Source organism: Neisseria sp. RH3002v2g, assembly GCF_014596425.2.
Lineage (GTDB): Bacteria > Pseudomonadota > Gammaproteobacteria > Burkholderiales > Neisseriaceae > Neisseria.
This window is the reverse complement of the sequence record NZ_CP110721.1, coordinates 691880-749550: the sequence shown is the minus strand read 5'-3', so window position 1 is coordinate 749550 and position 57671 is coordinate 691880. Positions and strand designations below refer to the sequence as shown.

Below are 57671 nucleotides of genomic sequence, written 5' to 3'. Positions count from 1 at the left end.
AAAGACAACGGCGTTATCATTATTTTAGGAAAATCTATAAACAGCGATGAAGTAGTTATTTTTTATAGAAATACAAGCTATCTTCCAGTTTTAAAAAATAAAGCAGAAGCTTATTAACTAATCGTAGATCGTATCAAGACCGAATAAAACCGCGAAGTTATCTGAAATTAATCTTCAGACGACCTTTCCCTATACGCTTACCTTTACCTGCTTCGACTACAACGGAAACGGCCAAATCATCGGCCAGCACCAATGGAAAGTACCGACTAAGGAAGAGAACGCCCGAAACGGATTGCCCGAAACCGACTGGCGCGATGCGCAGTACGATATGCTGTATCTGCCCGTTACCGAAACCGTCCGCTACCACTACGACTTCAACGGCAACCGTACCGCCACCGTCCTGCCCGACGGCAGACAGATCAACTACCTGTATTACGGCAGCGGCCATCTGCACCAAATCAGCCTCGACGACGAAGTCGTCTCCGACATCGAACGCGATCGGCTGCACCGCGAAATCTACCGCACCCAGGGTAAACTCGCCAGCCGTTACGAACTCGATCCCTTAGGCCGTCTGAAAAGGCAAATCGCCGCACTTAACGACGAGCTGACGCAGACCGAGACAGCTAAAAATGCAGTAACATCGGCTTATGCCGTCAAACGCAGCTACGGCTACGACCGTACCGGCAACCTGACCCACAGTACCGACCAACGGACGGGAACGACCCGGTTCGAATACGACAAACTGGGCCGGATTACCAAAGCCGGAAACGAGCTGTTCGCCTTCGACCCCGCGCACAATATCCTGTCCGATCACAACAGCCCTACCGTCCCCGACAACCGCCTGAAAACCTACAACGGCAACAGCTATTACTACGACCACTTCGGCAACCTGATCCACCGAGAACTGGCCGACGGCGAAGTACAGAACTATTTCTACGATCTGCATGACCAACTGGTTAAAGCGGAAATCTTCAAAAAAGACGGCAGCAAAGAGACTTGGGCCTACACCTACGATGCCTTGGGCAGAAGGATAGGCAAAGGCCGTCTGAAAAACGAAGAAGTTTCAGACGGCCTCGAAGAAGAAACCCGCTTCGTTTGGGACGGCAGTCATCTGCTGCAGGAAGTCCAACCGGACGGCAGATATACCTATATCTACACCGATCCCGACAGCTACGAACCTTTGGCACAGGTACGCAACTGGACCAACGAAGACGGAGAAAGCCACCAACAAATTCACTACTTCCACTGCGATCAAATCGGCATCCCGCGTGAGATGACCGATAAAGACGGCAACCTGGTTTGGTTTGGCGATTATTACGGCTGGGGCAAACTGAAGAACGAAACCAACATATCCGGAACTGCTCACCAACCCTTCCGCCTGCAAAACCAGTATTGCGACCGTGAGACGGGGCTGCACTATAACTTTTATCGGTATTACGAGCCGAATTTGGGCAGGTTTATCAACCAGGACCCGATTAGATTGTGGGGTGGGGAGAATTTGTATGCTTTTGCGCCGAATACTCAAGGATGGGTTGACCCATTAGGATTATGGGCTTTTATTCCCGCATTACTCTCCGGCTTATTAGTTGCTGGAAGAGTAGCGATAAGTCTCTTATCTAAAGTAGGAAAGATAGGATATAAAGCTGCTAAACAATGTGTTGGAAAATGCAAAAACTTAGGTAAACCTAAATCCCCTGATAAACTCTTAAAAAATGGTAAAGTAGATCATAAGGATATTCAGGCATGGGCTAAGAAACAAAATTTGCAAAATCAATGGAAATCAGACCCTCAAAAATTCCCTAAAGGTGGATTTAAATATAATGATGGTACTTATTCCGTTCATGGGCATGGTGCAAATCCCGCAGCACAGGTGAAATTTCCCACATCCAATGCTGCTCAAGGACCAACCGTCAGAATTACAGGACCCAAAGGATCATTGAGAACTGATGGTAAATGGGGACCATTTAAATCTGATCCTAATGGAGCTCATATACCTTTAAAAAATTCACCATACTAACTAGGAAGTCATATGAATTCTATTTTCAAACTAAATGAGAAATTAGAAAACTTACCTTCTATTTTAAGTATTGAAGATGAGTTATTTTTTATTAAAAGATTACAAAAGTTACCTATTGAGGAAATTATAAAAAATAAAGAAATATTTAAAAGAATTATCTCAGCTGTCCAAGACTCCCATCAAGACAATGGGATATTTGAAATAACAGATGAGAACATCAATATTTTCTTTGAATTTGTTATCTGGATTAGAAATTTAAAAAAACTATATAACCTTGATTTTGAAAAATATATAGATGGGTTAGATACAAATTTTGATGGTTCTCAACAAATTTGATCCTCAAATGAAAAAACTATACAGCAAGCCGTAACCCGCACATAGGGTTCATTCCTCAAGGCACACACGCGGTCTCTTGTTCAAATGACTTATCAGTTTGTCTGAAAAAACTTTTCAGACAAACTGAGCAAGCAGTAGCTCGCATAAAACCTCCAATCCCGACGTAGGAGTGTGTAGCAAACCAGAATCAGAGAAAACTGACCCCTGCTATTGTCCACCAGGTACTTGTGGAATTGTTTATCTGAGGACACATCCTAAAACTGGCGAAAAATATGTAGGGCAAGCCAAATCCTCAATAAGATATTTTGCCAGGCAAAGAGAACATAATAGAGCATTCAGAGTAACTCACAGGTTTACCTTACTTGGGCAAACTAAATCTGGTCAATGTCTAGACCGATTGGAAGAAGATCACATTAGATTACAAGGCGGTATCAAGAGTCGAGGAGGACCTTTGGCCAATAAACGTCATCAGATGTCTGAACCTCGCTACCGTGCAGCAGGTGGAAAAATTCCCATGCCTTATTGAATTACAGAAAGGAACTTTAAAAAATGGCAAGAAAAAAACAGAAATGGCAGGTAGGCGATTATTTTGGCATTCCCATAGAAGATGATTTTTTAGCTGTTGGACAGATTCTTGGAAAATATGATTGGATAGGTGTAGCCTGCTTAATTACCAAAATGAAAATTTCCTCAAAAAATCTTCCTTTATATGAAGATATAAAAATAGATAAAAATGATATTATTACTGCTATGTTTATTACTGAAGAATCGTTAGATAAAGGATTCTGGCCAATTATTCAACAAGGTATAGTAAATAAAAATATACTGAAACAATATTTTCCTAATATTGACTTAATTGAACAAGGAAATATTATTGGTATTAATACCGAAGGTTCAGCTATTATTGATGATTTTATTAAAGCTTATTTTAGTCTAGCACCTTGGGATGACTGGCATGACCCAGAATACCTTGATAAACTTCTTATTTCTCCCGACAAAAAACCTGAAAATCTCATCTATAAGAACAAATAATCTATTCCAACTCAAAGCTTGTCCTGAAAGTAAAATGCTTCGTACTCTTTGAAAAGCCTTCACGTAGCTTTCCAAATCTCGGTGTTAACGATGGCTTTATTTTGATTTCAGTTTGAGCAAGTTTTTTTAAGATCGATCGTATTAGTTGACTCAAGTCACAAGGAAGGTTCAGCTTTTTTGGTATAAACCCTCCGGGTACGACTGAAGTGGAAGCCTTAAGAAAATGTTAAGAGCGAAGAAATTTACAATGTCTAAATTCTAACAGACAGGAGGCCGTCTGATATTCAGATGGCCTTTACATTATAAATCAGCTATATGCTATGAGTTGAAGGTACCTAGTATCGTAATAAGCCCTACTCTACTACTCAATAATTAAGTGGTAGAGTTACAGCCAAATTTCTCTTAAAACCTATTGATTTGATACTAAAAATTGGAGTACTATGAACACACTCTCTGGAGTACCATTAATTCTCATTTGACATATAGGGACAATAAGCGGAATTTGTAGAAGAATAGGGAAAAGGAAATTAATTTATATTATGTTAAATTAATAATAGTGATATTTAATCCTAACTTACCAATCTAATTTGTATTTTTTAATTTTTTATTCCTAGTCTCTACCAAAGAATATATTTGCCGCTTTCTTATAATTCAAAAAAGCCGATTGAACTTCATCCTTCAAACGGCTTTTAATCTATACGTTAGACTATTTTCGCTTTTCCATTGCTATGCGCGATATTTTCAATACAATTTTGCGCGGCAGAAGCGGTATTACCCAATCGGACGCAAATTTCAATTTGGCTTCGTTGAATGCAACCAACTCGCCGCTTTGCATAGCCTGATAGCCGTATTCGGCAACGGATTTGGCAGATTTGGCATTTTTCCACGCATCAACATCCTGTAAATCACCTGCCTGTACAAATCCCGTGGCAACGGCTCCGAGGCAAAGCACGGTTACGGTGATGCCGAACTCGCGCACTTCCTCGGCAATAGCTTGGCTAAATGACGTTACATAGGCTTTGCTGGCGTAATACACCGCTTGTAAAGGACCGGGCAGAAACGATGCGGTAGAAGATACATTGAGAATTTTCCCCGAGCGGCGTTGCACCATGCCTTGAAGGTAGAGATGGGTCAGCTCCGTCAGGCTGGTGATATTGAGCTGAATCATCTGCGTGTCTTTTGCCAAATCACGCTCAAAAAAGCGTCCATGACCGCCGATTCCTGCATTGTTCATCAAAATATCAACTGTAATGCCCAAACGTTCGGTTTCGGCAAAAATTTCTGTTGCAGCATTCGACTGCGCCAAGTCCTTGGCAATGACGGCAACTTTAACACCGTATTGATGGCGTAATTCATCTGCCAAGGCGTTTAATTTGTCTGCACTTCGCGCCACCAACACCAAATCACCGCCTTGTTTAGCGTGGATTTTTGCCAATTCTAAACCAATACCGTTTGATGCGCCTGTAATCAATGCTGTTTGAGCCATGTTTCTTTTCCTGTTGTGTTAAAAATCAATAGAAGGTATTATCCGGTGAAATAAACCAGATAAAAAGGCAATAACGGGCATATTTATGGCAAAAATCGGAAATTATGCTGAAATTACACAAATCATTCGGACAGAGTTGGAAATTTGTCTATTCAGCGAATTTTGGCAAAGCCAGCACCCTGATGACGAACAGGCGCGCACCCAGTTAGGCAGCCAACACCGCTTTGACCAATATATTTGGCTATGGGTAACCGAGGGCGAATGTCGGCATCTTTTGGATTTTGAACAGATAGTGCAAAAGACAGGAGAATGGCTGCTGATACGTCCCAATCAGGTACACCATTTTTTATCTATGCAGGGCTGGGATGGCTGGGGATTGTCCTTTCCTGCCGAACTTCTGCCTACGCATTTGACTCAAGAATGGCAAAACCTTCCCTATCGCCAAATGGTCAATGCATCACACGCAGAATTGCTGCTGCCTACCTTGACGCAACTCAAACGTTGCCGATATGCCGACTGGCAAAACAACAATGCCCAACCTTTGATTCAAGCGCAATTACAGGCTTTTCTCACGCTGCTGATTACGCTCTACGCGCAAAACACGCAGCCTGAAGATAAACAAAACCTGCGTTGGCAACAATTCAACCGATTGTTGGAACAGCATTTTTCTACGCAACACCAAGTCGGTTTTTATGCGGCTCAACTGGCGTGCAGCGAAAAAACGCTGGGGACGCTCTGCCTTGCCCAAAGCGGACTGTCTGCCAAAACCGTCATCACTGACCGCCTGCTGCTGGAAGCCAAACGTTTATTGATTCATACGCCGCAATCCGTCAAACAAATCGCCTTGCAACTGGGTTTTGAGGAAGCCACGCACTTCAATAAATTTTTTAAGAAACAACAACACATCACACCAAAATTATTTCGGAAAAATTATTTGGCAACCTATGGTACAACTTAAATGAAGATTTGATGAAAAAGGCCGTCTTAAATGATCGTTTCAGACGGCCTTTTTTATGGCAAAGAGCGGTCAAATTTCAAAGCATTTTTAATTTGCCCGCCTGTTTTATCCAAACTCAGCGGTTTTCTCCAACAAAAACTCAATTACAGCCTGCACTTTTTTCGCTCGTTGACTGTGTTGCAAATAATAAAGATAAACTGGTGGATACTGTCGCCAATGTTTTTGCAGCACGGGGATGAAATCTGCTTGGTCTGGTTGTTGTTGCATATTATGGGTAAAAATTCTACCTATTCCCAAACCTTGGCGGGTGGCATCTAGTAACACTTCCGGATCGTTACAAAGCAACGGCGTATCCATTTCTATGGCGATATCTTGACCATTTTGTGTGATAACCATAGGCTCGATTTTGTTGGATGAGATAAAACGATAGCCGATAAGTTTATGAGCTGACAAATCTCTAGGCGTTTTGGGTATGCCATGTTGTTTTACATAGCTTTGGCTGATGTACAAGCCTTCTTTCACTTCATTTACCAACTTACGTGCAACCATCCCTTCATCCAATTGATTGCCGAAGCGAATACCCAAATCGATGCCATCCTCAATCAGGTGCGAAAGTCCGTCATTAAGTGAAATTTCTAATTGAATTTGTGGATAGCGTTGATGAAATTCTCTCAAATGTGGTCGCAATAGTAATTGATACATCACTCGCGCCATGGTAATCCGCACGGTGCCGCTCACTTGCTCACCAAAATTCTGCACTTCTTCAAATGCTTGGTGCAACGTTGCCATAGCTTGCTCGGTACGTTCCAGTAGCTGCCTACCTGCATCTGTCAATTGAATATTACGCGTTGTGCGGTGGAACAGCGGCACACCGATTTTCTGTTCCAGCAGTTTCAAAGACTGGCTCGCCGAAGGCACCGCAATTTCCAATTTGCGTGCTGCTGCTGAAATACTGCCTTCTTGGGCGATAGTCTGAAAGACGTTAAGCTGTCCGTAGAATGAATTGTCCATTGTTAGATTATACCTAATAGTGATTTAGTGATTATGCGTCTAATCATAACAATTTTTCTACGTATAATACACCTCATCAACAAGCGGTAAGGTTTCTTACCAATTTTACAAAATCATTATCCCAGTATCTATAAAGAGGTAAAACAACATGAAAAACGTATTAATTGTTTCAGGTCATCCTGAGTTGAACACATCTATTGCTAACCAAACCATTTTGAGCGAAGTGGCACAAGCTTTGCCTGAGGCTGAAATCCGCCGTTTGGATACGCTTTATCCTGATTACAAATTCGATATTGCAGCCGAACAGGCAGCCCTTTTAAAGGCCGATGTCATCGTATTCCAATTTCCCTTTTCATGGTACTCCATGCCTGGCCTGATGAAATTGTGGCTTGACCAAGTATTCCTGCACGGCTTCTCGCACGGCAGCAAAGGCAAGCTGGGTGGCAAAAAACTGATTTTGTCGTTCACGACAGGCGCACCTGTAGCCGCTTATCAAAAAGACGGCGTAATGAAACACACTATTGATGACTATATTCCCCAATTTGAAACCACTGCAACGTTGTGCGGACTGGACTTTCAAGAGCCTATTTACACTAACGGCATCAGTTACACCGCCCGTAACGATGAAGCCACAATTAACGCCCAACGTGAACTTGCCAAAGATCACGCTGCCCGCTTAATCGCCAACATCAAAGCAGTTGCCGCTTAATTGATAACGTGTCGTCTAATTATTTAAGGAAATTCTATGTACATCATCAACATCACCGTAAACGCCGACCTGCCCGTCGAGAAGCACGAAAAAATGTTTGTCGAACACACCGAATGGTTCAAAAAACATTTCGAAGCAGGCAAATTTCTGATGCTAGGCCCTTACACCGACACCGATGCACACGCCGGCGTGATTTTCGCCCACACCGACAGCCGCGAAGAATTGCAGTCGATTTTGGAAGAAGACTGCTACTACCCCAATTTTGCAAAATACGAAATCCGCGAATTTGCACCTAAATTGATTTCTACCAAATTGCCCGAGTTAGCAGGCAAATAAAGCAAAGGCCGTCTGAAAAACTTTTGGGCGGTTTTCAACCAGCATTTTATTTCAGGCAGACATCAAAGCTACTGCCCCTATCCTAAATATCAAGGAGACTATTATGCAAACACTCAACAACCAAACCGCACTCGTAACCGGCGCAGGCAGCGGCATCGGTCAGGACATCGCCGTCAAACTGGCACAAATGGGCACGAACGTGGTCATCACCGGCCGCAAGGAAGCCCCGCTCAAAGAAACCGCCGCGCTGCACGGCAATATTTCCTACATCGTCGCCGATGTGGGCAAAACCGAAGACGTAAGCCGCGTTCTAGTGAAATAAAACAAAAATTCAACCGCTTGGACATCATGGTGAACAATGCTGGCATGGCGCCGGTAACGCCGATTGCCAAACAGACGCTGGCCGAATTTGACACGGTGTTCAACATCAACGTGCGCGCTGTGGTGGATTTGACTACGCAGGCTCTGCCGCTCTTAAAAGAAAGCAAAGGCAGCATTGTCAATATTGGCTCTGCCGTTGCCAACCAGCCCTTGCCGAATATGTCGGTTTACTCCGCCAGCAAAGCCGCGCTGAAAACGCTGACGTTTGTCTGGGCGAAGGAACTCGCCAAAGACGGCATCCGCGTGAACAACATCGCCGTCGGCCCGATTGAAACGCCGATTTACGAAAAAACCGAACTCTCCGCCGAAGAAGCACAAGCACACAAAGACCGTGTAACCTCGCTTGTACCACTAGGACATTTTGGCCAACCTAAAGACATTTCCGCCATCGTTGCACTTCTGGTTTCCGACGAAGGCAGCTTCATCACTGGCGCGGATATTGCCGTGGATGGTGGATTTGGTATTTAAAAAATAATTCAGGTTGTCTATAAAGGCTATAGGAATAAAAGGTGTAGGCAAAAAAGATTTGAGCATATGGAAATTGATGAAAGAAAAATAAAAAGGTGAGCCAAAATGCTCACCTTCTAAACTAATATTTTGCAATTAACCGAATACTTTTTCTAAATGTGCTTGGTAGTCTGCCAAGTATTGTTCAACTTGCGGATTTTTAATCACATCGTTACATAAGAATGTCGGCAGGCGAGTCAAGCCGATGAACTCGTTGAGTTTGTGGAAGTGCATATACAACGTATCTACGCCTTTTCCTTCGAAGAAGTCGCCTTCGCGGGTGAACGCTTCAATCGGCGCATTCCAAGTAAGTGAAAGCATGTGTTTTTTGCCTTGTAACAAACCGCCTGTGCCGTAGCCTTCGGTTGGATTGACACGATGGCGGCCATCACTATGGTAAAGCTTGCCGTGTCCGGCGGTTAATACTTCGTCTATGTATTTTTTCACTGTCCAAGGTTCGTGCATCCACCAGCCTGGCATTTGCCAAATCACGGCATCCATCCACAAGAATTTTTCGATTTCTGCCTCAACATCGTAACCAGCATCAATCACAGTTTCTTTTACATTGTGTCCAATTGCGGTCAAAATTTCTTTCGCTTTTTTGTGAAGTGTGTGGTTCAACTCACCATGTGAATGTCCGAAATCTTTACCACCATCCAATAATAAAATATTCATCTTTTGCTCCTAAAACAATAACCCAAAGAGAGCTTTATTATGCTATTTTACTTTATACTTAAAAAGTGCAAAAATAAAAAAACTCTTTTGCGTTAAACAGAATAATAAAATGAAAACAACTTCTGAAGAATTAACGGTATTTGTACAAGTAGTCGAAAATGGCAGTTTCAGCCGAGCAGCCAAGCAGCTAGCAATGGCAAATTCTGCAGTAAGCCGTGTGGTGAAAAGGCTAGAAGAAAAATTAGGCGTGAACCTAATCAACCGTACCACGCGACAGCTAAGACTCACAGAAGAAGGTTCGCAATATTTTCGCCGAGTGCAGAAAATTCTGCAAGATATGGCTGCAGCTGAAGCTGAAATGTTGGCAGTGCACGAAGTACCACAAGGCGTACTACGTGTAGATTCTGCCATGCCGATGGTGTTGCATCTGCTTGTGCCACTGTCAGCAAAATTCAATGAACGCTATCCGCATATCCAACTTTCACTAGCCTCTTCCGAAGGCTATATCAATCTGATTGAACGCAAAGTCGATATTGCCTTACGAGCCGGAGAATTGGATGATTCTGGGCTGCGTGCACGTCATTTGTTTGATAGCCACTTCCGCGTAGTTGCCAGTCCAGAATACTTGGCAAAACACGGTTTGCCACAATCAACTGAAGATCTTGCCAACCATCAATGCTTAGGTTTCACTGAGCCTACATCTCTAAATATATGGGAGGTTTGAGATGCTCAAGGAAATCCCTATAAAATTTCACCGCACTTTACCGCCAACAGTGGTGAAATCTTACGATCATTGTGCCTTTCAGGTTGTGGTATTGCTTGCTTATCAGATTTTTTGGTAGACAATGACATCACTGAAGGAAAATTAATTCCCTTACTAACTGAACAAACCTCCAATAAAACGCTCCCCTTCAATGCTGTTTATTACAGCGATAAAGCCGTCAATCTTCGCTTACGCGTATTTTTAGATTTTTTGGTGGAGGAACTGGGGAAAAAATATGAGCAGAATGAATACAAAATAGGACATTAAGTAGCTTATTTTCCATCATCAACCAAACAAGCCTTTTCAATCAGTTCCCTTACCCAACAATACGCAGGATCTTTATGTGTCCTTTCATGCCAAATCAATGTTTTGGTGAAACCTTTAATTTTAAGGGGCGGTTCAAAGCGTTTGAGATTGTCTAAATGGGTAATCAAGCGTTCAGGCACGACTACCAATAAATCGCTTTGCTCCAGCAATTCAGGCAAGACAATAAAGTTTTGCACCGACAGGCTGACATTTCTTTGTAGCCCCATGGCTTGCAAGGCTTGGTCGGTAACACTGCTGAAGCAGCCGCCATGATAGGAAATCAAGGCTTGCTCTAACTGGCAAAACTCCTCAAGGGTCAGTTGGGATTGTCGGATTAAACTGTGGCGGCTGTAACAACTGCTCTACTTCATTCAGTACCTTTTTCACTTGCGGAGCAAGTTCCAATGTCCGATTGGTTATTAGCAACGACTCTATTCCTTCTGAAACGCAAAGATTGTCGGCTGATTATGTTGCACGAACCGTTCAGAATAGTGAAACACGCAGCCTATGGCTTTGTGGTAGTCGTAGCTTTACAAACAGTATTGCAGGAAATCTTGAGACATGCTCATTGCATCAAGAGCTGTTTGAATTCTGCTAAATGAATCTCACCTACAAACTTTTAAGTTTTAAATAGTAAAGCATTAAGGCCGTCTGAAAGATTTTCAGATGGCCTTTTTTCTTTTTCAAAGATTAGAGAAATTTCAAAGAGTTTTTATAAATCATCTTCAAAACCCAACACTTGTTCTATCCTAATCATTTATATTCAAAAATTACAAGCTCAATCTCATCCTCGCCAATATAGATCGCAGCTTTTATATGGACACAAAATGCCGTCTGGAACAATATCGCGCATTTACAAAAAAGGATGGATTTTTTTCCTTTTTACCCCACTAAAACCGACGTCATGCTGAGTGAACCTGCAATCAGCTTGTCATTGAAAAACGTAACCTGATCTTGCGGTTCGCGTAATGCCATGATGTACAGCAAGGGCAAGTAATGATCCGGCGTTGGTACAGAAAGCTCGGCCTTTTTGCCTAGCTGCTCATAATGCACCAAGGTTTCATTATCTTGTGCCGTAATCGCCTGATTGACCGTTTCACGAAAAGCAAACGCCCAGTCATACCCGGCACCGATTTGATCAATATGTTCCCAGCTTATTGCCCTCAGATTATGCACAATGTTGCCACTGCCGATAATCAGCACGCCTTGTTCGCGCAAAGCAGCTAATTTTTTCGCTAAATTGAAATGCCATTCTGCCGACTGCAAACGGTTAAGGCTCAGTTGTACCACAGGAATATCGGCATCGGGATAGAGAAATTTCAACACCGCCCATGTCCCATGATCAAAACCACGCGTTGGATTCAGCTCGACATTTTCCGGCTGTAATAATGACTTCACTTGCTCCGCCAACTCAGGCGAACCGGGCGCAGGATATTGCACTTGACTGAGTTCTTCAGGAAAGCCGTAGAAATCGTAAATCATTTCAGGATATTTGCCAGACGTAACCTGCAAACGGCTGCTGTACCAATGCGCTGAAATCATCAAAATCGCTTTTGGTTTGGCAAACTTTTGCGTAATTAGGCTGAAATTCTGATTGAACGGGTTTTCTTTATCTAAGGCATTCATCGGGCTGCCATGCCCGACAAACAATACAGGCATTTTTTTCATCATTGTCTCCTTAAAATATCTGATGAGGCGGATTGTACGGATAAATGATTAAGCAATAAATCTCAATTTACGAACAGCATACTTTCCAAATAGGAAATGATAAAATATTCTCTGGCTTTGCTAAAAAATTAAAATCAAAATGCCGTCTGAAAGTTAAGTTTCAGACGGCCTTTGTGTAATGTGAGCTTTCCTACCATTTTTTATTGCATCGATGAATCATACTCCCTCTACAATGCAAATTATGTAAACACTGTGTTGATGGTTTATTATAGCTAAGCCTGCACCTAGGCAATCATACATATCGCAATATGTATAAAATCAAAAACCAACAAGAGAAAAAAATGAATAAACAACAACTTGCAGCCAAAATTTGGCAATCTGCGAATAAAATGCGTTCCAAAATTGAAGCGAACGAGTACAAAGACTACATCTTAGGCTTTATTTTTTACAAATTTTTGTCCGACAAACTGGAGAAATTTGCCCTTGAACAAGGCTTAGAAAAATCAAATTTTGCCGATGAGCTTACCGAATCTAACGGCGAGCTTGTCAACCATATCAAAAGAAACCTTGGCTATTTCATCAGCTACGAACATCTATTCTCAACCTGGTTAGCCCAAGGCTCGGATTTCAATATTGCCAACGTCCGCACTGCAATGAGCGCTTTCAGCCGCAATATTGCAGAAAACTACATCTCAGTTTTTGACGGTATTTTCAAAACATTAGAATCAGGCTTAAGTAAATTGGGCGATACCGCCACCAGCCAAACCAATGCAGTGAAAGACCTTTTTGTACTGATTGCCGATATACCGATGGACGGCAAACAAGGCTATGACGTATTGGGCTTTATTTATGAATACCTGATTAGCATGTTTGCTGCCAACGCAGGCAAAAAAGCGGGCGAATTTTATACGCCGCACGAAGTATCTTTGCTGATGTCTGAAATCATTGCCGACCATCTCAAAGACCGTGAAGAAATCAGCATTTACGACCCGACCAGCGGCTCAGGTTCATTGCTGATCAACATCGGCCATAGCGTTGCCAAACATCTCAAAAGCACGGACAGCATCAAATATTACGCCCAAGAATTAAAAGAAAACACTTACAACCTCACGCGCATGAATTTGGTCATGCGCGGTATTTTGCCGAGCAATATTTTCACCCGCAATGCCGATACCTTGGAAGACGACTGGCCGCTGGAAGGCGATCCGCTGTATCTGGATGCCGTAGTGTCCAATCCGCCCTATTCCCAGCCATGGAATCCCAAAGACAAAGAAAGCGACATCCGCTACAAACGCTTTGGCGTTGCCCCGCAGGCAAAAGCCGATTTTGCCTTTTTATTGCACGACCTCTTCCACCTAAAACCCGACGGCATCATGACCATCGTCTTGCCGCATGGCGTGCTTTTTAGGGGCGGAGAAGAAGAGAAAATCCGAAAAAATCTGATTGAATACAATCATATCGATGCCATTATCGGTCTGCCTGCCAATATCTTTTTTGGTACGGGCATTCCCACCATCATCGTCGTTTTACGCCAAGAGCGCGAACGTAACGACGTGTTGATGATTGACGCCTCCAAGCATTTCATCAAAGTGGGCAAAAACAACCATTTACAGGCAAGCGACATCAAGCGCATTGTCGACTGCGTGACCCATCGCCGGGAATTGCCTAAATTCTCCCGCATTGTGCCGAAAGCCGAAATTGTGGCAAACGGCTACAACCTCAACATTCCACGCTATGTCGATTCTGCGGAGTCGGCGGAGCAATGGGATATTTTCGCCACCATGCACGGCGGCATTCCCAAAGCCGAGCTGGCACAATTTGCAGACTACTGGACAGCCTTTGACGGTTTACAGACGGCCTTGTTTACCGATAACGGTACACCTTATGTGCAGCCGAAAACCGACAATCTCAAAGCCGCCATGCAAAGCCACGCCGGCGTGCTGAATTACCAAACGCAATTTGCCCAAAACTTTGCCGATTTCCCCGCCCGCTTGGAAACCCTGCTAATTGAGCCGATGGAAACGCTCAATATCTCCCAAACCCAGCAACAACTTGCCGAACTCATTCGGGAAAAAGTTCAGGCAATGCCCTTATTGGATTTTTATACCGCCTATCAAAAACTCGATGACCTATGGCGTGCCGATGCGGCAGGCATTGCCGCCGATTTAGAGATGATTCAAACCGAAGGCAAAAAGGCAATTAAGCAGGTTGATCCTTTTATGGTGCTGAAAAAAGATAGCAAAACCAAAAAAGAAGCCGAAGTACAAGATGGCTGGGTGGGGCATATTCTGCCGTTTGAATTGGTGCAAGTCGTCAAATTGCCGCAGGAATTGGCAAACCTAAAAGCCAAAGAAAGCCGCTTGGCAGAAATCGCCGCCGAGATGCAAAGCATTTTGGAAAACCTGAGCGAAGAAGAAAAAGCCTGTCCTGCCGTCAATGATGAAGGCGACGGCTTTATCAATACCGAAATTCCCAAAGCCTTGCAACAAGAATTGGAAGCCGACGGAGTGGCGATTGCCAAAAAAGCCGACTTAAGCAAAGCCATCGACAAACACACTTTTGCCGAAGAAAGCCTAGGCGCAAAATTGCAGGCTGCCTATAAACTGCTTGCCGAAGAAAAAACGCTCAAGGCGGAACTCAAAACCCAATCCACCGAGCTTCACAGCAAAACCAAAGCCGCCATTGAAGCCCTGGATGATGCCGAAGCCCTCGCTTTGCTCCGCCAAAAATGGTTTGTTCCGCTCAATGCGGCGATGCGCAGGCTGCCTGAAAACATGCTGGCGCAATTCAGCCAAAGACTGACCGCACTTTGCGACAAATATGCCGACACCTATCAGCATATCAGTCAACGCAAACAAGAAAGCGCCGCCGCACTGGCGCAAATGATGGACGAACTCACCGGCAGCGACTTTGATTTGCAGGGCATTGCCGCATGGCGGGCGATTTTGAAAGGCTAAGGGGACAAAATGGATAAGCAACAAGAGCCACGTTTGCGGTTTAAGGGGTTTACGGCGGCGTGGAAAGAGAAGACCTTAAATGATGTGAGCGAAGTTTTTGAATATGGGTTAAATGCTCAAGCTGTAAATTTTGATGGCGTACATAAATACATTCGAATTACTGATATTGATGATGACTCAAGACAATTCTTGCAAGAAAATGTAACTAGCCCTGATGTAGATTTTTCAAAAGCAGATAACTATAAGCTGCAAAAAGGTGATTTATTATTTGCCCGAACTGGTGCTAGTGTTGGGAAAAGCTATCTTTATAATGAAAATGACGGTCTAGTTTATTTTGCTGGCTTTTTAATTCGTGCGAAATTAAAAAAAGAATTTGATGCTCAATTTATTTTTCAAAATACATTAACGAATCACTTTAATAGATTTGTTACCTTAACTTCCCAAAGAAGTGGACAGCCTGGTATTAACTCAAAAGAATATAGTGAATTTGAATTTTTAGCCCCATCACTCCCCGAACAAACCCACCTCGGTTTGTTTTTCCGTCGCTTAGACAGCCAAATCGCCGAGAGCCGTGCGATGTTAGAAAAAAGCCGTCAGCTTAAAAAGGCAATGCTGGCAAAAATGTTCCCCGCAAACGGTGAAAAAATACCGAAAATCCGCTTTAAAGGGTTTGAGGGGGAGTAGGAATCTAGGAAGTTGGGAAAGTTATGTACGATTACTACTGGTAAATTAGATGCAAATGCCATGACTGAAAATGGGAGATATGATTTTTTTACATCTGGAATAAAAAAATACAAGATTGACTATTACGCTTTTATTGGTCCTGCAATCACGATTGCAGGAAATGGAGCAACCATTGGCTATATGCATTATGCTGATGGATACTTCAATGCTTATCAAAGGACATATGTTTTAACAGGTATTCAGGCAAATAGGAATTTTATATTTTCTGAAATAAACCAAAAACTACAAAATAAAATTAAACAAGAATCTAGAGCTGGCAATATCCCTTATATAGTACTTGATATGCTAACAGAGCTATCGATTGACATTCCAACTATAGAAGAACAAACCGCCATAGGTAATTTCTTCCGCCAATTAGACGAAACCATTGCCTTACAGTCGGTAGAGGTCGAAAAATTAAACCAACTCAAAAAAGGGCTGTTGGCGGCGATGTTGGTGTAAGGCGGGCGTTCCTGCCCATGACTGAGGCCGTCTGAAAAATTGTGGTAGCGCCCTTACGGAGAAAAAGAATGTTTAATAAAGAAGCTGATTTTGAAAACGCACTGATTGCCTTGCTTGCCACCAAAAGCTGGGAAAAGGAAGTGTTGCGCTATCCCACAGAAGAAGAGTTGATTGCCAACTGGCAGGCGCATTTGAATAAAACCAACCAACATATCGACAAGCTCGATGTGCCGTTGATTCGCTCGGAAATGAACCAGATTTTGGAGCAGGTGCAGGCATTAAAAACGCCTTATGCGCTAAACGGCTTTATCAATGGCAAAACGGTGGCAATCAAGCGTGAAAATGAGGAAAGCCGTCATTTCGGCAAGGAAGTGTCGCTGGATATTTTCGACCGTGAGGAAATTTCTGCCGGCAAAAGCCGCTATCAAATTGCCCAGCAGCCCCAATTTACTCCTCGTTCGGATTTATACCCTAAGCAGCGAGGCGATTTGATGTTGTTAATCAACGGTATGCCGATGTTTCATATTGAGCTGAAACGCTCTGGCGTACCCATCAGCCAAGCAACCAATCAAATTGAGCGATACCATAAGGCAGGCGCGTTTTCGGGTATTTTTAGTCTGGTGCAGGTGTTTGTGGCGATGACGCCGGAAGAATGCCGCTATTTTGCCAATACCGGCGGTCCATTAAATCCTGCGTTTTACTTCCGTTGGGCGGATTTCAATAATGTGTATATGAACGATTGGGACAAGGTGGTGACGCATTTCCTCTCGATTCCGATGGCGCACCAGTTTATCGGCGATTACACCATTGCCGATGCGAAAGACGAGCAGCTGAAAGTGTTGCGCAGCTATCAGTATTATGCGGTCAACAAAATTGCCGACACGGTGGCAAAGACAGATTGGACTTCGGGCAATCAGCGTGGCGGCTATATTTGGCATACCACCGGCTCGGGCAAAACGATGTCGAGTTTTAAATCGGCGCAGTTAATCAGTCGCCGCAAAGATGCGGATAAGGTGATTTTCTTGCTCGACCGTATTGAGCTGGGCAAGCAATCGCTGGAGGAATATCAGAATTTTGCCGATAGTAAAGATGATGTGCAGGCAACGGAAAACACCGCCATTTTGCTCGCCAAGCTGAAAAGCAAACAAGACCGCGACCGCTTAATCGTTACCTCCATTCAAAAAATGAGTAATATCAAGGCGGAAGAAGGGGTAAATGAGGCTGACATCGAGCAAATCAGTGGTAAACGTTTGGTGTTTATCGTTGATGAAGCCCACCGTACTACTTTTGGCGATATGTTGCTCACCATTAAGCACACCTTCCCCAATGCGCTTTTCTTCGGCTTTACCGGCACGCCGATTGAAGAAGAAAACGCTAAGAAAAATTCAACCACTGCCACGGTTTTCGGTAATGAATTGCACCGCTATTCGATTGCAGACGGCATTCGCGATGAAAATGTGCTGGGCTTTCATCCCTTCCATATCCGCACCTTTAAAGACAGCGATTTACGCAGAGCCGTCGCTTTGCAAGAAGCCAAAGCAAAAGATGAAAACGAAGTATTTGCCGATGATCAAAAGAAAAAAATCTACAATCAATTTATGAACGATGTGCCGATGGCGGGTGAATATACTTCAGACGGGAAATATCAAAAAGGCATTGAAGATTATGTGCCGAATGCGCAGTATGAAGCGGAGGAACACGTTAATGCCGTCATAGACGATATGCTGGAAAATTGGCAACGCCTCAGCCAAGGCAAAAAATATCATGCCATTTTTGCCACCAGCTCTATTCCCGAAGCGGTCAATTATTATCGCTTAATTAAAGCCAAAATTGCTGAGAAAGTCAGAATTGCTGAGGAAGTCGGAAATTTTGAGGAAGCCAAAAATGCCGAGCTGAAACTGACCGCCCTTTTCGATCCGAATATTCTTAACGATGGGCAAGGCAACGACAAGGAAGTATGGATTGCCGAAATTTTGGAAGATTACAATGCCCGGTTCGGCACAAGTTTCGGCTACGCCACTTATTCCCGATTTAAAACGGATTTGTCGGATAGGTTGTCGCATATCAATGCGTATAAGAGAATCAAGCCCGACGAGCAGCTGGATTTGTTGATTGTGGTCGATCAGATGCTGACAGGCTTCGACAGCAAATGGCTCAATACGCTCTATTTAGACAAAATTTTGGATTACGCCAACTTGATTCAGGCGTTTTCCCGTACTAACCGCTTATGCGACAAAACCGATAAGCCTTTTGGTTTAATCCGCTATTACCGCAAGCCGCATACGATGCAACGCAATATTGAGCGAGCCGTAAAACTTTATTCGGGCGACCGTCCTATGGGGCTGTTTGTCGATAATTTAGATAAGGTTATCGACAAAATGAATGTCTGCTTTGCCGATATTGCCGATATTTTCAAATGGGCAGGATTAGAAGATTTTTCAAAAAACCCTGATGATACAACCTCATGTGCGAAGTTTGTCAAATTATTCAATCAGCTCAATGAGCACTTACAAGCTGCTCGGCTCTTGGGCTTTTCTTGGGGAAAATTGAGCTATGACGTGGTACAGGAAGACGACAGCGTGATCACTGCCACACTCAATTTCGATCAAGAAACCTACGATAAACTGTTGGCTCGTTATAAAGATTTGTTTAAAGAAAGTTCAGACAATGGTGGCGGTAGCGATGATGTGCCATTTGATTTGCGTTCGCACATCAACGAAATCGAAACCGATAAAATTGATCAAAATTATATGAATGCCCGTTTTGAAAAATGGCTTAAAACCATCGGCGGCATAGAAGAAGCTGCTGCACTTGAGGAGCTACACCACTCTTTTGCCACGCTTTCTAAAGAAGATCAAAAATTTGCTGAGTTGTTTTTACACGATGTGCAATCCGGCGATATCAAGCTTGATCCAAATTTAGCATTAAGTGATTACATCACCACGTACAAACAAAAAGATGCCAATGATAAGGTGCTAAAAGTGATTAAAGGTTTAGGGCTAGATGGAGATTTGCTACGTGCACTGTTGGCAAGAAAATATACCAGCGAAAATTTGGACTTAGGCAGACTAAATGACCTAAAAGCTACAGTCGATAGGGAAAAAGCCAAAGTTTATTTTAACGAAGAACGTATATTTTATTTAAATATACGGATTGATGAATTTCTAAGGGAACTAATTACAAGATAGTTATTACCTATTAAAAGATATTAAATAATCATCAATTTAGCATATCTCTACCTGAACATTAGTCCCCTTACCTACCCAACTACAAAGGCTGAGCCAAATCGTTTTCCGTGTTGTAGCTGATAAAATCCTGCTCATGAGGGAAAGGAACGACCCGTGCGCGTTGCTGCTGCAACCAGCCGCGTATGCTGCGCATTCCTGAACAAAGGTATGGCACGGTACTTTGTAGGATTTGCGGACGGATAAACATCACGCTGTAATGCGGTCTGGCCGGGGTTTCAACGTAAAATGCATTGCACAACGGCGTGCGTTTGGCGATGGTCTCAAACTGGGAAACCAAGTTTTCAGGCAGGCGGGGCATATCGCAGGAGACGATAAGCAGCCAGTCTGCAGTAGCAATTTGCAAATCGTTGGCGGCGGTACACAAGGCGGCTAAAGGGCCGTAATGTTGCCATTGGCGCGCATCGGAGAAAACGTGCGCGCTGCGTTGGGCGTAGGATTCGAGATTGCGGTTGGCACTGATGGCGATATGGCTGACTTGCGGGCGGATTTTTTCGATAACGTGGTCTATCAAGGCTTTGTTGTGCCATTGCACCAACCCTTTATCGACACCTCCCATCCGGCTTCCCTGCCCGCCGGCCAATATCAGTGCAAAAATTTTCATTTTGGTAGTCCTTTGCAAAGCAGAGTGTGTAAGTTTTATTCGCGATGTTGTAGAAGAAGTTTTAAGGCTTCAGGCCGTCTGAAACCTGGTTTTGTGATTTAATTCACTTAAGATGAATTTTATCATAACATGATTTTACATTAAACCCCTGTTTTTTCTTATCATAACCATACAATTATTTTAGACAGGTTGTTTATAGGCCAAAAGAATGATATTTTTATAAGATTATCGGATTAGTCTTCCTGCGTGCTTTATGCGTTTATTCTCCGGATCTTCAGACGGCCTGAGCCTGTCCTCGCGTTTAAAACTGCTGACTGTGTTATGGGTCGGCTCGGCTTTTTTATCGATTGCCTTTACCTTGTTGCTTTCTTGGCGTTTGGAAAGCGCGGCCAAAACGATTGAAGATGCGGGCAGCTTGAAAATGCAGGTGTATCGTTTGGCTTATATGGCAAGCGTCCGTACGCCCAATGCGCAAATTGACAACCAAATCAAAGAATTTGAACGTACGCTGGCCAATGTAACGCAAAGCGATGCCATTCATCCGCTGATTCCGTCACAAATGCCGCTGGCTTACGATTTGATCCAATCGATGCTGTTGATCGATTGGGAATCCAACATCAAGCCTTCTTTGCAACATTACGAGCGGCCAACCCAAATCGGTCTGTACCGCTTTGCCGGAAATATCGAGCTGTTTTTACAGGCGATGGAAAACGCCAATGAGCAAAATACTTTGTGGCTGCGCCGTTTTCAAATGGCGATGATGCTGATGATTTTAGTGGCTGCCGGCTTGATGATTGTTTGGCATTATTCGTGGATCATCCGGCCGCTGGAAAAACTGCGCGACGGGGTGGAAACCATCAGCGAAGGTCGTTTCGGGGTGCAAATCGATACAGACCAAATTCGTGAATTCGCCCAAGTCAGCAAGGGTTTCAACCAAATGAGCCGCCGTCTGAAAACGCTTTATACGGATTTGGAAGGACAGGTTGCCCAACAAACCCAAGACTTGGCCCGGCAAAACCGTGATTTGACCCTGCTCTACCAGACTACGCGCAACCTGCACCAAACCTTTACGCCGCAACAGGCCGCAGAAGAATTTTTGGCTCAGATTCTTCCGGCGTTTTCCGCCTTGGGCGGTACGGTTTATCTTTCCGATGAAGAACGCAAACGCTCTGACTTGGCGGCAAGCGTTGGTGAAACCGAAGAGGGAAATCGTGTAGAATTCCCAATCGTTTACCAAGACGAACAGCTCGGCGTATTGGCCCTGTATTTTTCAGACGGCCATATGCCCAATGAGCAAGATGAAAAATTGTTGCAGACTTTAAGCGGGCAGCTGGGGATTTCCATTGCCAACAACCGCATGGAACAAGAACGCCGCCTGCTTGCCGTCTTGCAGGAACGAAACTTAATTGCACAAGGTTTACATGACAGCATTGCGCAAGCCCTGACCTTTTTGAATTTGCAGGTGCAAATGTTGGAAAGCGCGTTTGCTTCAAACCAACGCGAGCAGGCTGAAGAAAACATCAGCTTCATTAAAGACGGCGTGCAGGAATGCTATGAAGACGTCCGCGAGCTGCTGATGAATTTCCGCACCAAAATCAGCAATAAAGATTTTCCTGAAGCGGTAGAATCGCTGCTGGCGCGTTTTGAACGGCAAACCGGTATCCCGGTTGATTTAAAATGGCAGGACGACGGCCAGGCATTGAATTATGATGAACACTTGCAAATCATCTTCATCTTGCAGGAAAGCCTGTCCAACATCCGGAAACACGCGCGTGCGCAACATGTCAGCGTCGAAATTGCCAACCACGGCGATTTTGTCATGAAGATTCAGGACGACGGCGCAGGCTTTAATCAAGAACACTTATCAAACCGGCCTTCAGGCGAACATGTCGGCTTGGGCATTATGCAGGAACGTGCCCAACGGATTAACGCACAATTGGCCATTACATCGCAGATTGGGCAAGGTACGGCAGTGATGCTGACTTTGCCGCAACAAATGAGAACAGCATCATGACGATTAAAATTACCCTTATTGACGACCACACCCTGTTTCGCAGCGGCATCAAAGCCCTGCTCTCCCGCCAGCCCGATTTTGAAGTCGTCGGCGAAGCTTCAGACGGCCTGGCCGGCGTAAAAATGGTCGAACAGCTCAAGCCTGACGTAGTTTTGCTGGACTTGGATATGCCGGTCATGAACGGCCGCGAAGCACTGGCTCAAATTTTGAGCATCAATCCGCAACTGACCGTCATCATGCTGACTGTTTCCGAAGACAGCGACGACTTGACCGAATGTATGCGTATGGGTGCAAAAGGCTTTTTGCTGAAAAACATCAACGCCGACTTCCTCTTGGAAAGCATCCGCAAGGCCGTTGACGGAGACAATGTCTTCTCTCCAGAAATGACCAGCCGCTTGGTGCAATCGCTGATTTCCCCTTCTCCTTCCCGCTCCGACCACCTGCTGGCGCAGCTGACCCCGCGCGAAATGGAAATCTTGGGCTACCTTGCCGCCGGACACAGCAATAAAATCATTGCCCGCCATTTAAACTTGGCTGAGTCAACCGTCAAAGTGCATGTTCAGAACCTGTTGCGCAAGCTGAATCTAAGCAGCCGCGTTCAGGCTGCGGTTTATGCGGTGCAACACAAAGTACCGCAACCGGAATTGTCTTAAAAAGGCCGTCTGAAACCTTGTTGTAGAAAGGTTTCAGATAAAGCGTTTATTCGCTATAATCATGCCGATTTATACGCAGGGTTGTCTGATTTTTCAGACGGCCTTTTTATTTGATTTCTCACTGATTTAAAACGATATGTCCGAAAACATTCCAGAAAATACGCCCGAAAATACCGTTCCAGAAGAACACAAACGCAGCATCCGCAGTTTCGTCTTGCGCCAAGGCCATATGACAGCGGCTCAACAGCGCGCCATCGATACGATGTGGCCGCAATTCGGTGTGGACTTCCAAGAAGCCCCTTTGGATTTGAACCGCACTTTTGGACGGGACAACCCTAAAGTTTTGGAAATCGGTTTCGGTATGGGCGTCGCAACGGTGGAAATCGCCAAACGTCTGCCCGATACCGACTTTTTAGCGATTGATGTTCACGGCCCGGGCGTCGGTAATATCTTGAAGCTGATTGAGGAAGAACACATTTCCAATATCCGCGTTATGCGTCATGATGCAGTGGAAGTAGTAGAAAAGATGCTGGAAGACGGTTCTTTAGACGGTATTCATATTTTCTTCCCCGACCCTTGGCACAAAAAACGCCACAACAAACGCCGCTTGGTGCAAGTGCCGTTTGTTGAAAAGCTGCTGCCCAAACTCAAAAGCGGCGGCTACGTCCACATGGCGACCGATTGGGAAGAATACGCCGTGCAAATGCTGGAAGTTTTGAGCAGTTTCGATGCTTTGCAAAACACGGCTGCCGATTACGCCCCTACGCCTGATTATCGTCCTGAAACCAAGTTTGAAGCCCGAGGCAAGCGATTGGGTCATGGCGTTTGGGACTTGGTGTTCCGCAAAAAATAATCCAAAACTTAAAACACAAGGCCGTCTGAAAAGTTTCAGACGGCCTTTTATCTTACTGATTAAGCCAAGAAAAGTTTATAGGCCGGATTGTCGGTTTCTTCTTTATAGACATAACCCAAGCTATCTAAGAAGTCGGCAAAAGCCTCATTGTCGCTTTCCGGCACATCGATACCGACCAAAATACGGCCATAGTCTGCGCCATGGTTGCGGTAATGGAATAAAGTAATATTCCACTCGGCACGCATATGGTTCAAGAAACGGGACAACGCACCCGGGCGCTCAGGAAATTCAAAGCTGACCAAACGTTCGTTGGCTACTTTTTCCGTACGGCCGCCGACCATGTAACGGATATGGATTTTGGCGATTTCATCATTGGTCAAATCGACATTGGGCAAGCCTGCTTCAGTCAGTTGTTCACTGATGACGGCTAAGTCTTGCGCACCGGCAGTTTGCAAGCCGACAAAAATATGCGCATTTTTATCGCTGCCGTAGCGATAGTTGAACTCAGTAATGTTCCGGCTTCCCAACAAATTGATAAACTTCAGGAAGCTGCCCTTTTCTTCGGGAATGGTAACGGCAAAAATGCCTTCGTTGCCCTCACCCAGCTCACTGCGCTCCGAAACGTGGCGTAAGCGGTGGAAGTTCATATTGGCGCCGCTGGTGACGGCAACCAGGTTTTGACCTTGGATATTGTTTTTCGCAACGTAAGCCTTCAGGCCGGCAAGTGCCAATGCGCCCGCAGGCTCGGTAATGCTGCGCGTATCGTCAAAAATATCTTTAATCGCGCCGCACAACATATCCGTATTGACCGTAATAATCTCGTCCAGCAGCTCTTTACACAGGCGGAAGGTTTCATCACCGACAACCTTAACCGCTGTGCCGTCTGAAAACAGGCCAACATCTTTCAAATGTACGATTTCCCCTGCTTCTACCGATTGCTTCATGCAGCAAGAGTCATCGGTTTGCACGCCAATCACTTTAATCTCAGGGCAAACCTGTTTGATAAATGCCGCTACACCTGCTGCCAAACCGCCGCCGCCAATCGGAACAAAAATCGCATTGATATTGCGGTGTTGACGGAGGATTTCCATGCCGATGGTTCCCTGACCGGCAATCACATCCGGATCATCAAACGGCGCAATATAGGTCAGCTTTTCCTTTTCTGCCAACTCCATCGCATAATCATAGGCATCATTGTAAGAAACGCCTTTCAATACCACTTCGCCGCCACGGCTCTTAACCGCGTCAATTTTAATTTTGGGCGTTGTTTCCGGCATCACGATGACGGCGCGGCAACCCAAATATTGCGCCGACAAAGCCACACCCTGCGCATGGTTGCCCGCGCTGGCAGCAATCACGCCGCAATCCAAGGCTTCTTTCGGCAGCTTCGCCATTTTGTTGTACGCACCGCGGATTTTGAACGAAAACACCGGCTGCAAATCTTCGCGCTTGAGCAAAACCTGATTGTTCAGACGGCCTGACAGACTGCGCGCCAAGTCCAAAGGCGTTTCTATGGCCACATCATAAACGGAAGCGGTCAAAATACGGGTCAGATAATCGGAAAGAGGAAGAGGATGGTTCATGGTATTCAGTGTTCTAAATAAATTGTCATTCGGCCGAATCGGCCTGAGGAAAAAGTTAAAACCATACCCCTGAGGCCGTCTGAAGGCAAGAAAAATCTTAGCAAAGCCTGAATGAAACGGTATAATGTCCGCTTACTATCTATTTAGTATGCCAAACTGTTTACTCAATAACAGTATCCACCCATATTCAAATTTACAAAATGATGAAAAAAACGCTACTTAGCTTAATTTTTGCTGCCCTCCTGAATACCCACGCCCTTGCCGCCGACCCGGTTGCCTCCGCACCTGCCGTACAAGGTGAGGCACAGCCGCAGCCATTGTTGCACAGCATCAACAGCCCGACAACGCCGCCGGAAATCACGGCGACCGCCTACATCGTTACCGACCTGCACAGCAAGCAAACCTTGGCATCCAACAATGCCGACGCGCCTATCGAACCTGCCGCGTTGACACAAATGATGACTGCCTACCTTGCCTTTAAAGCATTAGAAAACGGTACACTTGAAGCAAGCCAAATGCTGACCGTTTCCAATGCCGCATGGAAAGTCGAAGGTTCGCGTATGTTCCTCGACCCCAAAGTGCCTGTCAGCGTCAGCTCCTTAATTAAGGGGACAACCATCCAATCGGCCAACGATGCCGCCATCACCCTTGCAGAAGCCATCGGCAACGGCTCCATCGATGAATTCGTCAAACAAATGAATGAAGAAGCCAAACGCTTGGGCATGAAGCACACCCACTTCAACAACCCGACCGGCATTTCTTCTAACGGCCATGTTTCAACCGTTGGCGACCTGGCCATTTTGGCAGCCGCACTGATCAACGACTATCCAAAATACTATCCTTTGTTTGCAAACAAATCTTTCAAATACAATAATATCGAGCAGCCCAACCGAAACCTTCTGCTCTATCGCGACAGCAGTATCGACGGTTTGAAAACCGGCTATTCTGAAGGCGCAGGCTATCACCTTGCTGCTTCCAGCAAACGCAACAACCGCCGCATCGTTTCCATTCTTGCCGGTGCAGAATCCACCGAAGCGCGCGCCAGTGAAAGCAGCAAACTGCTCAACTGGGCGTTGCAGGCATTTGATACGCCCAAACTTTATAACGGCGGAGAAGTAATTTCCCAAGTCAAAGTTTACAAAGGCAGCACCAAAGCCGTAGACATCGGTTTCTTGGACGATGTTTACATTACCATCCCCCACGATACCGGCAAAAACGTCAAACCAATCTTAGAAACACTTCAGCCCGTCCTCGCCCCAATTGAAAAAGGCCAAGTATTGGGCAAACTGAAAGTCATGAAAGACGGCAAAGTCATTGCCGAAAAAGACGTCGTCGCGCTAAACGGTGTGGAAGAAGGCAGCTGGCTGCGCCGTATGTGGGATGCGATTGAGTTGTGGTTTAAAGGTTTATTCAGTTAATTCTCTTCTAAACAATCAACCATAACAAGATAAGCAACAAAAAGGCCGTCTGAAATCTGTTTTCCAGTTTTCAGACGGCCTTTATTCAGCCTAAAAGACAGCTAATTAAATGATTCCAGCGTTGGCGGCAGATGCTGCGTCATCGTGAACATCAGCCGTATTGACAGACGAGTAGCTCATGCGCTCAGTGTGCGTATTGACGGCTGACAAATGACTGATATTGCCGTTACCTGACAATCTACCCATCAACTCTTGCAGGCTCAATGTACCTTCATCGAAACGGAAGGTATCAATCACAGCATCAGTTTTACCGGAAACGAATTGGTCATTGATGGTTATGCTGTCCCCTTCTGATCCCTTGATGGTAATTTTCCAATCAGTATTGCCTCGAACATCGGTGGCAACATCAATGTGCAGGTCATTAACAGAGATATTTTGGCCGAATTGCAACGCATTGTGTTCGCCCACATTATCGATAATCGTATCCTTACCTTCTCCAAGGCTGAAAACATAAGTATCGGCACCCTTGCCGCCAACCAAGTAATCGGTTCCTTGTCCGCCGAACAAAACGTCGTCGCCATCACCGCCATTCAAATAGTCATCGCCACTTTCTCCCCATAGGGTATCATTACCATTTCCCCCATAGACAGAGTCATTACCCATACCGCCATTGAGACGATCGTCTCCATCATAACCGGAAATGATGTCATTACCTGAATCGCCGTTAATCATATCATGGCCCGAACCTCCTCTGATACGGTCATTACCATCGCCGCCGCTGATAGAATTGTTGCCATTTCCTGTAATAGTAATGATGTCATCACCTCCCCAGGCATAGATAGTGTTATTACCATTTTTACCATCAATTCTGTCAATACCACTCGTACCATCGATATGATCATCCGCTTGCGTACCTTTAATATTGGTTACAGTTACAGTTTCATATCCAGGAGTATTACCATGAATATATGATTTATCAATAACATAGCGTTTTTCTTCATAAATAGATGTTGTGACATGGTCTGCATCACTCGCTACTATATTATTTCCACTAACTGCATCATTTGCATTAATAAAAACTGTAGTATCATTTATTGATGTATTAAGATCATCAAGTATGGTATTACGAATTGTTGTAATGTCTCGTTTCGACAAATTATCAATAATCGTATTTCCTTCAATTCTAATATTATTTAGTTCCCCTCTTAGTGGCATATTATGAATCTTATCTTCATAGTCTCGGCCCTCTTCTAAATCAATAGAACCTTTAATACGACCATAAGCATCGGTATTAGTACCATTACTAACAAATAAATTATTATGAATGTTAATACCTGGATCGTTAAGATCAAAATTATGGCCGCTGAATACAGTATTAACTCGTACGCCACTCCAATTGGCATTATCTTTGATAAGGTTATTGGCTACTTCATGACCTTTGCCGCCAAAGATACCAATACCGGCCGCACGCCAGCCTAATTCAACGGTATTATTCAAAAAGTGATTGTTTTCAGCAACATGGGCATTAGTATTCTCATGATGACTTGACCATGTCGCTAAGTTATCATCACCATTGCCACGGATATTGGAATTGATAACGGTGGAATTACTGGTACCTTGGGCAAAGTTAACACCATCTGCCAAGTTATTGCGAATAGTGGCATTAGAAATAGTCAAACCATCAGTGTAATTTAAAGGTTTGTTTTGAGAATAATCTCCAATCCATACGCCAGCTTCAAAATGTTCGATTTTGATATCGTGAATAGAAGAGCCGGTACCTAAAGTACCGGATATACCTTTGTAATTGGCTTTCTCATCATATCTTGAGTTTAGATTTGAATCCATAGAGAGATTACCAAAATCTATATTGTTACTACCAGATACGAAATCAATACCGCCACCACCTTTGACATAATTACCGTTTTTATCATATTTAGCAGCTTCTGTATTCAAAAAATGTAACTTAGTGTGCCATTGCCCTGCACCGGTAATCTTAATGCCATCAGGAACATAAAGAGAAATCGGTCGTGAAAAATCAAATTGACCTTCAGGAATGTAAACAGATTTTTTAGACGCTTTGGCAGATTCAATCGCAGCCATGAATGCTTGGTAATCATCCGAGCCGTCATTGGCAATTGCGCCGAAATCAGTAATGCTAACACTGTTTGCAGGCTGCTTAATGGCATCCGGTGCTTTTTCCAAATCAACCAAGTCAATGCCTACGGGCGTGCTGTCGAGATTAGTGATGGTAACTGTATCTCCTTTATTGATATGGGCATCTTTAAATAATTGGCTGACTTCGTCAAATTGGAAACGGGCAAGCCTATCTGCCGCAGGCGTATCATGAACTTTAATATCGCCATCCGGATGATGTTTATAGTTATCCAAATATTGCCAGTTAGATTTGGAAGACAAATCCAAAGTACCGATCACTGTATTATTGACTTTGACTTCTACTTTACCGCTTTCACCGTCAGGGACGGTATAACGGATGGTTACTGCATTGGCATCTGCTTGTGCAATAAATGACACAGATGCATTAGTCGGCAAATCAACATATGCCTGACCGCTTGCTTCACGGGCAGTTGCGTGTTCTGCCTCTGAAGAAGGGGCATTTTTAACAACACCGTTTTTCAGTTCACCTTGTTCTGCCTCATAAGTCGTATAGCCAAGTTTGGCACCATATTGAGAGGCATTGGGTACTACTGTTTTAATGTTTACCATTTAATATATTCCTTCAAAAATGTCGTAATATTGAGTTATTCTTTTGCAAAAAGCTTTTATTAGTCATAATTTTGGCATAAAAGTTCAATATACTATTGTTTAATTTTGAAAAGAAAATGCCGTCTGAAAATATAGAAATTTTCAGACGGCATCTCAATGCCTTATTAGATTGTTGATAAAGATTTAAGCCAAACCTTTTTTTCCAGATATCTTTCAATTACCTGTTTATATTCAGATGTATCATTCAATTCAATGATTCATATGGATATTTTCTTCTAGCAAGTACATACTATCTAGAACCTTAATTTACTGTGACTTATCCTTTTGCCATGCTTTGTATGAACGAATGGCTAAAATCAGGCAGGCAATCCAAATTATGCCCAAGAAGCCCCAAACGCCGGTTGCACCAAACTCATTAAATAACCAAGCCACTGCTCGGCCTTTACGAGAAGCATGTTCAGTGTCGACAACATTTACAGCGTCTCCAAGCGTAATGTACCAGCCCAATACAGGCAACACGATTAGCGCAAGCAGGTTTTGTAGTAGTTTTTTAAGATGTGCATTCATATTGTTTCCTTACAAAACTCCTTTTTTCTCCAGATAGCTTTCGTAATCGCCCAAGTAGTGTTCATATCCGCCTTTGCCATCCAATTCAATGATTTGGGTAGCCAGTGAAGATACAAACTGACGGTCGTGCGATACGAAAATCAGCGTACCGTTGTATTTTTCCAGCGCCATGTTCAGCGATTCGATGCTTTCCATGTCCATGTGGTTGGTCGGTTCGTCCATAACCAAGACATTGGGTTTCAACAGCAACAGTTTGCCATAAAGCATACGGCCTTTTTCACCACCGGAAAGAACCTTCACTTTTTTCACAACATCGTTGCTGCCGAAGAGCAAGCGGCCCAAAGTGCCGCGGATGACTTGTTCGTCATCGCCTTCCTGGCCCCATTGACGCATCCATTCAGTCAAATCCATATCAACGTCGAAGTCGTTTTCATGGTCTTGCGGATAGTAGCCGACACTGGCTTTTTCTGCCCATTTGATGGTGCCTTCGTCCGGCAACAGGCCGTCTGAATATTCGGGGTTGTACGCGCCGGCCAAAAGTTTCAACAGGGTAGATTTACCTGCGCCGTTCGGGCCGATGATGGCAAGGCGTTGACCGGCTTCAAGGATGAAGTTCAGGTTTTTAAACAACTGGGTTTCAAAACGTTTGGCCAGTTTTTCAACTTCCACAGCCTGACGGTGCAACTTGGCTTTTTCATCGGCTTCAAAACGGATATACGGGTTTTGACGGGTAGAAGGCTTGACTTCGACCATCTCCGATTTGATTTTGTCTGCTTGTTTCAGACGGCTGGTTGCCTGACGGGCTTTGGATTTGTTCGCAGAGAAGCGGGCGACAAACTCTTGCAGCTCTTGCAGTTTCTCTTTGGCTTTGGCGTTGTCTTTCAGGGCGCGCTCACGCGATTGGGCGGAAGCGAGCATATAGTCGTCGTAGTTACCCGGATAGATGGTGATGGTGTTGTAGTCCAAATCCGCCATGTGGGTGCAGACTTCGTTTAAAAAGTGACGGTCGTGCGAGATGATAATCATGGTGGAGTCGTATTGGTTCAACACGCCTTCCAGCCAGCGGATGGTATTGATGTCCAAGTTATTGGTCGGTTCGTCCAAGAGCAATACATCAGGTTTGGAGAACAGGGCTTGCGCCAGTAATACACGCAGCTTGAAGCCCGGGGCAACTTCCGCCATGGTCGCATTGTGCAAATCTTCGGAAATACCCACGCCGCTCAACAGTTCGGCGGCGCGCGCTTCGGCGGTATAGCCGTCGTATTCTGCGAACTTGGCTTCCAGTTCGGCGGCTTTCATGTAATCGTCTTCGGTGGCTTCGAGGTTGGCGTAAATCGCGTCGCGTTCGGTCATCGCCGCCCACATTTCGGTGTGCCCCATCATCACCACGTCCAGCACGCGCATGTCTTCGTAGGCAAATTGGTCTTGACGCAATTTACCCAAGCGTACGCCGTTTTCAATCGCGACTTCGCCCGCAGTCTGTTCCAAATCGCCACCGAGGATTTTCATGAAGGTGGATTTGCCCGAACCGTTCGCGCCGATCAAGCCGTAGCGGTTGCCTTCGCCGAACTTGACGGATACGTTTTCAAACAGCGGCTTTGCGCCGAACTGCATGGTGATGCCGTTGGTAGAAATCATTATTCGTAAAACCTTTATAAATAGAATGTTATAATCGGACGCGATTGTAGCATATTTTTGCAAAGACCTCAGGATTGAGGCCATGGCAAATGTGCCCAATACCCGATACAAGATGAAAACAGGCAACGCTTCGCGCCAAAACGCGTTGTAGTCAGCATCTTAGGCCGTCTGAAACGGAGAAACGATATGGAAACGCACAAAATCTATTACGCCGTGATTATTTTGGTATGTGCCGCCTCCATGCTGCTCAGCCCGTTTTTCTATATCCGCCGCACGCGCTCAGGCTCCGAATTGCGGCGCGCGCCCAGACAGTGGAAACCCATCCTCTTCGCCAACATCATCATGATTGCGGCTTTGTTTGTTTGGTGGAAATGGTTTTAAGGAAAAATAAAAAATGAACAAAATCTGGATCAGCACATTACTGCTCACTTTGACAACTGCAGTTTTCGCCGCGCCTATTTTTGAATGTACCGATTCTGCCGGCCGCAAAGTCTATACCCAAGCAGGCGGCAAAAACTGCAAAGCCAGCAATATCGGCAAACCGTCCGTATATACTTCTGCGCCTGTTTCAACACCGGTAACGCCGACTTCCCCCAGCAAAACCGAGCAGGCGGAAGAAGCCGTCTCCCCGGTCAATCCGGCTGACATCGGCGCAGCCAAGCGTGCTTTGGATACCGCTAAGAAAAATTTGGAAGAAGGCAAAAAAGTGCGTTATGGCAATGAACGCAACTATGCCCGTTATCTCGAACGGATCAACGGTTTGGAAAAAGCCGTCCGCTCGGCTCAGGAAAACTACGATGCAGCGCAACGCCAGCCTGCATCTCAAGATCCTGTTGCCTATTGATACTTACCACACCAGCAAGGCCGTCTGAAATTTGATGTTCAGACGGCCTTTTCATCTCTTCAATATAACAAAATCGTCTTTATACCAAACAAAGCATTCTTTCCAGTTTCCAGACGGCCTTGTTAAAGTAAGCGCGTATTAAATTTTGACGGTTGCCATTATGTTGTTACTCAAAACGCCTTCTGTATTGCCGGGTTTCAAGCTCAGCCTGGGTTTAACGGTTTTATGCCTGTCGCTTTTGGTGGTTTTGCCGTTTGCCATGATGGCGGCCAAAGCGGCGGAAATCGGCTGGAGCGGATTTTGGAACACGATTACCGAACCCAATGTCTTGGCGGCTGTCTGGCTGAGCTTGCGGATGTCGTTTTATGCGATGTTGACCAATATCGTGTTCGGTACATTGGTTGCCTGGGTATTGGTGCGCTATGAATTTCCGGGCAAAGGATTGGTAAATGCTTTGGTCGATTTGCCGTTTGCGCTGCCGACGGCGGTAACAGGCATTGCGTTGGCAACCCTATATGCGCCCAATGGCTGGATAGGCCGTTTTTTCGAGCCTTTGGGCATCAAAATCGCCTTTACACCTACCGGCATCTGGATTGCGCTGATTGTCGTCAGCCTGCCCTTTATCGTCCGCGCCGTTCAGCCGGTATTGGAAGAATTGTCGGGCGAGTATGAAGAAGCGGCGGCAACTTTGGGCGCAAGTCGTTGGACTACTTTCCGCCGCGTCCTTTTGCCTGAAATCACGCCGGCCCTGCTGACCGGTGCAGGCATGATGTTTGCCCGCTCTACTGGCGAATACGGCTCGGTCATCTTTATCGCAGGCAATATTCCGATGGTGTCTGAAATCCTACCCTTGATTATTACCGGCAAGCTGGAGCAATACGATGCTCAGGGCGCATCTGCCGTCGCTCTGTTTATGCTGATGATTTCGTTTGTCATTTTGCTGATTTTAAACATTATGCAATGGACTTTAAGCCGCCGCGCCGGAGCGAGGGTTTAACAAACAACAGGCCGTCTGAAACATTAAGCAAACATTTTTCAGACGGCCCAAACAGATACAAGAATAAATTGAGACTACCCTACCATGAAAACCCATTCCACCAATCCAAATTTGAGCGAACCGCGTTGGCTGCGCGTATTGCTGACCACTACCGCCTTGGGCTTTCTGCTGCTGATGCTGGTCGTGCCTTTGGTTGCCGTATTCTATGAAGCCTTAAAAGGCGGTTGGGATTTGTACCTGCAATCTTTGATCGATCCCGAGGCATGGTCTGCCATCAAATTAACGCTGATTACCGCGCTGATTGTCGTTCCCGTCAATGCCGTCTTGGGCGTGGCGATGGCGTGGCTGCTGACCCGTTTTGATTTTCGCGGCAAGCAGTTGCTGACTACCCTGCTCGATTTGCCGTTTTCCGTATCGCCCGTGGTGGCCGGTTTGATGTTCGTCTTATTGTTCGGCGCGCACACGGCGTTGGGCGGCTGGCTCGAAGCGCAAGGCATACAGATTATCTTCGCCATCCCCGGCATTATTTTGGCGACGCTGTTCGTTACCTTCCCCTTTGTTGCGCGCGAAATCATTCCTTTAATGCAGGCGCAGGGCGACAGCGAAGAACAGGCTGCTTTGATACTCGGCGCAAACGGCTGGCAGATGTTTTGGCGCGTTACCCTGCCCAACATCAAATGGGCGCTGCTCTACGGCATCATTCTTACCAATGCCCGCGCGATGGGCGAGTTCGGCGCAGTCAGCGTGGTATCGGGGCACATTCGCGGCGAAACCAACACCATTCCGCTTTTGGTCGAAATCTTCTACAACGAATACAACTTCACCGGCGCATTCGCCCTCTCCGGCGTATTGGCACTTTTAGCCTTGGCCACCTTGCTGGTGCAAAACATCATTACCAAATTACAAGATAAAAAACTCGCCGCCGCCGAAAGGAACGCAGCATGAGCATCACTATTCAAAACTTAAACAAACACTTCGGCAGTTTCCACGCGCTGAAAAACATCAACCTCAACGTCCCCACCGGCAAACTCGTTTCCCTGCTCGGCCCCTCCGGCTGCGGCAAAACCACGCTCCTGCGCATCATCGCCGGACTGGAAAACGCCGACGGCGGCAATATCCTGTTTGACGGGCAAGACGTAACCACCAAGCATGTGCGCGAGCGCAAAGTCGGTTTCGTGTTCCAACACTACGCCCTCTTCCGCCACATGAACGTGTTTGACAACGTCGCCTTCGGTTTGACCATATTGCCCAAGTCCGAACGCCCGTCCAAAGAACAAATCCGCGCCAAAGTCGAAGAATTGCTCAAACTCGTACAACTCTCCCACCTCGCCAAATCCTATCCGCACCAGCTCTCCGGCGGGCAACGCCAACGCATCGCCCTCGCCCGCGCCCTCGCCGTCGAACCCAAACTCCTGCTCCTGGACGAACCCTTCGGCGCGCTGGATGCCAAAGTGCGCAAAGAATTGCGTACCTGGCTGCGCGACATCCATCATAACCTAGGCGTAACCAGCATTCTGGTGACGCACGACCAAGAAGAAGCCCTCGAAGTTTCCGACGAAATCGTCGTCATGAACCACGGCAAAATCGAGCAAACCGGCAGCGCCGAAGCCATTTACCGCAAACCCGAAAACGCCTTCGTTACCGAATTTCTCGGCGAAACCGACGCATTTGAAGGCAGAATCGAAAAAGGCATCTGGCACTACAACGGCTTCGCGTGGAAATTGGACGCGCACTACAAATGGCAGGAACAAACCGCCACCGGCTACATCCGCCCGCACGAATGGCAGCTTGCCGCCGAACACGAAACCCCGATGATCCGCGCCGAAATCGAAAAAATCCACGCCGTCGGGGCATTGACGCATATTCTGGTGAAACACGACAAACAAGACGTGCATATCACGCTGGCAGGCAGCGATGCCGCGCGTTACCAAATCACCGAAGGCAAAGAATTGAAGCTGATTCCGAAACAGGTTTATGTCTTCTCTCAAAACGAGCTGATTGAATATTCGATTTGAGACTAAAGCATAAGGCCGTCTGAAAATCTGCTTTCAGACGGCCTTTCATCTTATTTAAACCTGCCAATCAATCGGCTCTAAACCACGCTCCTGCAAATAAGCGTTTGCCTGCGAAAAATGTTTGCAGCCGAAAAAGCCGCGATATGCCGACAAGGGCGAAGGATGCGGCGCGGTCAGCACCAAATGACGGTTGCGGTCGATAAACGCGCCTTTCTTCTGCGCATGGCTGCCCCACAACATAAAGACTAAATGCTCGCGCTCCTTATCCAATTGTCGGATGACTTCATCGGTAAATGTCTCCCAACCGAAGGTCGCATGAGAATGCGCCACACCGGCGCGGACAGTCAACACCGTGTTCAACAGCAATACGCCCTGTTCCGCCCAATGCTGCAAATAGCCGTGTTGCGGAATCTGAAATCCCTCAATATCCGTCGCCAGCTCTTTATAAATATTGACCAACGACGGCGGCACCGCAATTTCGGGTTGCACGGAAAACGCCAAACCATGCGCCTGCCCCGCACCGTGATACGGGTCTTGCCCCAAAATCACAACCTTTACACTTCCAAACTCTGTCGTCCGAAAGGCATTGAATACATCGCGCTCAGGCGGATAAACGGTTATCCCCGCCTGCCTTTCGTGGCGCACCTTCTCCAAAATCGTTTGAAAATATGCCTTTTCTTTTTCCGCACCAATCGCCTCGTGCCAAGTTTGCATTATTTGCCGCTCCGTATTTGAATGGGCTTATTATAAAGGATATGCTGCATAACGATATGGTTTGTTGCCGCCACCGGACTGAAGATTATCGACAGCAACAAGCCTAAAGCGTCATAATAGCGTTCTGACTCAGGCCGTCTGAAAACCCAATACGGCTTTTCAGACGGCCTTTTTATATCGTTCGATTTTTATATGAATACACAAACCATAAAAACCTATCTTGTCGGCGGCGCCGTCCGCGACCATCTTTTAGGCCTGCCCGTCAAAGACCGCGACTGGGTAGTCGTCGGTGCAGATGCGCAAACCATGTTGGCTCAAGGCTATCAACCTGTCGGCAAAGATTTTCCCGTCTTTCTCCATCCGGACAGCCACGAAGAATACGCCCTCGCCCGTACCGAGCGTAAAACTGCCAAAGGCTATGCCGGATTCAGCTTTCATGCCGATAAAGACGTTACGCTGGAACAAGACCTGATGCGCCGCGACCTGACCATCAATGCCATGGCTCAGGATTCAGACGGCACGATCATCGATCCCTTTGGCGGACAACAAGATTTGGCGGCCGGCATCCTGCGCCACGTTTCGCCCGCCTTTGCCGAAGATCCCGTGCGAATTTTGCGTATCGCCCGTTTTGCCGCGCGTTATGGTTTTCAAATTGCCGATGAAACCATGTCGCTGATGCGGCAAATGGTAGAAAACGGCGAAGCGGATGCCTTGGTTGCCGAACGCGTCTGGCAGGAATTGGCCAAAGGCTTGATGGAAAAAAATCCGCGCCGAATGATTGAAGTTTTGCGCGAATGCGGCGCACTCAAAGTCTTACTGCCCGAACTTGACGCCCTTTTCGGCGTACCGCAACGCGCCGATTATCATCCTGAAATCGACAGCGGTATTCATACGCTGATGGTTGTACAACGAGCCGCCGAGATGAACCTGTCCCTCGCCGAACGCTATGCCGCTTTATTGCACGACTTGGGCAAGGCAAAAACACCGGCCGATATCCTGCCGAAACACTACGAACACGACATCAACGGTGTCGAACCCGTCCGCGAAGTCAATCAACGCCTGCGCACGCCCAAACACTGCGCCGAGCTTGCCGAACTCGTCTGCCGCTGGCACATCATGTTCCACCAAGTCGGGCAGTTCAAAAGCAAAACCATTTTGAAGGTTTTGAAAAAAACCGATGCATTCCGCCGCCCCGAACGTTTTCAGACGGCCTTAAACGTCTGCGTGGCCGACAAACAAGGCCGTCTGAACCTTGAAGACACACCCTATCCGCAACGCGAACACTGGCTGGCTTTACTTGAAGCTGCCAACCAAGTAGATGCAGGCAAAATTGCTACCGAGTGCCGCGCGCAAGGCAAAGCGCACCTTATTGCCGAAGAAATCGACCGAGCACGTTTGGCACAAATTACACCGCTGCAAAAAGCGTATCAGGCAGACAAATTAGGAGGCTATTGATGACATCTTCGCGTTATAAAATCAAACAAACACCAAGCAAAATTATCTTGTCAGCAAAAATTATACGAAACCGACTCAGACTTCTATTAACTTGTAGAGACCTTGTAATCTTACTATTAATATTGGCAAACATTCCAAATTTAAACTTTGAATCAGCATTTAATATCATACTCCTTATATTTTTGGGTCTGCTTTTTTGCCAAGGTATTTATGACTTACTGTGGCAACTTTTTGGACAAGAACATATTCATGTTCAAAATGGGATACTTTCACATCAATTCACGCTATTTGGATTGGGAAAAGGTAAAAAATTTTCACTCGTAGAAATATCGCAATGGCAGCCACATGAGAACTATGCAAATACAGAAAACACTAAAATCACACTACATAATTATTTGAGCCAGAGAAGAAATAAATCCATCATCTCCAGTCCCTTACGAAAACCAAATAACAAACAAGGTGCATGGTCATTTGTTTATCATGGGGAAACCATACACATCGGTGAATTTTTTTATAGCGAAGATTGCCAAGCAATTAACTCGAAATTAAACAGCTTAATGCCAAAAAAAGCCAAAACAGAGACACTTTTCAAACCAGAAAACGACCTTTAAAACAATCACCACAATATCCGCTATAATCCGCATCTTGACCATCTTATTTCAACAATAAAAATCATGACCATCCAGACCGATTTACTTCACGAAAAAATCAGCAATGAAGATTATCAACGCCTCATTGTCCAACATAGCAAATCTTTCAGCGACGGCGAAATCCGCCTATTGAATGAAATTTTGGAAAAATTTGAATTTGATGTCGTACAGGCGCAGGCATTGGCGCAAGCGGTGATGCAGCAGGTGCGCTTTGACCCCAATGCCTACCATATCGACAGCGACGACGAAGACACCACAGGCATCTGCCCCCACTGCATCAATCCGCCCATGCCGCCCCTGCGTGATTATCTGGTTTGGCGCGAAACACGCGGCTAAAAATTTTCCTAATCGATTTTGATAAGTTACTAACCATTCGCTATCGAATAAGGCCGTCTGAACAGGTGTCATCGTTACATTTGTTCAGACGGCCTTTTGTAAATAAATGTTCACAATTAGGATAAATCAGTATAATCTGCGCCGTTTGAATTTTCTTCGGAGCTTTTATGAATCAGCTTAAAACGGCGGTAGCCGGTGCGCAGATTTTGTTTGTCGCATTCGGTGCCATGGTGCTTGTGCCGCTTCTGACGGGACTGAACCCGGCTTTGGCATTATTGGGCGCAGGCTTGGGCACCTTGTTGTTCCAATTGGTTACCAAACGTAAAGTGCCGATTTTCCTCGGCTCTTCTTTTGCCTTTATTGCACCGATTATCTACTCCATCGGCGAATGGGGCCTGCCTTCTACCATGTTCGGTCTGTTTGCGGCCGGCTTCATGTACTTTGTTTTTGCCGCATTGATCAGATGGCGTGGTCTGGATGCGGTACACAAGCTGTTGCCGCCCGTGGTTATCGGCCCGGTGATTATGGTAATCGGCTTGTCCGTGGCCGCTGCAGCCAGCAGCATGGCTATGGGTCAATCAGGCGGCAAACAGGTCATCGACTATATCGACTCGCTGATTCTGTCCGGCTTTACCTTTGCGGTAACCGTCATTGTTTCTGTCTTCGGCAGCAAAATGATGAAGCTGATTCCGATTCTGATCGGCGTAGCTTCCGGCTATGTGTTGGCTTTGATCATGGGCTTGGTCGACACCGGCGCCATCATCAACGCTCCTTGGTTTGCCGTTCCTCATTTTGAAACACCTCAAGTCAACTGGCAGGCTGCCCTGTTTATGCTGCCCGTTGCCATCGCTCCAGCCATCGAACACATCGGCGGCATCATGGCCATCGGCAATGTAACCGGCAAAAACTACACCAAAGACCCGGGCTTGGACAAAACCCTCGCAGGCGACGGCTTGGGCGTCTGCGTGGCCGGTTTGATCGGCGGCCCTCCTGTGACCACTTACGGGGAAGTGACCGGCGCGGTGATGATTACCAAAAACAGCAACCCCGTCATTATGACTTGGGCGGCAATTTTTGCGATTTGCATGGCGTTTTTCGGTAAATTCAACGCGTTTTTGGCTTCGATCCCCATGCCGGTTATGGGCGGTATTATGTTGCTGCTGTTCGGTACTATCGCTTCTTTGGGCATCAAAACATTGATTGATGCGAAAGTCGATTTGATGCAGCCGAAAAACCTGGTTATCGTCAGCTCCGTATTGACGACCGGCATCGGCGGCATGATTATCAAAGTAGGTACTTTGAGCTTCGCCGGTGTAGGTTTGTGTGCCGTATTGGCCATTATCCTGAACTGTGTTTTGCCCAATACAAAATCAGAAGAAGCATAAATAGTTTGCTCATAAACTCAAAGGCCGTCTGAAAATGAGATTTCAGACGGCCTTTTGATTATTACCGCTTTATACAATGAAAAATGCCGGAGACTCAATCATCTCCGGCATTTTTGAATAAGGTGGCGAGCCGAACCCCCGGCACTGGCTCATCAGAGTGGGCTGCTGGCTTCCGCCCCTGACCCGGTGTTCCGAATTACCATGCGGGGAGACCCGCCGTAGAAGAAAAGCATTATAGCGGTTTTACAGAAAAACTCAAGCGATAAAATCTGTCAGGCCGTCTGAAAACCATCTGCATGACAAAATTGTAAACAATATGTTTCAATTAGAAATCATTCGCATTGAAATGTTTATCGTCTTTTGCATTGAAAAATATCGAAAATTACACTACATTAACACATCACGCCATCAAGAAGAAATCGTATTTTTCAGACGGCCTTTAATATAAAAATATTATACCTATCAACGGAACTCAACCATGACCACGACTACCGCCCCGCAGCGTATTCGGGAAATTCCCTATAACTATACTTCCTACACCGACCGCGAAATCATCATCCGACTTTTAGGCGACGAAGCCTGGCAAATCCTGCAAGACCTGCGAGGCCAACGTAAAACAGGACGTTCGGCGCGGATGTTGTTTGAAGTATTGGGCGATATTTGGGTGGTCGTGCGCAATCCGTATCTGGTCGATGATTTGCTGGAGCATCCGAAACGCCGTGCCGCACTGGTACGTGAAATGCGCCACCGTTTGAACGAAATCCGCAAACGCCGCGACGACAATCCGCAAGTCGATGTATTGGTTGCAGCGGCGGAAAAGGCGGTCGAGCGTTTTGATAGTAGTTTTGATGAAACCAGCAAAAAACGTCATAAGATTTTGGAGCGTTTGAGCAAAATCACCAAGCCGCACAATATTATGTTTGACGGGCTGGCGCGGGTAACGCACGTTACCGACGCAACCGACTGGCGCGTCGAATATCCGTTTGTCGTCGTCAATCCCGACACGGAGGCGGAAGTCGCGCCTTTGGTGCGCGCCTTAATCGAGCTGGATTTGGTCATTATTCCGCGCGGCGGCGGCACGGGTTATACCGGTGGCGCCGTACCTTTGGATGCAAACAGTGCGGTCATCAATACGGAAAAGCTGGACAAACATCGCGGCGTGGAATTTGTCGAACTGGCAGGTTTAAACGGCAAACATCCGATTATCCATTGCGGCGCGGGCGTGGTAACGCGGCGGGTGGAAGAAACCGCGCATCAGGCGGGTTTGGTGTTCGCCGTCGATCCGACTTCCGCCGACGCGTCCTGCGTGGGCGGTAATGTGGCGATGAACGCAGGCGGCAAAAAAGCCGTACTGTGGGGGACGGCGTTGGACAACCTCGCCTACTGGCAGATGGTCAACCCGCAGGGCGAATGGCTGCGCATCGAGCGCGTGCGCCACAATTTCGGCAAAATCCACGACGAAGAAACCGCCGTGTTCGACGTGCACACGCTGGATTCAGACGGCCTCAATATCGTTAAGACCGAACGCTTGGAAATCCCCGGTCACAAATTCCGCAAAGTCGGTTTGGGCAAAGACGTTACCGACAAATTCTTGAGCGGCCTGCCCGGCGTGCAGAAAGAAGGTACGGACGGCATCATCACCAGCGTCGCCTTCGTGTTGCATAAAATGCCGAAATACACGCGCACCGTGTGTATGGAGTTTTTCGGCACGGTCGCCACTGCTACGCCGTCCATCGTCGAAATCCGCGACTTCCTGCTCGCTCACGACAGCGTGCGGCTGGCGGGTTTGGAACATTTGGACTGGCGTTATGTCCGCGCCGTCGGTTACGCCACCAAAGCGGCGGGCAAAGGACGACCGAAAATGGTTTTGCTGGCGGACGTGGTTTCAGACGACGAAGCCGCCGTGCAGGCAGCCGCCGAACACATCTGCGAACTTGCCCGCGCCCGCGACGGCGAAGGCTTTATCGCCGTGTCGCCCGAAGCGCGCAAAACCTTCTGGCTCGACCGCAGCCGTACCGCCGCCATCGCCAAACACACCAACGCCTTTAAAATCAACGAAGACGTGGTGATTCCGCTGGAGAGGCTGGGCGAGTATTCGGACGGTATCGAACGCATCAACATCGAGCTTTCCATCCAAAACAAACTCAAACTCTGTGCTGAATTAGAGCAATATCTGTCAGGCAAACTCCCCATCGACAAAATGGGCACGGACCTGCCGACCGCCGAACTTTTGGGCGAACGCGGCAAACACGCCCTTGCCCACGTTTCCGCCGTTAAAGCGCGTTGGGACTGGTTGCTCGCCAATCTCGATACGCCGCTTGCCGACTACAAAGCCCGCTACGGCGCAGCCGTCCATGCCGCGCCCGAAGCCAAAGACGACGAGAGCTGTTTCACCGCATTCCGCGACTTCCGCCTGCGCGTGTCCGTCAAAGACGACGTAATGAAGCCGCTCGCCGAAATCTTCAGCGGCAAAACGGATACCAAAATTATTGAAGGTTTGGGCAAAATCCACGCCAAAACCGTGCGCGGCAGAGTGTTCGTCGCGCTGCATATGCACGCCGGCGACGGCAATGTCCACACCAACATCCCCGTCAATTCAGACGACGCCCAAATGCTTCAGACGGCCTACCGTTCGGTCGAACGCATCATGAAACTCGCCCGTTCGCTCGGCGGCGTGATTTCGGGCGAACACGGCATCGGCATCACCAAGCTCGAATTTCTGACCGATGAAGACTTGCAGCCGTTTTGGAACTACAAAAACCAAGTCGATCCCAAACACACCTTCAACCGCCACAAACTGATGAAAGGCTCGGACTTACGCAACGCCTACACGCCGTCCTTCGAGCTTTTGGGCGCGGAATCGCTGATTATGGAAAAATCAGACCTCGGCACCATCGCCGATTCCATCAAAGACTGTCTACGCTGCGGCAAATGCAAACCCGTCTGCTCCACCCACGTTCCGCGCGCCAACCTGCTGTACAGCCCGCGCAACAAAATCCTCGGCGTGGGGCTGTTGACCGAAGCTTTCCTGTACGAAGAACAAACCCGCCGCGGTGTTTCCATCAAACACTTCGAAGAACTCATGGACATCGGCGACCACTGTACCGTGTGCCACCGTTGCGTCAAGCCCTGCCCCGTCAACATCGACTTTGGCGACGTAACCGTAGCCATCCGCAACTACCTTGCCGACTCCGGCCACAAACGCTTCGCACCCGCCGCATCAATGGGCATGGCGTTCCTGAACGCCACCGGCCCTAAAACCATCAAAGCCCTGCGCGCCGCCATGATACAGACCGGCTTCCCCGCGCAGAACTTTGCCTACAAAATCGGCAAACTGCTGCCCGTCGGCACCAAAAAACAAAAAGCCGAACCCAAAGCCACCGTCGGCACCGCTCCGGTCAAAGAACAAATCATCCACTTCATCAACCGTCCCTTGCCCAAAAGCGTGCCCGCCAAAACACCGCGCTCCATGCTCGGCATCGAAGACGACAAAAGCATCCCCATCATCCGCAACCCCGCCGCGCCCGAAGATGCCGAAGCCGTGTTCTACTTCCCCGGCTGCGGCTCCGAACGCCTGTTCAGCCAAATCGGACTTGCCGTTCAAGCCATGCTCTGGCACGTCGGCGTACAAACCGTCCTGCCGCCCGGCTATATGTGTTGCGGCTATCCGCAGGACGCAGGCGGCAACAAGGCAAAAGCCGAGCAGATGAGCACCAACAACCGCGTCGCCTTCCACCGCATGGCGAACACCCTCAACTACCTCGACATCAAAACCGTCGTCGTCAGTTGTGGCACCTGCTACGACCAGCTCGAAAAATACCGCTTCGAAGAAATCTTCCCCGGCTGCCGCATCATCGACATCCACGAATATCTGCTTGAAAAAGGAGTGCAACTGAACGGCGTGAAAGGTCAGCAATACCTCTACCACGACCCCTGCCACACGCCCATCAAAACCATGAACGCCACCCAAATGGCAAGCAGCCTCATGGGGCAGAAAGTCGTCCTAAGCGACCGCTGCTGCGGCGAATCCGGCATGTTTGCCGTCAAACGACCCGACATCGCCACTCAGGTCAAGTTCCGCAAACAAGAGGAAATTGAGAAAAACCTCAAAGAGCTGCCGCAAGGCGAACCCGTCAAAATGCTCACCTCCTGCCCAGCCTGCCTGCAAGGCCTGAGCCGCTACGCCGACGACAACAATATGCCTGCAGACTACATAGTCATTGAAATGGCAAAACACATCCTCGGCGAAAACTGGCTGGATGAGTTTGTGAAAAAAGCCAATAACGGAGGTGTAGAAAAAGTATTGCTCTAAGGACTTAGACAAAAACTTTTGGATGTAATAAAGGCCGTCTGAAAATCTTTCAGACGGCCTTTTTATTCAAAAGAATCAAAATACAATAATCAAATCAAATGCCTTTACAAATAGCGATGCTACACCAGCAGTATTTAATAAAAAATAAAACCTGAAGCTTTTATCCCCCAGGTTTTATTTTCAAGCCTTATGCTTTTTCTTGCTGACGTTTTCTTTCTGCCATCATCTCATGCAATGTTTGCTTGGCAGGTTTCATCGGAACATGGTTATTGGTCCAGCTTAACTGCTTACTTGGCGTCAATGCACGGAATTTGGTAGCAGCCCAGCCGAATGCTCGATAAGCCTTACTGCCGCTGAAAATGCCGTTAAAGGTTCGCCATGCCATTTGCTCGCCGAAGGTATGCGATGCACCTTGACCGCGGATAGGATGAGGAACGGCTTCTGTTGGCGAACGTTGTGCTTCAACGCGCAGACGTTGCATTTGTTCGGTAATCGGAATGCGTACCGGGCAAACTTCGACACACGCGCCGCACATGGTACACGCGGTCGGCAGATCGCGTGTCGCATCCAAGCCCAACAAATGCGGAGAGATAATCTCGCCAATCGGGCCGGGATAAGTCGTGCCGTAAGCCGCGCCACCGATACGGGTGTAAACCGGACAGTGGTTCATACACGCGCCACAACGGATACATTGCAAGGTACGGCGCATTTGATCTTCTGCATAGGCTTGGCTACGGCCATTGTCGAGCAGAACCAAATGCATTTCCTGCGGACCGTCCAGTTCTTCGCTACGGCGAGGTCCGGTAATCATATTGAAATAAGTGGTAATGTTCTGACCGATAGCTGAACGTGGCAACAGGCTGTACAAAGGCGGCACATCCGACAGTTTCGCAACCACTTTTTCAATACCGGTAATGGCGATGTGCACAGGCGGTACAGTGGTACTCAAGCGGCCGTTGCCTTCATTTTCCACCAGACACAAAGTGCCTGTTTCAGCAACGGCGAAGTTTACGCCGCTCAAACCGACATCAGCAGTGCTGTAAATATCACGCAAGGCTTTACGCGCAAATCCGGTCAGTTGGTCCACGTCGTCTGTTAATGGAGTACCGAGATTTTGATGGAAAAGCTCGCTTACCTGCTCTTTAGTCTTGTGAATGGCAGGCATCACGATATGGGTTGGTTTCTCGCCGGCCATTTGTACGATAAACTCGCCCAAGTCGCTCTCAACCGCTTTGATGCCCCGGTCTTGCAGATAATGGTTCAGCTCAATCTCTTCGCTGACCATAGATTTGCCTTTTACCATCAGCTTGCCATTTTTATCGGTAATGATGTTGTGAATGATTTGGCAGGCTTCAGCAGGTGTTTCCGCCCAGTGGACTTTAACACCCAGCTTGGTCAGGTTTGCTTCTAATTGTTCCAATAATGCAGGCAATTTGGACAAAGAACGCTGACGGACATGCTCACACAGGTCACGCAGGCTTTGCAGCTCTTCTTCATCTGTCAAAACGGCTTTGCGCTTGGTCATCAGCATATCCATCGCCGTACGCAAGCTTTTACGCAAAGGCTTGTCTTGCAAAGAAATCGCAGCGTTTTGCTTGAACGTTTCCGGCTTCATATGGAATTTAATGGTTTGGGAACTCATGCTTTTTCCTCCAAATCGGCAGGGGAAATATGATCAGGCAGAACGGCCAAAACCACCAAATCACGCGGGCCGTGTGCACCATAGGCCAAAGTCAATTGAATATCGGCAGTCTTAGACGGGCCGGAAATCAAAATAACGTTGGTAGGCATACCTTTTTCTACCAGTTTTTCGCCTTCAACAGCATTATGGAATTCGTTGTACATTTTACTGGTGTCAAACAGGCAGAAATGCACAGGCGGAACCAAACTCAAACTGCGTGGCTCCAGAGGACTAGACTCCAGCATAATCGTACCGGTACGGGCAATACCGCATTTAGAGCCGCTAAATCCGGCCTCAATATCAGCAAAGAATTCGTTTTTCCAATCGTCGATTTTTCGCTCAAAACCGCGCGGTTCGATATCAGTATCGGCCAAAGCTGCACGAGCCAGCTGGCCGTGTTCTGTTTCCAATGGCAACAGAATGTTTTTCAAGCCTTTGCCTTCGGCTGCTTGGCGGAATACTTGTGGCCAATTGGTTTTGGTAACCCAATAGATTTCCGTTTTGACGGCACGCATGGCAGCCGCCCAATGTTTCAAGCGTTCGACATCGTTTGCCCAAGATACGCCCATTTCACGGTAATAATCGAAAACCGGCGGCTCTTCCATCGGTAAGGCATCGGCTTTTTTCAATTTCGCCAAAATATTTTCGCGCGCGCTCATGCTTTACCTCCGGTGCGTTCCAACAGAAAGGATGCAATGTGTTTCGGACGTGGCATATTCGGTTCGTCTTTAGCGATTTTGCCGCCGATATTCATCATGCAGCCGCAGTCTGCACTAATGATTTCAGTTGCGCCGGTTTCTTTTAGGGCTGCAACTTTGTCGGTTACCATCGCGCCGGAAATATCGGCTTGTTTAACAGAGAATGTACCGCCAAAACCGCAGCACTCGCTTTCATGGTCATGAACGATACGCTCGACATTTTCCATGCCGTCAATCAGCTGCCAGCCTGACAAATGGACATTCATTTCACGACGCGCCGCGCAAGAAGTATGAACGGCCACTTTAACCGGCTCGCCTTTATCTTCAGGTTTGTAGCCGATGGCTAGCAGGAAGTGGGTAAATTCAATGATACGGTTGGCGCAATCAATGGCTTTTTGTTCGTACTCGGTGCCTTTGAACAAAGTCGGCCAGTGGTGTTTCATCATGCCGCCGCAAGAACCGGACGGTACGACAATCGGCCAATTTTCCGGGAATAAATCCAATTGGGCTTTGGCCACATCAAAAGCTTCTTTCGGATGGCCGGACGAATAGGCAGGTTGGCCGCAGCAACTTTGCTCCATTGGATAATGGACGCAGATACCTTGTTGTTCGATTAAGGTAATGGCATCCATACCCGCTTCCGGCATGAAGATGTCGAGAACGCAAGTACCGAAGAAATAAACATCGGTCGGCTTGCTGTCGTATGCAGTGATTTGTGGTGGTTTGATTGCGCTCATTTTTTTGGAACAGGATAACCCGTTTTCTTGTGTAAAAATTAAGATGGGTACTTTAAGTAATTGCTTGTAATGGGTCAAGTCTAATTTTAAAAAATAATATTAAACAAGCATGACAAATCAGACAGAGGGCTTTCCCTTATTAACTTGATAATCTACATAATAACCACTATCAATAAGATAGATCATGGATTCATTCAATAATAAACAAGCATTTTTTTGAGTTTCTTCTTTGCAATAAGATACTCTGCCAACCATACAATCTTGATTTACATCAGAAGTCATGAAAATAATCGATATTTTCCAAATTTCGAAAAAACAGATAACCCTCTATGCCGTGCTTATGTTTCAGACGGCCATATGAGAACAAAGGATATCTAAGGCAATAAAAATAAAAGTTTTTCTTAAAAGCTCAGGCCGTCTGAAACATGACTTCGGCTAAAGGCCATATTCTTTTTATTCAACCTTACTTTCAATCAAAATCAAACACTTGAAAAATCCTGTTCAATAACCTTGAAAACCCTAGGCACACTCAAGCACTTCCAGTATCATTGAGACAGTTTCTTGACGCAAAATTACAGTCTTGTCCGCCCACAATCGGCATGGATTTGCAAAAGAAGTGAAACCAAGCTTCAAAACAATTTCACCTTAACTTCGGAGTAGGCATTATGTTGACCCAGACTCAACAGGTTGATTTGACCTTGCATCACCTTAAAGAACGCACCCTATCGATATACACTCCCGAACAGCGTGCAAGCATCGAGGCATCTGAAGACTGGAAACAGTTTGACAGACGGCTTGAAGAACACTTTCCCAAACTGATGCACGAGCTGGACAACGTTTACAATAACAACGAAGCCGTCCTCCCCATGCTGGAGCAACTGATTGCCCAAGCATGGCAAAGCTATTCCCAACGCAATGCATCTTTAAAAGATATCGATATCGCGCGCAAAAACGATCCTGACTGGATTTTATCCAACAAACAGGTCGGCGGCGTGTGCTACGTCGATTTGTTCGCAGGCGATCTGCAAGGCTTGAAAGCCAAAATTCCTTATTTCCAAGAATTGGGTCTGACCTATCTGCACCTGATGCCCCTGTTTAAATGCCCTGAAGGCAAAAGCGACGGCGGCTATGCAGTCAGCAGCTACCGCGATGTCAATCCGGCACTGGGCACAATAGACGACTTACGCGATGTCATTGCCGCACTGCACGAAGCAGGCATTTCCGCCGTTGTCGATTTCATCTTCAACCACACTTCCAACGAACACGAATGGGCAAAACGCTGCACCGCCGGCGACCCGCTCTATGACAATTTCTACTACATTTTCCCTGACCGTTGGATGCCCGACCAATACGACCGCACCCTGCGTGAAATCTTCCCCGACCAACATCCAGGCGGCTTCTCACAACTGGAAGACGGCCGCTGGGTATGGACAACGTTCAATTCCTTCCAATGGGACTTGAATTACAGCAATCCTTGGGTATTCCGCGCTATGGCAGGCGAAATGATGTTCCTTGCCAACTTGGGCGTTGATATTCTGCGCATGGACGCCGTTGCCTTTATTTGGAAGCAAATGGGCACAAGCTGCGAAAACCTGCCACAGGCACACGCTCTGATTCGTGCATTTAACTCCGTCATGCGTATTGCCGCCCCGGCCGTGTTCTTCAAATCCGAAGCCATCGTTCACCCTGACCAAGTTGTCCAATACATCAGCCAAGACGAATGCCAAATCGGTTACAACCCGCTGCAAATGGCATTGTTGTGGAACACGCTTGCCACGCGCGAAGTCAACCTGCTCCATCAGGCATTGACCTACCGCCACAACCTGCCCGACCACACTGCATGGGTCAACTACGTCCGCAGCCATGACGACATCGGCTGGACATTTGCCGATGAGGACGCATGGCAGTTCGGCATCCACGGCTACGACCACCGACAATTCCTCAACCGCTTCTTCGTCAACCATTTTAACGGCAGCTTCGCGCGCGGCGTCCCCTTCCAATACAACCCCAACACTGGCGACTGCCGTGTCAGCGGTACAGCCGCAGCATTGGTTGGTTTAGCTCAAAATGACCCGTACGCCGTTGACCGCATCAAACTTTTGTACAGCATTGCTTTGAGTACCGGCGGCCTGCCGCTGATTTATCTGGGTGACGAAGTCGGTACGCTCAATGATGACGACTGGTCGCAAGACAGCAATAAGAGCGACGACAGCCGCTGGGCACACCGTCCTCGTTATAATGAAGAGTTGTACAATCAACGCCATGACAGCTCGACCACTGCCGGTCAAATCTTCCAAGGTTTGCGTCATATGATTGCCATCCGCCAAAGCAATCCGCGCTTTGACGGCGGCAAGTTGGTTACCTTCAATACCAACAACAAACACATCATCGGCTATATGCGCAACAACGCACTATTGGCATTCGGCAACTTCAGCGAACATCCGCAAACCATCAGTGCGCATACGCTGCAAGCCATGCCGTTTAAAGCACACGATTTGATCAGCGGTCAAACCGTTTCCCTGAATCAGGATTTGGTACTGCAACCCTATCAAGTCATGTGGCTTGAAATTGCATAAGCCGAAATTTTGATACACCACTCAAGGCCGTCTGAACAAATCAGCGTTCAGACGGCCTTTTAAGAAACTAAGATGTATTTTGTATTTTGGGCAGTTTCGCTTAGAATGCATGCTTTAATACCAGATGACACACTAAAAATCAGGAGTAAAAATCCATGTTGAAAAAATTCGTACTTGGCACCATCGCTGCAGTAGTTTTGGCTGCTTGCGGCGGCGAAAGCAGCAACTCAGCTTCTTCTGCACCGGCCCAATCCGGCGCGGCCTCCGGCTCACTGATTGAGCGTATCAACAACAAAGGTACCATCACTGTCGGCACAGAGGGCACTTACGCACCCTTCACCTACCATGATAAAGACGGCAAATTGACTGGCTACGATGTCGAAGTTACCCGCGCCGTTGCCGACAAACTGGGCGTAAAAGTCGAATTTAAAGAAACACAATGGGACTCTATGATGGCAGGTTTGAAAGCCGGCCGTTTCGACGTGGTTGCCAACCAAGTCGGCCTGACCAGCCCTGAACGTCAAGCAACTTTTGACAAATCCGAGCCTTACAGCTGGAGCGGTGCCGTTTTGGTTGCGCGCAAAGACAGCAACATCAAATCCATCGATGACATCAAAGGTGTGAAAACCGCACAATCCCTGACCAGCAACTATGGTGAAAAAGCCAAAGCTGCAGGCGCAGAACTCGTACCGGTAGACGGCTTGGCGCAATCCCTGACCTTGATTGAACAAAAACGTGCCGATGCAACCCTGAACGACGAATTGGCGGTATTGGACTATCTGAAGAAAAACCCAAATGCCGGCGTAAAAATCGTTTGGTCTGCACCGGCTGACGAAAAAGTCGGCTCAGGCCTGATTGTCAATAAAGGCAACGATGAAGCATTGGCTAAATTCAGCACAGCCATGACTGAGCTGAAAGCTGACGGCACGCTGAAAAAACTGGGCGAACAATTCTTCGGAAAAGACATCAGTGTTAAATAATTTCCTTGCCTCTCTGCCGTTTATGACGGAAACACGCGCTGATATGCTCATCAGCGCGTTTTGGCCCATGGTCAAAGCCGGCTTCGCAGTGTCTTTGCCTTTGGCGATCGCTTCTTTCGTTATCGGCATGATTATTGCCGTAGCCGTTGCTTTGGTGCGGATCATGCCCTCCGGAGGCATTTTCCAAAAATGCTTGCTGAAGCTGGTGGAATTTTATATTTCCGTCATTCGCGGTACGCCGCTTTTGGTGCAGTTGGTCATCGTATTCTACGGTTTACCTTCCGTCGGCATCTATATCGACCCAATTCCTGCCGCTATCATAGGCTTTTCGCTCAATGTCGGCGCATACGCTTCCGAAACCATACGCGCGGCAATTTTGTCCGTACCTAAAGGCCAATGGGAAGCAGGTTTCTCCATCGGTATGACCTATATGCAGACGTTCCGCCGCATTGTCGCACCGCAGGCATTCCGCGTTGCCGTACCGCCTTTGAGCAACGAGTTTATCGGCTTGTTCAAAAATACCTCGCTTGCCGCCGTAGTAACGGTAACCGAGCTTTTCCGTGTTGCCCAAGAGACAGCAAACCGTACTTATGACTTTTTGCCCGTTTATATCGAAGCCGCATTGGTTTATTGGTGCTTCTGCAAAGTGCTGTTTTTGATTCAGGCGCGCTTGGAAAAACGCTTTGACCGCTATGTCGCCAAATAAGGAGTTGTCATGATTAAAATCCGCAATATCCATAAAACCTTTGGCGAAAATACCATTTTGCGCGGCATCGATTTGGATGTCGGCAAAGGACAAGTGGTCGTTATCCTAGGCCCTTCCGGCTCGGGCAAAACCACGTTTTTACGCTGTTTAAACGCTTTGGAAATGCCCGAACAAGGTCGAATCGAATTTGACAATGCGCAGCCGTTAAGCATCGATTTTTCCAAAAAACCAAGCAAACACGATATTTTGGCACTGCGCCGCAAGTCCGGAATGGTGTTCCAACAATACAACCTCTTTCCACACAAAACTGCGTTGGAAAACGTCATGGAAGGGCCGGTTGCCGTACAAGGCAAACCTGTCACCCAAGCGCGTGAAGAAGCTGTCAAATTGCTTGAAAAAGTCGGTTTGGGCGACAAGATCGACCTCTACCCCTACCAGCTTTCCGGCGGTCAACAGCAGCGCGTCGGCATTGCCCGAGCATTGGCGATTCAGCCTGAACTGATGCTGTTTGACGAACCGACTTCCGCGCTCGACCCCGAATTGGTGCAAGATGTTTTGGATACCATGAAGGAGTTGGCACAAGAAGGCTGGACCATGGTTGTCGTTACGCATGAAATCAAATTTGCCTTGGAAGTGGCAACCACCGTCGTCGTGATGGATGGCGGCGTTATTGTCGAGCAAGGCAGCCCGCAAGATTTGTTTAACCATCCCAAACATGAGCGGACACAAAAATTCCTGCGCCAAATCCGTGCGGACAATGCCGACCTTTAAATTTAATTGAAACGACAGACAATTTGAAAGTATTTCCGACTGTCATTTCATAAAGGCCGTCTGAATAAGTGAATATAGAAATCGTTGATTTCGTTTTCATACTTGTTCAGACGGCCTTTTATATGTCTTTTCAGGTAAAATAACGCCTTTCGTTTTACTTATCCCCTACCCGCCATCATGATAGAAATCAAAAAACTCACCCTGCAACGCGGTTTGAAAGTCCTGCTCGACAAAGCCGATGCCGTAATTAACCCCGGCCAACGCGTTGGTTTAATCGGTAAAAACGGTACGGGAAAATCCAGCCTGTTTGCGCTGATAAAAGGTGAAATCACTCAAGATGGCGGCGAAATCCTGATTCCCAAAACATGGCGTCTGGCTTCCGTCTCTCAAGAAACGCCCGATTTAGATATTTCCGCTTTAGACTACGTTTTGCAAGGCGATGCCGAATTGCAGGCTTTTCAGACGGCCTTGGCCCAAGCAGAAGCGCAAAACGACGGCATGAAGCAAGCCGAATATCACGCCAAACTTGAAGAAATCGATGCCTATACCGCTCCGGCACGCGCCGCCAAACTGCTTAACGGCTTGGGTTTTGCACAAGAAGAGCATACCCATCCCGTCAAATCCTTCTCCGGCGGCTGGCGTATGCGCCTCAACCTTGCCCAAGCGCTGATTTGCCGTGCCGATTTGCTGCTTTTGGACGAACCGACCAACCACTTGGATTTAGAAACCGTGTTGTGGCTGGAAAACCATCTCGCTTCCCTGCCCTGTACGCAAATCATCATTTCCCATGACCGCGACTTCTTGAATGCCACCACAACGCATACCATCGAGCTGTCGCAACAAAAACTGACCCAATACGGTGGTAATTACGATTTCTATCAAGCCGAACGCGCCCAGCGTCTGGCGCAACAACAAGCCGCCTACGTCAAACAGCAGGCGCAAATCAAACATCTGCAATCCTTTATCGACCGTTTCAAAGCCAAAGCCACAAAGGCCGTACAAGCCCAAAGCCGCATGAAGGCATTAGCCAAACTCGAGCGCATCGCCCCTGCGCATTTGGATAGCGAGTTTTCCTTTGAGTTTGCCAATCCGACTCACCTGCCCAACCCATTATTGAAACTCGACCATGCCGACTTGGGCTATGGCGACAAAACCGTTTTGCACGATATCACCTTGTCTCTGGAAAGTGGCGCACGTTACGGCCTGCTGGGTGTTAACGGCAGCGGCAAATCCACATTTATCAAAGCCTTGGCAGGAAAAATCGATTTACTTTCCGGCAGCATCGTCCGCTCCGAAAAGCTCAATATCGGCTATTTTGCCCAGCACCAACTGGATACCTTGCGCGCAGACCAAAGTTCGGTTTGGCATATCCAACAGCTTTCGCCCGAAGTCCGTGAACAGGAAATCCGTAACTTTTTAGGCGGTTTCAACTTTATTGGCGATATGGCGGTTCAAAAGACCGAGCCCTTTTCCGGCGGCGAAAAAGCGCGGCTCGCCCTTGCCATGATTATCTGGCAAAAACCTAATCTGCTGCTGCTTGACGAACCGACCAACCATTTGGACTTGGATATGCGCCACGCCCTGACACTTGCCCTGCAAAGTTTCCAAGGCGCATTGATTGTCGTATCGCACGACCGCAGCCTGCTTGAAGCGACTACCGACAGCTTCCTATTGATTGACAAAGGCCGTCTGAACAACTTTGACGGCGATTTGAACGACTACCGTCAATGGCGGTTGGCACAAGAAAACGCCGCAACGGCTCCTGCCGCTTCTGCACAAAGCCAAAGCCGCAAGGACACCAAGCGTATCGAGGCACAAATCCGTCAGGAAAAAGCCAAACGCAGCAAACCGATTCAGCAGAAAATCGACAAAGCCGAAAGAGAAATCGCACGATTAACTGATATTCAGACGGTCTATGAAGCATTTTTGGCACAAGAATCTGCTTATTCAGAAGAAAATAAACCCAAATTGCAAGAGACACTCGCACAATTAACAGAAACTAAAGTAAAATTAACGCAACTGGAAGAAAACTGGCTGCAATGGCAGGAAGAGCTTGAGCAAATCCAAGTTGATGTCGAAGCCGAGTTTTCCCAATAAAAATAGAGCCATCAGGCCGTCTGAAATAAAACACAATACGGAAAAACATGACTTCAATTATCAAACAAGCCGGATACTTCCTCGTATCCTCTTTCGTCTTGGGCATTTCTCTTCACGCAGCCGCCGCAGTTTATTCCTGCGGCAACGGCAGCTATACCTCCGAACCCAACTCCTCTTGCGCACAGGCCCAATTGCCTAAAATCAGCGGCCATCAAGGCAGCGGTTATCATCTTAACATCCGCAGCCTCAATGCCTCTGATGAACGCGTCAATGCAAAACCCAAGAAAAATAAGCGCACGGAAAAATCCGATAAACAAGAGAAAAAAGCCGACAAACCGAGCAAAAACAAAAACAGTGCAAAAGCCAAAAAACAGCAGCCCATGCCGTCTGAACAAGAATAAAATGCTCAAATGCAACGAATCAGCCCTACCTGAATCATGAAAAAATATCTGCTTACCCTATCCTTGCTGCCGCTTGCCGTTTTCAACAACCAAGCCCATGCTGCAAAAATCTACACCTGTGAAGTCAACGGCTCGATTGTCTATACCTCACGCCCAAGCGGCAACTGCCAAGCCGTCAACGATTTGCCGATTGTCGGCAAATACAGCAGCAGCCGATACGATGCCCCGATCAGCGATGCGCCTACACTCAACGCGCCGACATCACAAACGGCTCCGGCAAAAAGCAAAAACACAGCGGCAAAATCCAACCACAAAGCAACACCCAAACCTGCTCCTGTCCGCACCGCTTCTGAAGCGGCTCCTCCTCCGGTTCCCAAATCCTCCGGCGTCAACAGCCGCCGCTCTATTTTGGAAACCGAGTTATCGAATGAACGCGCGGCTTTGGCCGATGCCAAAAAGCAACTGAGCCAAGCGCGGACAGCCAAAGGCGGCAGCGTCAATCAACAGGCCATCAGTACGCTGCAAGGTGCGGTTTTGGATAGGGAGAAAAACATTCAAGCCCTCCAACGCGAACTGGGCAGAATGTAAGTTCAAATCAATCAAAACATCAGGCCGTCTGAACAGGTGGAAACGAAATCCAAAATTTTCGTCACACCATACAGACGGCCTGAATCCCATAATGATTACGCCCGTTTCAATTTCTCGCGTCTGGTAAATACGGTATAATTTGCCCTTTACGCACATTACCTCCGGTCTTTTCAGACGGCCTTTATCTCATGACTGCAAAATCTTCTAAAACCCAAACAAAAAAACGTGCTTCCACCAAACCGGCTGCCAAACCAACCACACGCAAATCCGCTAAAACACAAACTCAAGCCGACAATAAAGTCTCCCAGCGCCTGAAAGCCGCCAAAGAGCTGCAAAAAAACGAAGAAAAAAAAGCGCGCCCCGAACATGTCGTCAACTTGATTAATGATGCTTTATGGCTGTTTGGTTTGGTTATCACCATTTATCTGGCCATTTCCCTGGCCAGTTTCAGCATGGACGACCCTGCATGGTCGCGCAGCGTTCCCAAAAGCCATGATGTTGCCAACCTCGGCGGCCTTTTTGGTTCCTATCTTTCCGATGTCGGGTATTATTTGTTCGGCCTGTCATTTTGGTGGTGGATTGTCGCCTCTTGCGTTTTCCTCTACAAAAACTTCCGCCCCATGAAAAAGCAGGAAAACCATAAGCCCTACAATCACGGCGTAGCCGCTTTGGCATTATTCCTCCTGCTGGTGTGCAGCCCGATTATCGAACATTTCCTGTTTGACAACGCATTGAGCGAATCCCTTCCCGTTGGTGCCGGCGGCTTGGTCGGCTTACTTGCGGGTTCAGGCTTGGCTTGGCTGTTGGGCAAATCAGGCAGCCTGTTGATTATGCTGGTGATGTTGCTGTTGTCCATTTCCCTGTTGGCTCAGGTGTCATGGTTGGAAGTCATGGCCAAATCCGGCAGCCATGTGGGCGGCCTGTTTGACAGCTTGATGAAAAAATTGTCGCAATATCAAAATAAAAAAGAAGATGTCAGCGCCGAAGCTTTGGAAACCCAAAATACGCGCCGCATGGTTAAAGAAGCCAAAACCATTACCGCTACTCCGGTGGCTCCGTTGGCAGGCAGCAGCAGCAACCGTAAAACCGTTGCTGTGTCCGTTGCACCGCCTCCTAAAATCCAAACTTCCCTGTTTGACGATACCGAGCCTAAAAACAACGGCGAATACCACAAACCCAATATGAACCTGTTGCGTATGCCGTCTGAAGAACCGGTTGCCGTCAATCCGGATGAATTACAACAGACTGCAGAATTGATTGAAACTAAACTGGCTGAATTCGGCATCGGTGTACAGGTTGTTTCCGCCACTTCCGGCCCTGTGATTACCCGCTACGAAATCGAACCGGCACAAGGTGTCAAAGGCAGCCAAATTGTCGCGTTATCCAAAGATTTGGCGCGCTCGATGTCCCTGCAAGCCGTACGCATTGTTGAGACCATTGCCGGTAAAAACACCATGGGGATTGAATTGCCCAATGAGAAACGCCAAGACGTGATGTTGAGCGAGATCCTCTCTTCGCCCGTATTTACCGACGCCAAGTCCAAACTGACCGTTGCCTTGGGTAAAGATATTGCAGGCACTCCCGTTGTCGGCGACTTGGCAAAAATGCCGCATCTTTTGGTCGCAGGTATGACCGGATCGGGTAAATCTGTCGGCGTAAACGGCATGATTATGTCCATGCTCTTCAAAGCCACGCCCGACGAAGTCCGATTCATCATGATTGACCCGAAAATGCTGGAATTGAGCATTTACGACGGCATTCCGCACCTGCTCTGCCCGGTTGTAACCGATATGCGCGAGGCAGGACAAGCGTTAAACTGGTGTGTTGCCGAAATGGAAAAACGCTATCGCCTGCTCTCACACGCCGGCGTGCGCAATCTAGACGGCTTCAACCAAAAAATTGAGCAGGCCAAAGCAGCAGGCAAGCCATTACTCAATCCGTTCAGCCTGAATCCCGATGATCCCGAACCTCTGGAAAAACTGCCGTTGATTGTGGTCGTCATCGACGAGTTGGCAGACTTGATGATGACCGAACGCAAATCCGTCGAGCAGCAAATCGCACGCCTTGCCCAAAAAGCGCGTGCGGCAGGCATCCACATGATT

45 protein-coding genes, 1 other RNA gene and 5 pseudogenes (2 of these 51 running past the window's edge) are annotated in these 57671 nt (G+C 47.2%); 36 read left to right on the top strand and 15 right to left on the bottom strand.

What is annotated here, in order from left to right; translation table 11 throughout:
• The 4 genes and pseudogenes from BBP27_RS03615 to BBP27_RS03600 all read left to right on the top strand — a co-directional run.
• Positions 1-117, top strand: the final stretch of a protein-coding gene (locus tag BBP27_RS03615; RefSeq protein WP_070849153.1) for a hypothetical protein. 540 nt of this gene lie to the left of the window's left edge; 117 of the gene's 657 nt are visible here — the last part of the coding sequence; the start codon falls outside the window, past its left edge; it ends in the stop codon at positions 115-117.
• A gap of 82 nt (positions 118-199) precedes the next feature.
• Positions 200-2017, top strand: a pseudogene (locus BBP27_RS03610) (RHS repeat-associated core domain-containing protein); the annotation flags it as partial.
• Between the two features lie 12 nt (positions 2018-2029).
• Complete coding sequence (locus BBP27_RS03605; RefSeq protein ID WP_188211731.1) at positions 2030-2353, top strand: hypothetical protein; 324 nt, start codon at positions 2030-2032, stop codon at positions 2351-2353.
• A 549-nt stretch (positions 2354-2902) separates the two neighbouring features.
• A complete protein-coding gene (locus BBP27_RS03600) occupies positions 2903-3385 on the top strand; it encodes an Imm26 family immunity protein (RefSeq protein WP_188211730.1) in 483 nt (160 codons plus the stop codon).
• 706 nt (positions 3386-4091) lie between these two features.
• Here BBP27_RS03600 and BBP27_RS03595 read toward each other — a convergent pair.
• Positions 4092-4871 (bottom strand): SDR family NAD(P)-dependent oxidoreductase, encoded by a 780-nt coding sequence (locus tag BBP27_RS03595; protein ID WP_188211729.1) that lies wholly within the window; start codon positions 4869-4871, stop codon positions 4092-4094.
• A gap of 85 nt (positions 4872-4956) precedes the next feature.
• Between BBP27_RS03595 and BBP27_RS03590 the strand changes: the two genes are divergently transcribed.
• Positions 4957-5829 (top strand): helix-turn-helix domain-containing protein, encoded by an 873-nt coding sequence (locus tag BBP27_RS03590; RefSeq protein WP_188211728.1) that lies wholly within the window; start codon positions 4957-4959, stop codon positions 5827-5829.
• A 105-nt stretch (positions 5830-5934) separates the two neighbouring features.
• On the opposite strand, the gene BBP27_RS03585 is transcribed toward BBP27_RS03590, so the two are convergent.
• Entirely contained in the window at positions 5935-6840 is a 906-nt protein-coding gene (locus BBP27_RS03585) for a LysR family transcriptional regulator (RefSeq protein WP_188211727.1), read from the bottom strand.
• 148 nt (positions 6841-6988) lie between these two features.
• Here BBP27_RS03585 and BBP27_RS03580 point away from each other — a divergent pair, with 148 nt between their 5' ends.
• The 3 genes and pseudogenes from BBP27_RS03580 to BBP27_RS03565 all read left to right on the top strand — a co-directional run bounded on the left by BBP27_RS03580 (position 6989) and on the right by BBP27_RS03565 (position 8734).
• Positions 6989-7549, top strand: a complete 561-nt coding sequence (locus BBP27_RS03580) for an NAD(P)H-dependent oxidoreductase (RefSeq protein WP_188211726.1) — start codon at positions 6989-6991, stop codon at positions 7547-7549.
• Positions 7550-7585: 36 nt separating this feature from the next.
• Positions 7586-7885, top strand: coding sequence for a YciI family protein (locus BBP27_RS03575; protein ID WP_188211725.1), 300 nt, complete (start codon positions 7586-7588; stop codon positions 7883-7885).
• A gap of 103 nt (positions 7886-7988) precedes the next feature.
• Positions 7989-8734: pseudogene (locus BBP27_RS03565) on the top strand (SDR family NAD(P)-dependent oxidoreductase).
• Between the two features lie 135 nt (positions 8735-8869).
• Here BBP27_RS03565 and BBP27_RS03560 read toward each other — a convergent pair.
• Positions 8870-9448 carry an NAD(P)H-dependent oxidoreductase gene (locus BBP27_RS03560; RefSeq protein WP_188211724.1) on the bottom strand — a complete coding sequence of 193 codons (579 nt, stop codon included), beginning with the start codon at positions 9446-9448 and terminating at the stop codon, positions 8870-8872.
• Positions 9449-9557: 109 nt separating this feature from the next.
• On the opposite strand from BBP27_RS03560, the pseudogene yafC reads away from it, so the two are divergent.
• Positions 9558-10478: pseudogene (gene yafC / locus BBP27_RS03555) on the top strand (DNA-binding transcriptional regulator YafC).
• 5 nt (positions 10479-10483) lie between these two features.
• On the opposite strand, the gene BBP27_RS03550 reads toward yafC, so the two are convergent.
• Together BBP27_RS03550 and ygiD are read right to left on the bottom strand one after the other, a co-directional pair.
• Positions 10484-10837, bottom strand: a complete 354-nt coding sequence (locus tag BBP27_RS03550; protein ID WP_223168923.1) for a LysR substrate-binding domain-containing protein — start codon at positions 10835-10837, stop codon at positions 10484-10486.
• 562 nt (positions 10838-11399) lie between these two features.
• On the bottom strand, positions 11400-12185 hold the full coding sequence (gene ygiD, locus BBP27_RS03545) for a 4,5-DOPA-extradiol-dioxygenase (RefSeq protein ID WP_188211740.1): 786 nt from the start codon (positions 12183-12185) through the stop codon (positions 11400-11402).
• 341 nt (positions 12186-12526) lie between these two features.
• On the opposite strand from ygiD, the gene BBP27_RS03540 reads away from it, so the two are divergent.
• The 4 genes from BBP27_RS03540 (at position 12527) to BBP27_RS03525 (ending at position 19515) form a co-directional block, all read left to right on the top strand.
• On the top strand, positions 12527-15142 hold the full coding sequence (locus BBP27_RS03540) for a type I restriction-modification system subunit M (protein ID WP_188211723.1): 2616 nt from the start codon (positions 12527-12529) through the stop codon (positions 15140-15142).
• 9 nt (positions 15143-15151) lie between these two features.
• Positions 15152-15826, top strand: coding sequence for a restriction endonuclease subunit S (locus BBP27_RS03535; protein ID WP_223168917.1), 675 nt, complete (start codon positions 15152-15154; stop codon positions 15824-15826).
• 12 nt (positions 15827-15838) lie between these two features.
• Positions 15839-16327: a restriction endonuclease subunit S gene (locus tag BBP27_RS03530; RefSeq protein WP_223168916.1), complete on the top strand. Its 489-nt coding sequence runs from the start codon at positions 15839-15841 to the stop codon at positions 16325-16327.
• Positions 16328-16395: 68 nt separating this feature from the next.
• The gene (locus BBP27_RS03525) at positions 16396-19515 is read left to right on the top strand and encodes a type I restriction endonuclease subunit R (protein WP_188211722.1); all 3120 of its coding nucleotides are present in this window, start codon (positions 16396-16398) and stop codon (positions 19513-19515) included.
• A 79-nt stretch (positions 19516-19594) separates the two neighbouring features.
• On the opposite strand, the gene mobA is transcribed toward BBP27_RS03525, so the two are convergent.
• Complete coding sequence (gene mobA, locus BBP27_RS03520; protein WP_188211721.1) at positions 19595-20176, bottom strand: molybdenum cofactor guanylyltransferase MobA; 582 nt, start codon at positions 20174-20176, stop codon at positions 19595-19597.
• 253 nt (positions 20177-20429) lie between these two features.
• Here mobA and BBP27_RS03515 point away from each other — a divergent pair, with 253 nt between their 5' ends.
• The 3 genes from BBP27_RS03515 to trmB all read left to right on the top strand — a co-directional run bounded on the left by BBP27_RS03515 (position 20430) and on the right by trmB (position 23696).
• The gene (locus tag BBP27_RS03515) at positions 20430-22190 is read left to right on the top strand and encodes a histidine kinase (protein ID WP_070822254.1); all 1761 of its coding nucleotides are present in this window, start codon (positions 20430-20432) and stop codon (positions 22188-22190) included.
• The gene (locus BBP27_RS03510) at positions 22187-22843 is read left to right on the top strand and encodes a response regulator (protein ID WP_003746785.1); all 657 of its coding nucleotides are present in this window, start codon (positions 22187-22189) and stop codon (positions 22841-22843) included. Before BBP27_RS03515 ends, BBP27_RS03510 begins: the two co-directional genes overlap by 4 nt.
• A 136-nt stretch (positions 22844-22979) precedes the next feature.
• Positions 22980-23696, top strand: coding sequence for a tRNA (guanosine(46)-N7)-methyltransferase TrmB (trmB, locus tag BBP27_RS03505; protein WP_070608339.1), 717 nt, complete (start codon positions 22980-22982; stop codon positions 23694-23696).
• A gap of 59 nt (positions 23697-23755) precedes the next feature.
• On the opposite strand, the gene ilvA is transcribed toward trmB, so the two are convergent.
• The gene (gene ilvA / locus BBP27_RS03500) at positions 23756-25279 is read right to left on the bottom strand and encodes a threonine ammonia-lyase, biosynthetic (RefSeq protein WP_188211720.1); all 1524 of its coding nucleotides are present in this window, start codon (positions 25277-25279) and stop codon (positions 23756-23758) included.
• A gap of 200 nt (positions 25280-25479) precedes the next feature.
• Here ilvA and BBP27_RS03495 point away from each other — a divergent pair, with 200 nt between their 5' ends.
• The gene (locus tag BBP27_RS03495; RefSeq protein WP_188211719.1) at positions 25480-26697 is read left to right on the top strand and encodes a D-alanyl-D-alanine carboxypeptidase family protein; all 1218 of its coding nucleotides are present in this window, start codon (positions 25480-25482) and stop codon (positions 26695-26697) included.
• Positions 26698-26802: 105 nt separating this feature from the next.
• On the opposite strand, the gene BBP27_RS03490 is transcribed toward BBP27_RS03495, so the two are convergent.
• The 3 genes from BBP27_RS03490 to BBP27_RS03480 all read right to left on the bottom strand — a co-directional run bounded on the left by BBP27_RS03490 (position 26803) and on the right by BBP27_RS03480 (position 31626).
• Positions 26803-29421: a calcium-binding protein gene (locus tag BBP27_RS03490; protein ID WP_188211718.1), complete on the bottom strand. Its 2619-nt coding sequence runs from the start codon at positions 29419-29421 to the stop codon at positions 26803-26805.
• A gap of 306 nt (positions 29422-29727) precedes the next feature.
• Positions 29728-29988: a hypothetical protein gene (locus tag BBP27_RS03485; protein ID WP_188211717.1), complete on the bottom strand. Its 261-nt coding sequence runs from the start codon at positions 29986-29988 to the stop codon at positions 29728-29730.
• A 9-nt stretch (positions 29989-29997) separates the two neighbouring features.
• The gene (locus BBP27_RS03480; RefSeq protein ID WP_188211716.1) at positions 29998-31626 is read right to left on the bottom strand and encodes an ABC-F family ATPase; all 1629 of its coding nucleotides are present in this window, start codon (positions 31624-31626) and stop codon (positions 29998-30000) included.
• A gap of 186 nt (positions 31627-31812) precedes the next feature.
• On the opposite strand from BBP27_RS03480, the gene BBP27_RS03475 reads away from it, so the two are divergent.
• From BBP27_RS03475 to BBP27_RS03455, 5 genes are all read left to right on the top strand, one after another.
• Positions 31813-32007 carry a hypothetical protein gene (locus tag BBP27_RS03475; RefSeq protein WP_036493670.1) on the top strand — a complete coding sequence of 65 codons (195 nt, stop codon included), beginning with the start codon at positions 31813-31815 and terminating at the stop codon, positions 32005-32007.
• Positions 32008-32020: 13 nt separating this feature from the next.
• Positions 32021-32470, top strand: a complete 450-nt coding sequence (locus BBP27_RS03470) for a DUF4124 domain-containing protein (RefSeq protein WP_188211715.1) — start codon at positions 32021-32023, stop codon at positions 32468-32470.
• Between the two features lie 160 nt (positions 32471-32630).
• Positions 32631-33467 (top strand): sulfate ABC transporter permease subunit CysT, encoded by an 837-nt coding sequence (gene cysT / locus BBP27_RS03465; RefSeq protein ID WP_004520580.1) that lies wholly within the window; start codon positions 32631-32633, stop codon positions 33465-33467.
• A gap of 84 nt (positions 33468-33551) precedes the next feature.
• On the top strand, positions 33552-34412 hold the full coding sequence (cysW, locus tag BBP27_RS03460) for a sulfate ABC transporter permease subunit CysW (RefSeq protein ID WP_188211714.1): 861 nt from the start codon (positions 33552-33554) through the stop codon (positions 34410-34412).
• Positions 34409-35482 carry a sulfate/molybdate ABC transporter ATP-binding protein gene (locus tag BBP27_RS03455; RefSeq protein WP_188211713.1) on the top strand — a complete coding sequence of 358 codons (1074 nt, stop codon included), beginning with the start codon at positions 34409-34411 and terminating at the stop codon, positions 35480-35482. The genes cysW and BBP27_RS03455 overlap by 4 nt, the downstream gene beginning before the upstream one ends.
• Before the next feature lie 54 nt (positions 35483-35536).
• Here BBP27_RS03455 and ung read toward each other — a convergent pair whose 3' ends face one another.
• The gene (ung, locus tag BBP27_RS03450) at positions 35537-36196 is read right to left on the bottom strand and encodes a uracil-DNA glycosylase (protein ID WP_188211712.1); all 660 of its coding nucleotides are present in this window, start codon (positions 36194-36196) and stop codon (positions 35537-35539) included.
• A gap of 192 nt (positions 36197-36388) precedes the next feature.
• Between ung and BBP27_RS03445 the strand changes: the two genes are divergently transcribed.
• From BBP27_RS03445 to BBP27_RS03430, 4 genes are all read left to right on the top strand, one after another.
• Positions 36389-37651, top strand: a complete 1263-nt coding sequence (locus tag BBP27_RS03445) for a multifunctional CCA addition/repair protein (RefSeq protein WP_188211711.1) — start codon at positions 36389-36391, stop codon at positions 37649-37651.
• Positions 37651-38262: a hypothetical protein gene (locus BBP27_RS03440; protein WP_188211710.1), complete on the top strand. Its 612-nt coding sequence runs from the start codon at positions 37651-37653 to the stop codon at positions 38260-38262. The genes BBP27_RS03445 and BBP27_RS03440 overlap by 1 nt, the downstream gene beginning before the upstream one ends.
• Positions 38263-38325: 63 nt before the next feature.
• Positions 38326-38637: a hypothetical protein gene (locus BBP27_RS03435; protein WP_188211709.1), complete on the top strand. Its 312-nt coding sequence runs from the start codon at positions 38326-38328 to the stop codon at positions 38635-38637.
• 167 nt (positions 38638-38804) lie between these two features.
• On the top strand, positions 38805-40022 hold the full coding sequence (locus BBP27_RS03430; protein WP_188211708.1) for a uracil-xanthine permease family protein: 1218 nt from the start codon (positions 38805-38807) through the stop codon (positions 40020-40022).
• 121 nt (positions 40023-40143) lie between these two features.
• Here the strand turns inward: BBP27_RS03430 and ffs are convergent.
• Positions 40144-40240: signal recognition particle sRNA small type (gene ffs, locus BBP27_RS03425), an RNA gene on the bottom strand.
• Positions 40241-40500: 260 nt separating this feature from the next.
• Between ffs and BBP27_RS03420 the strand changes: the two genes are divergently transcribed.
• A complete protein-coding gene (locus BBP27_RS03420) occupies positions 40501-44334 on the top strand; it encodes a DUF3683 domain-containing protein (RefSeq protein ID WP_188211707.1) in 3834 nt (1277 codons plus the stop codon).
• A 187-nt stretch (positions 44335-44521) separates the two neighbouring features.
• Here BBP27_RS03420 and BBP27_RS03415 read toward each other — a convergent pair whose 3' ends face one another.
• The 3 genes from BBP27_RS03415 to BBP27_RS03405 are packed head-to-tail and all read right to left on the bottom strand — an operon-like array spanning position 44522 to position 47450.
• A complete protein-coding gene (locus tag BBP27_RS03415) occupies positions 44522-45976 on the bottom strand; it encodes a LutB/LldF family L-lactate oxidation iron-sulfur protein (RefSeq protein WP_003746828.1) in 1455 nt (484 codons plus the stop codon).
• On the bottom strand, positions 45973-46674 hold the full coding sequence (locus tag BBP27_RS03410) for a LutC/YkgG family protein (RefSeq protein WP_049323226.1): 702 nt from the start codon (positions 46672-46674) through the stop codon (positions 45973-45975). Before BBP27_RS03410 ends, BBP27_RS03415 begins: the two co-directional genes overlap by 4 nt.
• On the bottom strand, positions 46671-47450 hold the full coding sequence (locus BBP27_RS03405; protein ID WP_188211706.1) for a (Fe-S)-binding protein: 780 nt from the start codon (positions 47448-47450) through the stop codon (positions 46671-46673). The genes BBP27_RS03410 and BBP27_RS03405 overlap by 4 nt, the downstream gene beginning before the upstream one ends.
• 665 nt (positions 47451-48115) lie before the next feature.
• Here BBP27_RS03405 and BBP27_RS03400 point away from each other — a divergent pair.
• From BBP27_RS03400 to BBP27_RS03365, 9 genes and pseudogenes are all read left to right on the top strand, one after another.
• A complete protein-coding gene (locus BBP27_RS03400) occupies positions 48116-50026 on the top strand; it encodes an alpha-amylase family protein (protein WP_188211705.1) in 1911 nt (636 codons plus the stop codon).
• A gap of 155 nt (positions 50027-50181) precedes the next feature.
• On the top strand, positions 50182-51006 hold the full coding sequence (locus BBP27_RS03395; protein WP_188211704.1) for an amino acid ABC transporter substrate-binding protein: 825 nt from the start codon (positions 50182-50184) through the stop codon (positions 51004-51006).
• Positions 50996-51712, top strand: a complete 717-nt coding sequence (locus BBP27_RS03390) for an amino acid ABC transporter permease (protein ID WP_049336124.1) — start codon at positions 50996-50998, stop codon at positions 51710-51712. Before BBP27_RS03395 ends, BBP27_RS03390 begins: the two co-directional genes overlap by 11 nt.
• Before the next feature lie 9 nt (positions 51713-51721).
• Positions 51722-52483, top strand: a complete 762-nt coding sequence (locus BBP27_RS03385; RefSeq protein ID WP_188211703.1) for an amino acid ABC transporter ATP-binding protein — start codon at positions 51722-51724, stop codon at positions 52481-52483.
• A gap of 177 nt (positions 52484-52660) precedes the next feature.
• Positions 52661-54580: an ATP-binding cassette domain-containing protein gene (locus BBP27_RS03380; protein ID WP_188211702.1), complete on the top strand. Its 1920-nt coding sequence runs from the start codon at positions 52661-52663 to the stop codon at positions 54578-54580.
• A gap of 47 nt (positions 54581-54627) precedes the next feature.
• Complete coding sequence (locus BBP27_RS03375) at positions 54628-54981, top strand: nucleolar protein (protein WP_188211701.1); 354 nt, start codon at positions 54628-54630, stop codon at positions 54979-54981.
• Positions 54982-55017: 36 nt separating this feature from the next.
• Positions 55018-55569: a hypothetical protein gene (locus BBP27_RS03370; RefSeq protein ID WP_107810470.1), complete on the top strand. Its 552-nt coding sequence runs from the start codon at positions 55018-55020 to the stop codon at positions 55567-55569.
• A gap of 188 nt (positions 55570-55757) precedes the next feature.
• Positions 55758-56460 (top strand): annotated as a pseudogene (locus tag BBP27_RS10635) (DNA translocase FtsK 4TM domain-containing protein); the annotation flags it as partial.
• A gap of 101 nt (positions 56461-56561) precedes the next feature.
• Positions 56562-57671: pseudogene (locus BBP27_RS03365) on the top strand (DNA translocase FtsK) (its annotated part continues 531 nt past the right edge of the window); the annotation flags it as partial.

What these genes read in the sequence shown, in the direction of transcription:
- BBP27_RS03605 (WP_188211731.1), top strand. Translation starts at nt 2,030, where the DNA reads ATGAATTCTATTTTCAAACTAAATGAGAAATTAGAAAACTTACCTTCT.
- BBP27_RS03600 (WP_188211730.1), top strand. Translation starts at nt 2,903, where the DNA reads ATGGCAAGAAAAAAACAGAAATGGCAGGTAGGCGATTATTTTGGCATT.
- BBP27_RS03595 (WP_188211729.1), bottom strand. Translation starts at nt 4,871, where the DNA reads ATGGCTCAAACAGCATTGATTACAGGCGCATCAAACGGTATTGGTTTA.
- BBP27_RS03590 (WP_188211728.1), top strand. Translation starts at nt 4,957, where the DNA reads ATGGCAAAAATCGGAAATTATGCTGAAATTACACAAATCATTCGGACA.
- BBP27_RS03585 (WP_188211727.1), bottom strand. Translation starts at nt 6,840, where the DNA reads ATGGACAATTCATTCTACGGACAGCTTAACGTCTTTCAGACTATCGCC.
- BBP27_RS03580 (WP_188211726.1), top strand. Translation starts at nt 6,989, where the DNA reads ATGAAAAACGTATTAATTGTTTCAGGTCATCCTGAGTTGAACACATCT.
- BBP27_RS03575 (WP_188211725.1), top strand. Translation starts at nt 7,586, where the DNA reads ATGTACATCATCAACATCACCGTAAACGCCGACCTGCCCGTCGAGAAG.
- BBP27_RS03560 (WP_188211724.1), bottom strand. Translation starts at nt 9,448, where the DNA reads ATGAATATTTTATTATTGGATGGTGGTAAAGATTTCGGACATTCACAT.
- ygiD (WP_188211740.1), bottom strand. Translation starts at nt 12,185, where the DNA reads ATGAAAAAAATGCCTGTATTGTTTGTCGGGCATGGCAGCCCGATGAAT.
- BBP27_RS03540 (WP_188211723.1), top strand. Translation starts at nt 12,527, where the DNA reads ATGAATAAACAACAACTTGCAGCCAAAATTTGGCAATCTGCGAATAAA.
- BBP27_RS03535 (WP_223168917.1), top strand. Translation starts at nt 15,152, where the DNA reads ATGGATAAGCAACAAGAGCCACGTTTGCGGTTTAAGGGGTTTACGGCG.
- BBP27_RS03525 (WP_188211722.1), top strand. Translation starts at nt 16,396, where the DNA reads ATGTTTAATAAAGAAGCTGATTTTGAAAACGCACTGATTGCCTTGCTT.
- mobA (WP_188211721.1), bottom strand. Translation starts at nt 20,176, where the DNA reads ATGAAAATTTTTGCACTGATATTGGCCGGCGGGCAGGGAAGCCGGATG.
- BBP27_RS03515 (WP_070822254.1), top strand. Translation starts at nt 20,430, where the DNA reads ATGCGTTTATTCTCCGGATCTTCAGACGGCCTGAGCCTGTCCTCGCGT.
- BBP27_RS03510 (WP_003746785.1), top strand. Translation starts at nt 22,187, where the DNA reads ATGACGATTAAAATTACCCTTATTGACGACCACACCCTGTTTCGCAGC.
- trmB (WP_070608339.1), top strand. Translation starts at nt 22,980, where the DNA reads ATGTCCGAAAACATTCCAGAAAATACGCCCGAAAATACCGTTCCAGAA.
- ilvA (WP_188211720.1), bottom strand. Translation starts at nt 25,279, where the DNA reads ATGAACCATCCTCTTCCTCTTTCCGATTATCTGACCCGTATTTTGACC.
- BBP27_RS03495 (WP_188211719.1), top strand. Translation starts at nt 25,480, where the DNA reads ATGATGAAAAAAACGCTACTTAGCTTAATTTTTGCTGCCCTCCTGAAT.
- BBP27_RS03490 (WP_188211718.1), bottom strand. Translation starts at nt 29,421, where the DNA reads ATGGTAAACATTAAAACAGTAGTACCCAATGCCTCTCAATATGGTGCC.
- BBP27_RS03485 (WP_188211717.1), bottom strand. Translation starts at nt 29,988, where the DNA reads ATGAATGCACATCTTAAAAAACTACTACAAAACCTGCTTGCGCTAATC.
- BBP27_RS03480 (WP_188211716.1), bottom strand. Translation starts at nt 31,626, where the DNA reads ATGATTTCTACCAACGGCATCACCATGCAGTTCGGCGCAAAGCCGCTG.
- BBP27_RS03475 (WP_036493670.1), top strand. Translation starts at nt 31,813, where the DNA reads ATGGAAACGCACAAAATCTATTACGCCGTGATTATTTTGGTATGTGCC.
- BBP27_RS03470 (WP_188211715.1), top strand. Translation starts at nt 32,021, where the DNA reads ATGAACAAAATCTGGATCAGCACATTACTGCTCACTTTGACAACTGCA.
- cysT (WP_004520580.1), top strand. Translation starts at nt 32,631, where the DNA reads ATGTTGTTACTCAAAACGCCTTCTGTATTGCCGGGTTTCAAGCTCAGC.
- cysW (WP_188211714.1), top strand. Translation starts at nt 33,552, where the DNA reads ATGAAAACCCATTCCACCAATCCAAATTTGAGCGAACCGCGTTGGCTG.
- BBP27_RS03455 (WP_188211713.1), top strand. Translation starts at nt 34,409, where the DNA reads ATGAGCATCACTATTCAAAACTTAAACAAACACTTCGGCAGTTTCCAC.
- ung (WP_188211712.1), bottom strand. Translation starts at nt 36,196, where the DNA reads ATGCAAACTTGGCACGAGGCGATTGGTGCGGAAAAAGAAAAGGCATAT.
- BBP27_RS03445 (WP_188211711.1), top strand. Translation starts at nt 36,389, where the DNA reads ATGAATACACAAACCATAAAAACCTATCTTGTCGGCGGCGCCGTCCGC.
- BBP27_RS03440 (WP_188211710.1), top strand. Translation starts at nt 37,651, where the DNA reads ATGACATCTTCGCGTTATAAAATCAAACAAACACCAAGCAAAATTATC.
- BBP27_RS03435 (WP_188211709.1), top strand. Translation starts at nt 38,326, where the DNA reads ATGACCATCCAGACCGATTTACTTCACGAAAAAATCAGCAATGAAGAT.
- BBP27_RS03430 (WP_188211708.1), top strand. Translation starts at nt 38,805, where the DNA reads ATGAATCAGCTTAAAACGGCGGTAGCCGGTGCGCAGATTTTGTTTGTC.
- BBP27_RS03420 (WP_188211707.1), top strand. Translation starts at nt 40,501, where the DNA reads ATGACCACGACTACCGCCCCGCAGCGTATTCGGGAAATTCCCTATAAC.
- BBP27_RS03415 (WP_003746828.1), bottom strand. Translation starts at nt 45,976, where the DNA reads ATGAGTTCCCAAACCATTAAATTCCATATGAAGCCGGAAACGTTCAAG.
- BBP27_RS03410 (WP_049323226.1), bottom strand. Translation starts at nt 46,674, where the DNA reads ATGAGCGCGCGCGAAAATATTTTGGCGAAATTGAAAAAAGCCGATGCC.
- BBP27_RS03405 (WP_188211706.1), bottom strand. Translation starts at nt 47,450, where the DNA reads ATGAGCGCAATCAAACCACCACAAATCACTGCATACGACAGCAAGCCG.
- BBP27_RS03400 (WP_188211705.1), top strand. Translation starts at nt 48,116, where the DNA reads ATGTTGACCCAGACTCAACAGGTTGATTTGACCTTGCATCACCTTAAA.
- BBP27_RS03395 (WP_188211704.1), top strand. Translation starts at nt 50,182, where the DNA reads ATGTTGAAAAAATTCGTACTTGGCACCATCGCTGCAGTAGTTTTGGCT.
- BBP27_RS03385 (WP_188211703.1), top strand. Translation starts at nt 51,722, where the DNA reads ATGATTAAAATCCGCAATATCCATAAAACCTTTGGCGAAAATACCATT.
- BBP27_RS03380 (WP_188211702.1), top strand. Translation starts at nt 52,661, where the DNA reads ATGATAGAAATCAAAAAACTCACCCTGCAACGCGGTTTGAAAGTCCTG.
- BBP27_RS03375 (WP_188211701.1), top strand. Translation starts at nt 54,628, where the DNA reads ATGACTTCAATTATCAAACAAGCCGGATACTTCCTCGTATCCTCTTTC.
- BBP27_RS03370 (WP_107810470.1), top strand. Translation starts at nt 55,018, where the DNA reads ATGAAAAAATATCTGCTTACCCTATCCTTGCTGCCGCTTGCCGTTTTC.